Annotated in this window: 33 protein-coding genes (1 of these 33 cut by a window edge); 21 read left to right on the forward strand and 12 right to left on the reverse strand. The window is 44.8% G+C overall.

The features are described 5' to 3' along the window. The 3 genes in view from IE103_RS16985 to IE103_RS16995 are tightly spaced (at most 1 nt apart) and all read left to right on the forward strand, a layout consistent with a single transcriptional unit that may run on beyond the window. Positions 1–7, forward strand: the end of a protein-coding gene (locus IE103_RS16985; protein WP_189347439.1) for an alpha/beta hydrolase. Its footprint begins 1,460 nt before the window's first position; the window shows 7 of its 1,467 coding nt (coding positions 1,461–1,467); its start codon lies off the left edge, out of view; it ends in the stop codon at positions 5–7. Between the two features lies 1 nt (position 8). Next, positions 9–839, forward strand: a complete 831-nt coding sequence (locus IE103_RS16990) for an ABC transporter ATP-binding protein (protein WP_189347440.1) — start codon at positions 9–11, stop codon at positions 837–839. Next, positions 836–1,999 (forward strand): ABC transporter permease, encoded by a 1,164-nt coding sequence (locus IE103_RS16995; RefSeq protein ID WP_189347443.1) that lies wholly within the window; start codon positions 836–838, stop codon positions 1,997–1,999. Before IE103_RS16990 ends, IE103_RS16995 begins: the two co-directional genes overlap by 4 nt. Positions 2,000–2,163: 164 nt before the next feature. On the opposite strand, the gene rapZ is transcribed toward IE103_RS16995, so the two are convergent. The 6 genes from rapZ to ilvA form a co-directional block, all read right to left on the reverse strand. Then, on the reverse strand, positions 2,164–3,027 hold the full coding sequence (rapZ, locus tag IE103_RS17000; RefSeq protein WP_189347445.1) for an RNase adapter RapZ: 864 nt from the start codon (positions 3,025–3,027) through the stop codon (positions 2,164–2,166). 6 nt (positions 3,028–3,033) lie between these two features. Beyond that, on the reverse strand, positions 3,034–3,978 hold the full coding sequence (hprK, locus tag IE103_RS17005; RefSeq protein ID WP_189347447.1) for an HPr(Ser) kinase/phosphatase: 945 nt from the start codon (positions 3,976–3,978) through the stop codon (positions 3,034–3,036). Between the two features lie 138 nt (positions 3,979–4,116). Next, a complete protein-coding gene (locus tag IE103_RS17010) occupies positions 4,117–4,581 on the reverse strand; it encodes a PTS sugar transporter subunit IIA (protein ID WP_189347449.1) in 465 nt (154 codons plus the stop codon). Positions 4,582–4,752: 171 nt separating this feature from the next. Further along, positions 4,753–7,365 (reverse strand): EAL domain-containing protein, encoded by a 2,613-nt coding sequence (locus tag IE103_RS17015; RefSeq protein ID WP_189347451.1) that lies wholly within the window; start codon positions 7,363–7,365, stop codon positions 4,753–4,755. 254 nt (positions 7,366–7,619) lie between these two features. Then, positions 7,620–8,480, reverse strand: a complete 861-nt coding sequence (queF, locus tag IE103_RS17020) for an NADPH-dependent 7-cyano-7-deazaguanine reductase QueF (RefSeq protein ID WP_189347453.1) — start codon at positions 8,478–8,480, stop codon at positions 7,620–7,622. Between the two features lie 73 nt (positions 8,481–8,553). Then, positions 8,554–10,089: a threonine ammonia-lyase, biosynthetic gene (ilvA, locus tag IE103_RS17025; protein WP_189347455.1), complete on the reverse strand. Its 1,536-nt coding sequence runs from the start codon at positions 10,087–10,089 to the stop codon at positions 8,554–8,556. A 252-nt stretch (positions 10,090–10,341) separates the two neighbouring features. Between ilvA and IE103_RS17030 the strand changes: the two genes are divergently transcribed. The 10 genes from IE103_RS17030 to IE103_RS17075 all read left to right on the forward strand — a co-directional run bounded on the left by IE103_RS17030 (position 10,342) and on the right by IE103_RS17075 (position 22,955). Beyond that, positions 10,342–10,833, forward strand: coding sequence for a YqaA family protein (locus IE103_RS17030; protein WP_189347457.1), 492 nt, complete (start codon positions 10,342–10,344; stop codon positions 10,831–10,833). Between the two features lie 290 nt (positions 10,834–11,123). Continuing rightward, positions 11,124–12,575 carry an aminopeptidase P N-terminal domain-containing protein gene (locus IE103_RS17035; RefSeq protein WP_189347459.1) on the forward strand — a complete coding sequence of 484 codons (1,452 nt, stop codon included), beginning with the start codon at positions 11,124–11,126 and terminating at the stop codon, positions 12,573–12,575. A 387-nt stretch (positions 12,576–12,962) separates the two neighbouring features. Next, entirely contained in the window at positions 12,963–16,955 is a 3,993-nt protein-coding gene (locus IE103_RS17040; RefSeq protein WP_189347461.1) for a DUF3683 domain-containing protein, read from the forward strand. A 10-nt stretch (positions 16,956–16,965) separates the two neighbouring features. Next, positions 16,966–17,379, forward strand: coding sequence for an HIT family protein (locus tag IE103_RS17045; protein ID WP_189347463.1), 414 nt, complete (start codon positions 16,966–16,968; stop codon positions 17,377–17,379). A gap of 157 nt (positions 17,380–17,536) precedes the next feature. Continuing rightward, positions 17,537–17,968: a gamma-butyrobetaine hydroxylase family protein gene (locus IE103_RS17050; protein ID WP_189347465.1), complete on the forward strand. Its 432-nt coding sequence runs from the start codon at positions 17,537–17,539 to the stop codon at positions 17,966–17,968. Positions 17,969–18,139: 171 nt separating this feature from the next. Next, positions 18,140–18,898: a bifunctional demethylmenaquinone methyltransferase/2-methoxy-6-polyprenyl-1,4-benzoquinol methylase UbiE gene (gene ubiE / locus IE103_RS17055; protein ID WP_189347467.1), complete on the forward strand. Its 759-nt coding sequence runs from the start codon at positions 18,140–18,142 to the stop codon at positions 18,896–18,898. 133 nt (positions 18,899–19,031) lie between these two features. Then, entirely contained in the window at positions 19,032–20,009 is a 978-nt protein-coding gene (locus IE103_RS17060) for a Tim44 domain-containing protein (RefSeq protein ID WP_189347469.1), read from the forward strand. A 161-nt stretch (positions 20,010–20,170) separates the two neighbouring features. Continuing rightward, positions 20,171–20,767 carry a ubiquinone biosynthesis accessory factor UbiJ gene (locus IE103_RS17065; RefSeq protein WP_189347471.1) on the forward strand — a complete coding sequence of 199 codons (597 nt, stop codon included), beginning with the start codon at positions 20,171–20,173 and terminating at the stop codon, positions 20,765–20,767. After that, positions 20,764–22,335, forward strand: coding sequence for a ubiquinone biosynthesis regulatory protein kinase UbiB (gene ubiB, locus IE103_RS17070; protein WP_189347472.1), 1,572 nt, complete (start codon positions 20,764–20,766; stop codon positions 22,333–22,335). The genes IE103_RS17065 and ubiB overlap by 4 nt, the downstream gene beginning before the upstream one ends. Continuing rightward, on the forward strand, positions 22,332–22,955 hold the full coding sequence (locus tag IE103_RS17075) for a methyltransferase domain-containing protein (RefSeq protein WP_189347474.1): 624 nt from the start codon (positions 22,332–22,334) through the stop codon (positions 22,953–22,955). The genes ubiB and IE103_RS17075 overlap by 4 nt, the downstream gene beginning before the upstream one ends. 109 nt (positions 22,956–23,064) lie before the next feature. Here the strand turns inward: IE103_RS17075 and IE103_RS17080 are convergent, their stop codons facing one another. The 4 genes from IE103_RS17080 to kynU all read right to left on the reverse strand — a co-directional run bounded on the left by IE103_RS17080 (position 23,065) and on the right by kynU (position 31,304). Continuing rightward, positions 23,065–25,164, reverse strand: a complete 2,100-nt coding sequence (locus tag IE103_RS17080; RefSeq protein WP_189347476.1) for a M13 family metallopeptidase — start codon at positions 25,162–25,164, stop codon at positions 23,065–23,067. Between the two features lie 255 nt (positions 25,165–25,419). After that, positions 25,420–28,257: a TonB-dependent receptor plug domain-containing protein gene (locus tag IE103_RS17085; RefSeq protein WP_189347478.1), complete on the reverse strand. Its 2,838-nt coding sequence runs from the start codon at positions 28,255–28,257 to the stop codon at positions 25,420–25,422. Between the two features lie 861 nt (positions 28,258–29,118). Beyond that, entirely contained in the window at positions 29,119–29,976 is an 858-nt protein-coding gene (kynA, locus tag IE103_RS17090; protein ID WP_189347480.1) for a tryptophan 2,3-dioxygenase, read from the reverse strand. A gap of 71 nt (positions 29,977–30,047) precedes the next feature. Beyond that, entirely contained in the window at positions 30,048–31,304 is a 1,257-nt protein-coding gene (gene kynU / locus IE103_RS17095) for a kynureninase (protein ID WP_189347482.1), read from the reverse strand. Between the two features lie 231 nt (positions 31,305–31,535). On the opposite strand from kynU, the gene IE103_RS17100 reads away from it, so the two are divergent. The 3 genes from IE103_RS17100 (at position 31,536) to IE103_RS17110 (ending at position 36,217) form a co-directional block, all read left to right on the forward strand. Then, positions 31,536–32,009, forward strand: a complete 474-nt coding sequence (locus tag IE103_RS17100) for an Lrp/AsnC family transcriptional regulator (protein WP_189347484.1) — start codon at positions 31,536–31,538, stop codon at positions 32,007–32,009. Between the two features lie 195 nt (positions 32,010–32,204). Then, the gene (locus tag IE103_RS17105) at positions 32,205–32,831 is read left to right on the forward strand and encodes a 2-dehydro-3-deoxy-6-phosphogalactonate aldolase (protein WP_189347485.1); all 627 of its coding nucleotides are present in this window, start codon (positions 32,205–32,207) and stop codon (positions 32,829–32,831) included. A 425-nt stretch (positions 32,832–33,256) separates the two neighbouring features. Then, positions 33,257–36,217: a TonB-dependent receptor plug domain-containing protein gene (locus IE103_RS17110; protein WP_189347488.1), complete on the forward strand. Its 2,961-nt coding sequence runs from the start codon at positions 33,257–33,259 to the stop codon at positions 36,215–36,217. Between the two features lie 154 nt (positions 36,218–36,371). Here the strand turns inward: IE103_RS17110 and IE103_RS17115 are convergent, their stop codons facing one another. Continuing rightward, a complete protein-coding gene (locus IE103_RS17115; RefSeq protein WP_189347489.1) occupies positions 36,372–36,830 on the reverse strand; it encodes a rhodanese-like domain-containing protein in 459 nt (152 codons plus the stop codon). Positions 36,831–37,423: 593 nt separating this feature from the next. Between IE103_RS17115 and glnA the strand changes: the two genes are divergently transcribed. From glnA to IE103_RS17140, 5 genes are all read left to right on the forward strand, one after another. Beyond that, the gene (gene glnA, locus IE103_RS17120) at positions 37,424–38,839 is read left to right on the forward strand and encodes a type I glutamate--ammonia ligase (protein ID WP_189347491.1); all 1,416 of its coding nucleotides are present in this window, start codon (positions 37,424–37,426) and stop codon (positions 38,837–38,839) included. Positions 38,840–38,956: 117 nt separating this feature from the next. Next, on the forward strand, positions 38,957–39,442 hold the full coding sequence (locus tag IE103_RS17125) for a DUF4124 domain-containing protein (RefSeq protein ID WP_189347493.1): 486 nt from the start codon (positions 38,957–38,959) through the stop codon (positions 39,440–39,442). A gap of 78 nt (positions 39,443–39,520) precedes the next feature. Next, positions 39,521–40,582, forward strand: a complete 1,062-nt coding sequence (gene glnL / locus IE103_RS17130; protein ID WP_189347495.1) for a nitrogen regulation protein NR(II) — start codon at positions 39,521–39,523, stop codon at positions 40,580–40,582. A gap of 84 nt (positions 40,583–40,666) precedes the next feature. Continuing rightward, positions 40,667–42,121, forward strand: coding sequence for a nitrogen regulation protein NR(I) (gene ntrC, locus IE103_RS17135; RefSeq protein WP_189347498.1), 1,455 nt, complete (start codon positions 40,667–40,669; stop codon positions 42,119–42,121). A gap of 208 nt (positions 42,122–42,329) precedes the next feature. Beyond that, positions 42,330–43,157: an HDOD domain-containing protein gene (locus tag IE103_RS17140; RefSeq protein WP_189347500.1), complete on the forward strand. Its 828-nt coding sequence runs from the start codon at positions 42,330–42,332 to the stop codon at positions 43,155–43,157. 88 nt (positions 43,158–43,245) lie between these two features. On the opposite strand, the gene IE103_RS17145 is transcribed toward IE103_RS17140, so the two are convergent. Next, positions 43,246–44,868, reverse strand: a complete 1,623-nt coding sequence (locus tag IE103_RS17145) for an NAD(P)/FAD-dependent oxidoreductase (RefSeq protein ID WP_189347502.1) — start codon at positions 44,866–44,868, stop codon at positions 43,246–43,248. Positions 44,869–45,248: the final 380 nt, after the last annotated feature.

Raw genomic sequence — 45,248 nt, forward strand, 5'->3', positions numbered from 1 at the left:
AGAATAAGATGATTATTGTTGAAGACCTCCATAAAGAATTTGTCAAACTAGGTAAGCCGAAGTTTGGTATCGGAATGCGCAAGGCTGAAAAAGTAAAAGCGGTGAATGGCGTCAGTTTTACGGCGCAAGACGGTGCGATTTTGGGTTTGCTTGGTGCCAATGGCGCCGGTAAAACAACCAGTTTGCGTATGGTTGCATCGATGCTGAAGATGGACAGTGGTTCGATCAAAATTGATGGCGTCGAAGTGAAAGAAGGTCAAACTACTACCCAAGCGCATTTGGGCATTTTGTCCGATGCGCGTGGATTGTATCCACGTTTGACCTCGCGTGAAAATATTCAGTACTACGGAAAATTGCATGGCATGGATAAAGCCAAGATTGAACAACGTATCGATCAATTAGCGCACTGGTTAGAAATCCAAAAATTATTGGATCGTCGTACCGAGGGGTTTAGTCAAGGTGAGCGTATGAAAATCGCCTTAGCACGCGCCTTAATTCACGATCCAAAAAATATTATTTTGGATGAGCCGACTAATGGCTTAGACGTGGTGGCAACCCGTGCATTGCGTGAGTTTTTACGATGGTTGCGTAGCCCTGAAGGTGGCGGTAAATGCATCGTTTTTTCCACCCATATCATGCAAGAAGTGGAGCGCCTTTGCGATACCGTAGTCATTGTTGCGCAGGGTCGTACTGTCGCCAAAGGTAGTGTTGCTGAGCTAATGCAACAAGCACAAGAATCTGACTTTGAAGACGCGTTTGTGAAGCTGGCCTTTTTGGATAAGAGCAGCATGTTAGATCACCGTCATCACTCAACATTGAATCAAGGGAGTGTCGCATGAGAGAAGTATTTGCAATTTATTGGAAAGAAATTTCAGATGCGATGCGCGATCGTCGTACCTTATTGATGGTCTTAGCTAGTTCGTTGCTATTGGTTCCGGTTTTATTGTTTGTGTTTTCTACCGTGATGTCGCAGGTCGAGTCACAAGCGGTGGATCGCAGCGTGATGGCGGTTAACATCAAAGACGCGCCTAGTTTGGAAAACTATATTCTGCGTCAGGGTTACGAGATAAAAACTGCACCAGCAGATTATGAAGAAAAATCACGCAGCAAAGAATTGATTAAACCTGTCCTGTTGGTACCTGAAAATTTTGAACAAGATTTGCAGTCTGCTAAGCGAGTCGAATTAGAAATTGCTTACGATACCTCGAATCGTCAGGCTGAAATGGGATTGGGGCCATTGCGTCAATTATTGAATGGCTATGCACGTGAACGATCAAGTTTAGAATTGATGATGCGCGGTGTTTCACCAGATTTGTTGCAGTCGATTTCTGTGAAAGAGCGCCATATCAGCCGCCCTGATGAACGTCGCGTTACGATTACCGCCGCGTTGCCGATGGTTTTAATTATGGCGATTGTAATGGGCGGCATGTTTGCGGCAATTGACAGCACCGCTGGTGAACGTGAACGCGGTTCTTTAGAGCCATTGATGATGAACCCAGTTTCGGGATTCCAGCTAGCGATAGGGAAAACGGCGGCGGTTGCTACGGTGAGTGTACTGATTGTGATTTTGACCGTGAGTAGCTTTTTCCCCGCGCAATTACTAATTGCGAATGAGGCTTTACGTGCCGAATTTCAGTTCGGAATTAAAGATGCGCTTGCTTTCATGATTGTCTTGATTCCTTTGGCCGCCGCTCTGTCTTCTTTACAAGTTGCCTTGTCATTGACTTGCAAATCATTCAAAGAAGCGAACGTACGTAATCAATTATTGAGCTTAGCAGTATCGTTTATGCCGATGTTCTTTATTGTCAATCCTGGTAAAGAACCAGCGTGGCTGGGATGGGTTCCTGTCATGGCGCAAACGCAAATGATGAATCAAGTGCTTAAAGGCGAGTTGGTTGCACTCAATGCGATTGGTCTTGCTTTACTGGTGTGTTCGGTGATTGTTGTAGCAAGCTTGCTGTTTGTTTCTCGTAAGATGCGTGAAGTTGTCATGGAATAGATGAATTCTATGATGCATAAACAAAAAAGCCGTTGATCGAAAGTTCAACGGCTTTTTTGTAAATAGCTTATCGTGTTGAGCAAAACGGGACTCTTCGTTGGCCGAATGCACTCAAGTTTTAGCGCGTTGTCTTAGTCCAGCCTCCGTGCAGTCTTAGCACAGCGCTAGTGATTTTGTCGATGGCGAATCAACACCCGTTCTTGTTGCTGAAAATGTTTGGCTAGTTTTTCGACCATATAAACGGAACGATGTTGTCCGCCGGTACAACCGATACCAATCGTTAGGTAGCTACGATTATCTCGCTTGAACGATGGTAGCCATTTGTCGATAAAGTTTTTAATATCATCAAATAGTTCGAGCGCCATCGCTTGTGCTTCGAGAAAATCCACAACGGCTTGATCTCGTCCAGTTAAAGGGCGTAAGGCATGGTCGTAGTGTGGGTTAGGTAGGATGCGCACGTCGAACACAAAATCGACATCAAGCGGTACACCGACTTTAAATGCAAACGACTCAAACATTAAAATCAGCGAAGCATGTTCTACCGCAATTTCATCTTTAATCCAATTGCGCAAATGGTTCGCACTCAGATTGGATGTATCTAAGACGTGTCCCAGAAATTGCAATGGAGCGAGTAATTCGCGTTCTGCTTGTATGCATTCGGTGAGACTTAGTGTGCAATCGGATATGCGCTCTGTTTGTAGATGATGCGATAGTGGATGACTGCGTCGTGTTTCTGAAAAGCGTGCGATTAAGGTTTCTGAACTCGCAGTCAGAAATAAGACTTTTACCTCGTGTCCTAATGCACGTAATTGATCAATAGTGGCAGCAACACTTTGCAGTTGATGTGCGCTGCGGGAATCGATAGCCAAGGCGGCGTTCTTAACGCCTTCTAGCTCTAGTGTTTTGACTAATTCTAGCAATAAACTGGGTGGCAAATTATCGACGCAATAGTAACCAGCGTCTTCGATTACATTTAGGGCGACCGATTTACCTGAGCCTGAGATACCTGATATGAGTAGAATCCGCATGATGTCTTATCCCAGCGTTTCATCCATTGCACGGCGCTGTCTTTCCATGAATTCTTCTAAGGTATTGATGCCGCGTAGTTGTAAGATAGTATTGCGTACCGCTGCCTCCAATAGCACCGCAATATTGCGGCCCGCTGCCACTGGAATCACAACCTTTTTGATTTGCAAACCTAATACGTCTTCCGATTGAGAGTCGATAGGTAGGCGTTCGTAGTTTTCTTCCAAAGTACTACGGCGCACCAAATGCACAATTAATTTTAGACGCATCTTGCGACGCACGGAGGTCTCGCCAAAGATGGCTTTGATATCGAGTAGACCAAGACCACGCACTTCTAACAAGTTTTGCAAAATCGGTGGGCATCGACCTTCGATCATATTTGGTGCGATACGCGAAAATTCGACCGCATCGTCAGCCACCAAACCATGACTACGTGAAATCAATTCCAAACCAAGCTCACTTTTTCCTAAACCAGATTCACCGGTAATTAAAACCCCAACCCCAAGTACATCCATAAAGACACCATGCATCGTGACTTGTGGTGCTAGTTTTTTGGACAGGTAAACGCGCAAGTAATCAATGACTTGTGCTGCTGGCAAAGGGGTAGAAAAAAGTGGGATGTTATTGTCGTCACAAACGCTCAAGAAGCTTTGTGGCGATTCTAGTCCTTGCGCAACGATTAATGCTGGCGGATTGCCGGCGACTAATTCACGGATCAGATTGGCGCGTGAGCCCGGTGACAAACGATGGAAATAATCAAGTTCTTGGTGTCCTAGGACTTGTATTCGACCAGGGTGAATTAAGTTGAGATGGCCAACTTGATCGGATGAGGCGGTTGCATCATCGGTAATTTGTTTATCGCCACCAGAAAATCCAGCGAACCAACCAAGTTGCAAGGTGTCGCGATTATCATCAAAAATCTTCTGTATGGTTAATTCTGTGGTCAGCGGCATGAAGGTAGTTCCGATCTTGGTAAGCAAGGAAACAGAAATCTCGCGATCACTGCGTTCGATAAGGTCTATCTTAGCGCATTACTGTACAGAATTTAAGTACATGTCTAATCGGTACTACTTAGATCTGTATGACCGTAATTAAATAACGGAGGGTTCCCAACTAGTGAGGTGTTTGTGTACCAAATTGGCATCTGTTTCGATTTGCAGATTGCTACGAAACTCGTCATCAGACAGCATTTCGGCGATTTCAGACAAAATCTCTAAATGCTGTTGCGTGACATTATCTGGCATCAATAAAAAAATCAGCAGGCTAACAGCTTTACCATCTGGCGATTCAAAAGGGATTGCTTCTTGCAAGCGTACGAAGGCTGCAATTGGATTCTTCAACCCTTTAATACGTCCATGTGGAACTGCGACGCCATGTCCAAGGCCGGTTGAACCAAGACGTTCACGGGCAAATAGATTTTCAGATACGGTGGAGCGGGCAATGCCGCAATTGTTTTCAAACAAAAGTCCTGCTTGTTCGAATGCCCGCTTTTTACTCGATACATCTAAATCTAATAAAACATTTTCTTGGGGCAGAATTTTTGCAATATTGGTCATATGGCGGAAAGGCCTGTGCTCGTTGACTAAATTTCTTACAACAGGGGCTTTTGATACCGAAGTGATGTGCTAGTTCCCTGTTGCGGTCGATCTCAGAGCGCGATTATAGGCTTCTTTTGGCAGCGATGCGAATTTCCGTGTCGCATTGTGTTTATTTCAAAAGATAAGCAATTAGTGTAAGGCTTGGCTGATTGCGTGTTGTTTGAGTAATTGTGAGAAATACTCAACTGAAATCGGTTTGCTAAAATAAAATCCCTGAATTTCATCGCATCCAGCGTCTTTCAAGAAATCCATTTGTTCAAGGTTCTCGACACCTTCCGCGGTAACGCTCATGCCAAGTGCGCTAGACATCGCAATAATCGCCTTGGTCAGTACAACCGAATCTTGGTTCTCAGGAATCTCGCGGATAAATGAACGATCAATTTTTAAATTATCAATCGGGAACCGTTGCAGATACGATAGCGATGAGAAGCCCGTACCAAAATCATCGAGAGAGATACTAATTCCAAGCGTTTTAATCGCGTCAAAAACGGAGCTTAAGTGTTCAGCTTCGACCATTAAAAGGCCTTCGGTAATTTCTAACTGTAAGGCGTGTGCTGGTAATCCAGATTCTAATAAAACTTCCAAGATAAATTGCGGTAGCTTAGGGTCTTGAAATTGTTTCGGTGAAATATTGACACTGATTTTGAAATCTATATCAAATTCTTGACGCCATCGTTGTGCTTGCTCACAGGCTTTGGCCAAGACCCAGCGACCCATAGGCACGATTAAGCCAATTTCTTCAGCGAATGGAATAAACTCATTCGGCGCAATGATTCCCATTTCTGGCATTTGCCAACGAATCAAGGCTTCTGCGCCAACAATACTGCCGTCAATTAAGCTGAGTTTTGGTTGGTAGTAGAGTAAGAACTCATCATCGACCAAGGCGCGGCGTAGATTGCGCTCTAAAGTGTAACGATGCTGTGCGCGAATCATTAAATCAGATGTAAAGAATTGGTAATTATTTCGTCCCAGTTCTTTTGCTAAATACATCGCAGAATCAGCACAACGTAATAAGGTTGGGCCATCGGTACCATCATGTGGAAACACACTGATACCTATCGATGTGCCTAAATGATATTGATGCTGATCGATCACAAACGGCTCGCGCATTTTGGTCAAAATACGGTCGGCGAGTTCTTTTAAGTGTTGCGCGGTTTCAAATTCTTCGACCACGATCACAAATTCATCACCACCCAAACGTGCCAACATATCGGTAGCGCGGATGCAAGAGCTCAAGCGTTTGGCAACGTCGCATAGCAAACCATCGCCTGCGGCATGGCCGGCCGTATCGTTCACATTTTTGAAGTGATCGAGATCTAAAAAAATCACCGCTACTTTTTGATCATAAGCTTGCGCCAAGGCACTTGCTAGGCGATGTTGTAATTGATGTCGGTTGGCGAGACCCGTTAATGCATCATGCGTGGCAATGTATTGCAATTGACGCTCGGTTTCTCTCACTTCGGTGGTATCGGTAAATGAGATTAATACGGCTTCGGTTTTGCTATGACGCGAGTGTTGAATCGGCTGCACATTGACTAACAACCAGACAGTTGAATTGTCGTGCAATTGCATACCGATCGATAAATTCGAAATTGCTTCACCAGTTCTTAATACGATAGAGGCGGGATCATCACCAATTTGGATTTCACTACTGTCTTCACGGAAAATGCGTTTGAAGTAACGATGACGGCGACCAGTCGCTTCAATATCTTGAATTTTTAAAATACGTTTTGCGCTGGGGTTGCAGGTGAGGATTTTTCCACCCGGTGCAATCACCATAATACCTTCGGTCAAATTATTCACGACGGAGCGATAGCGATCTTCACTAGTCGCTAAGCTATGCTCCATATTTTTCTTATCAATCGCCAACGCAATCACATGCATGGCATCCATGATCAGCGTTTGTTCATCATCACTAGGATGACGTTGATCACGGTGATATAAATCGACCGTGCCTAGCAAGGTATTAAATGCGGTTTTGATTGGTACCGACCAACAAGAGTGCATGCCATAGCGCAAAGGTGTCTGACGGTGTGATTGCCACACATCGCTGTGGGCAATATCCTCAACGACGATAATTTTTTGAGTTTTCAGGGCAACACCGCAAGACCAACTTCCTAGACCAATTTCTAAATGATCCATTTCATTTAGAAATTCTGCTTCCATACTTGGTGCGGCTGCTATCCGTAATTTTTGTGTATCTTGATCGTATAGCATGATTGCACAGACCGAGCCATTGTCGAGCAGACGCTCCATCCGATCACACACATCTTGCAAAATTTGCGTGAGTGGATTGTCGAGTGCGATCATTTCTAGAATTTCTTTTTCATGATGCAAAGCTTCATGACTAAGACTATTTTTAGGAATGCCGCTATGACTTAACTGCGTTTGAAATGACTTGGCAAAGGCTTGGGTTTGCATGTCGCGCAAGCATAAGACATAAGCAGTATTACGCAACACGGGGAAGCTATGCAGTCTGAGTTCTATATTGACCAGCTCGCCTTGTCGATTGCGCAGTTGGCAAAACTCGGCAATCGCATTGGGTATTAAACTGCTACCCGCTTGTAAGTGGGTTTTGATTTGATTTGGATGACTAAATTCGAGGAAGGCATTCCATCGTAATCCACTAATTTCATGCAGATCTTTTGCGCGTAATAAGCTGATCCCCATGTGATTTGCATGAACGATGGTTCCATCAACTAAAACAATGACAGCATCTTGTGCGTGCTGTTCGATGAGCATTTGCCAATTTACAGAATACATAAGGCTAATAAAATTTATACATCAATCCAGCAGTTAGAAGGCAAAAGATCTCAGATAGACTAATTAAAAAAACAAGTAAATGTACTCTATGCAAAGGCACGGGGCAAGCTTGAATTTGTATCTCTATCCGACTGAAATGTACTTACAGGTTTATTTTTGTTAGTGTAGACCCGCGTTTTAATAAAACATTGTTTTATCTCAGTGTTTTTCTGTAATGAAATTAGTAGTTTTCCTCATTGACGCGCATTGCGGTGATTGGAAGGCATTTTCCCAGTCGTAAAATTACTGCGCCAAGGATTGATATCTAAACCTCCACGGCGTGTATAGCGTGCATACACCGATAATTTTTGTGGCTTGCAATACTGCATGATGTCGCAAAAAATACGCTCGACACATTGTTCATGAAACTCGTTGTGATTTCGAAAGCTAATCAAATAGCGCAAAAGCGCTTCTTGGTCTATCGGCGCACCAATGTACTGAATTTGCACGCTGGCCCAGTCCGGTTGCCCAGTCACTAAGCAGTTGGATTTTAATAAGTGTGACACCAAAGTTTCTTCAATTGCGGGCTGGCTATGATCGGCCTGTAAAATCGTAGGCACAGGCGAGTATTGATCGACCTCGATGTCTAATCTGTCTAATAATTGTCCTTCGAATTCCTGAAAAACAGCTTTGCTGAATTGCTCTTGTGGCGTGAGCGTGATTTGAACTGGCGCACCAAAACCATTTGATAAATCGGTTTGTAGCAAACTAATCAGCGCATCAGTGCCTGCTAACTTGGTTTGATTAAACGCGTTTAAATAAAGTTTGAATGATTTTGATTCGATGATATTCGGAGAATCAGCTGGTGCAAACACGCTCAAAATCGCAACTTGCGGCTTTCCTCGTAAATTCAACCAAGACACTTCATAAGCGTTCCAAAAATCCATACCGAAAAAAGGCAAATTAACTGCTTTACCATCAACAATCTTGAGTCCAATTTCTGCACGCTTTTCTGCTCTAGGAATTGGAAAAAGCAAGCTAGGATCGTACTCGGTTTGATACGCAGATGTTTTGCCTAACTGTGATTGTTCGGGCGTATTGCTAGAAGTGCTCATAATGTATTTTGCTTTGTTGAAAAATAAAGCTGGATAAGGCTGATCGTGATCGGCCATATCCAGCTTTGGTAACTTAACCTAAGAAAAGTTTATAAACCGGATTATTACTTTCGTCCCAATAGCGATAGCCAAGACCATTTAAAAATTCTTTAAATGCCTTCATCTCTTTTTTCGGTACTTGTAATCCAACCAAGGTACGACCATAGTCGGCACCGTGATTACGGTAATGGAATAAACTGATATTCCAATTCGGCGCCATACTATTTAAAAAGCGCATCAATGCACCGGGGCGCTCTGGGAACTCAAAGCGATATAGCAATTCATTCTCTGCTAGTTCGCTCTTACCGCCGACTAAATGACGGATATGCAGTTTGGCTAATTCGTCGTCGGTTAAATCCAAAGTGGGGAAACCATGTTTGACAAAATTCTTTGCAATTTTGCTGGATTCTTCTCGGTTAGCAACTTGAACGCCGACAAAAATATGCGCTTCTTTTTTATCGCTAATCCGGTAATTAAATTCAGTCACATTACGTGGGCCTACCAATTCGCAGAAGCGTTTAAAACTGCCTTGGATTTCTGGGATGGTCACCGCAAATACTGCCTCACGCGCCTCACCAACTTCGGCACGTTCTGCGACAAAGCGCAGACGATCAAAGTTCATATTGGCACCGCAAGCGATGGTCACCATGGTTTCATTTTTTAGCGGTTTTTTGTTTGCTTTTGCGCGTTCGATATAAGCTTTGCAGCCAGCTACCGCAAGCGCACCAGCGGGTTCTAAAATGGAACGCGTATCTTGGAACACATCTTTGATTGCCGCACAGACGGCATCGGTATCGACTAAGATGACTTCATCAACATATTGTTTGGCTAATCGAAAGGTTTCTTCTCCGACCAATTTGACTGCAGTACCGTCGGAGAATAAACCAACATCGGATAAGGTCACACGCTTACCTGCTTTTAAGCTGCGATACATGCCATCGGAATCCACGGTTTGTACACCGATAATTTTGATGTCAGGGCGCACCGCTTTGACATAAGCGGAAACCCCGGCAATCAAACCACCACCACCAATAGCGACAAAGATCGCATGAATCGGCCCCGCATGCTGACGCAAAATTTCCATGCCGACCGTGCCTTGCCCCGCGATCACATCAGGATCATCGAATGGATGAACGAAAGTGAGTTTGCGTTTTTTTTCTAAGGTTAAAGCATGGTCGTAGGCATCGCTATATGATTCACCATGTAAGACGATCTCGATCGCATCGCCACCGTGAGCACGAACTGCATCAATTTTGACTGGCGGTGTGGTAGTCGGCATCACGATCACGGCTTTGCATCCTACCCGTTTCGCACTCAATGCCACGCCTTGCGCGTGATTGCCAGCTGAGGCACAAATTACGCCGTGCTTGAGTTGGCTTGGCGTTAAGTGGGCAATTTTGTTATAAGCGCCACGTAGTTTGAAACTAAACACGCTCTGCATGTCTTCACGTTTAAAGTGAATTTGATTGTCCATACGCTTTGATAGCGTTGGAGCCAATTCAAGTGGAGTTTCAAATGCCACGTCATAGACGCGTGCGGTCAGGATTTTTTTCAGATAATCGGTAGCCATGGATGCAATCTTTTCAAAATACAAAAGTTAAATGCGGACATCATGCAAGTCCCATGGTGTGTGGGATGGCGTCATTCTGAATGGATAGATTCAGAATCGACCTCGATACCGGCGCGGTGGCGCTGGTTTTGTTTCGTATTTCATGTTGCGGGCACGGGTAATGCCTAGTGAATACAATGAAATAAGTGCAAAATATTTAAGTCCTGTCTCAAGCATTATAATGTATCCCTTCCTTACCTTTACGAAAAAGCCATGATAGAAGCGGCTATTGCTTGGTTGTTTAGTGTTTTCGCTATTTCTGAAATTGGTTTGACAGCGGTGTTTGTCATTAGTTTTGTTTCGGCAACTTTATTGCCTATGGGATCTGAGCCAGCAGTATTTGCCATGATCAAGGCCAATCCCGAATTGTTTTGGCTGACCATTCTGATTGCGACGACCGGCAACACTTTGGGCGGAATGCTCAATTATTTCATCGGCTATGAAGCCAAGCAGACTTTTGCCAAAGAGCGCAAAAGTCGCTGGTTCGGCTGGTTGGAACGCTATGGTGCAAAGACGATGCTATTAGCGTGGCTGCCGGTGATAGGCGACCCGATTTGCGCCTTGGGTGGCTGGCTCAAGCTACCAGCCTGGCCCTGCATGATGTATATGGCAATCGGCAAATTGTTGCGTTATCTCACCATGACGTATTTGCTTCTCAGCGTTCCAGATGGATTTTGGCATGGGGTTTCAGCTTGGTTGGGCTGAGGTCTTTAGGCTACAGCGCGATTGCAATGTTGTGTTGGAATTAGGTGAGCTACAAATGAAAATCGCATCGGGGGATGTAGCGGATTGCCAGTGTCAAAGCATTTGAAGTGACATGTAGATTTTGCTTGTCGTTGAAAATATGCGACTTAAATTTAAAGTTAGGTTCTGAGCAAGCAGCTAATTAAGCAAATGCATTGTTTAGTATTCGACTTTTGACGTAGGATGCTGAGAGTGTATTTCTTAGCTTGGCAAATGGCTTTGTTGGTCAATTTTAAATTGGAGTCCTAACGATGTATTCCCGTCTTTTTTCTCTGTCTACTTTGTTGTACGTATTAACTGCGCCGGTTTGTCTAAACAGTGTTGCTGCGCCCGCAGTCCCCGCAGCCGTCGGCAAACAAGGCTTTCATGCGGTACGCTTGCCAGTTAGCTTTTTTGCGGAAAATCGCGCTCGTTTGCATGCCGAACTGAAAAAAATGGGGCCCGGCACAATCGCTGTGATCAAGTCGATGCCAGAACAGCATCGCAATGGCGATAGTACGCACATGTATCGACAAGACTCCGATTTCTACTATTTAACAGGTGTCGAAGAAGCCGAATCCGTGGCGGTATTGGATGCGGATAGTAATCAAGCCTACACCTTGTATGTACGCAAACGTGATCAACGTCGCGAAGCCTATGATGGCGCGCGACTCGGCGTCGAAGGTGCATTAAAACTTGGTGCTGACAAAGCAGAAGCCTTCCCTGCGGCGGAAGATAGTTTAAAAAAGCTTGTGAACAAAGCGCAGCGGGTTGTGCTGGTATCCAATTTTGATGAAGACTTCCGTAGAAAGATGCTCGATTGGATTTACCCACTTGGCAGCGACAATAATCATTCTTCTCATAAGCGTATTTTGGTCGATGGTCGCCACCTCGTTGCGGAAATGCGTCTTATCAAACAGGCTGCAGAAATCGATATGCTACAACGCGCAGTCGACGTCACCATTGCCGGGCATTTGGCTGCAATGAAAGCGTCTCGCACTGCGACGAATGAGGGAGAGGTTGCAGGCGGATTTCAAGGCACCGTGCGTAGCTTGGGCGCGCGATTTACTGGCTACGACACGATTGCTGGTGCAGGGCGAAATAGCTGTGTTCTACATTATTTGACCAATGATCACGATATCGAAACGGGATCATTGATGCTATTAGATGCTGGTGCCGAAGTTGGCTACTATACCGCCGATGTCACGCGCACATGGCCGGTGTCGGGTCAGTTTTCTAAGGAACAAAAAGCCATCTACGAATTAGTGTTGAAAGCGCAAAATGCGGCGATCGATTTAGTTAAACCTGGTCGCGTTCATCATGAAGGCTTCGACGCCGCGATGCGGATTTTGAGCGACGGTCTAGTTGATCTCGGCTTACTCAAAGGCGACAAAGACAGCGTTTTCAAAAGCGGCGCCTACAGCCGTTTCACCATGCACGGTATTAGCCATTGGATAGGTCTTGATGTGCATGATACTGGCGATTATCAAATGGAAGCAGGCAAACGTGGAGGTCAGCGTGTTTTGGTACCCGGTATGGCCTTGACGGTCGAGCCTGGCATTTACATTCCCAAAGATGCGAATGATGTAGACGCCAAATGGCGCGGCATCGGCGTACGGATCGAAGATGTGATTCTGGTAACGCCGGACGGCAATCGCAACATGAGTGGCAAGTTGCCACGCACGGTAAAAGATGTGGAAGCGGTGTTGAAGAAGTTAAATTGAAATTAGTGGGTTAGGCTATCGCATCCTGCCAATAGGATGCGATAGCTTAAAAAGCATACTTCGGTATGTAGAAAAATGAACTTGATACGTTGCCTTCAGTATCTTGAATTTACTTGATAAATTAGTGTTGGGAAAACTATATTTGCAGGAACTGATGTAGGTGGCTACGATCTATTGGTAACTTGTGCTGCAACAATTCAACGTTCAATATCTGGCAAAAGCTACATATTTCATACTAAACATTCAAGGTTTTTGGAGAAATACGGAATTTCCTCAGGCTTTTTCACAATATATCAAAAGATACCCGCAAAAAAGTAAAGGCTGATCCAGCATGGTGCAGCGCAATAGGCTAGAATGAGTTTTTAATATCCGTCTAACCATTTGCAGATGAATGCTCCAGCCCACCATTTAGGACTACCACCGCATCACGACAACGATGCTCAAGCTAGTGCAGCGCCAGTGCGTTTGCGCGAAATTCCTTACAACTACACTTCATTTTCAGACCGTGAAATCGTGATTCGCTTGCTAGGCGAAGACGCATGGCGTTTGCTCGATAGTTTGCGCGGCAAACGCCAGACTGGTCGATCTGCGCGTATGTTGTACGAAGTTTTGGGTGATATTTGGGTCGTGCGTCGCAATCCTTATTTGCAAGACGATATGCTGGAAAATCCCAAGCGTCGACAGGCTTTGATTGACGCTTTGAATCATCGTTTGCACGAAGTGGAAAAACGTCGTGTCGCCACCGACACCGTCAATGCCGAAGATGCAGATCGCAGTAATTCAGTCGAGATTTTGGTGAATGCAGCACGTAAGGCGGTGGCGGATTTTTCTAAGGAATTTCGTGATACTTACGACCTGCGTAAAAAGGCGAGTAAGTTATTAGCCAAACATACGGCCAAAGACAATATTAAATTTGACGGCTTGAGTCGCGTATCGCACGTGACGGATGCGACCGACTGGCGGGTGGAATATCCATTTGTCGTATTAACGCCAGATACCGAAGATGAAATGGCGGGTTTAGTCAAATCGTGTATTACGCTCGGTTTGACAATCATCCCACGCGGCGGTGGTACGGGTTACACGGGTGGCGCGATTCCTTTGACGCCGATGTCAGCGGTGATTAATACAGAAAAACTTGAACAACTCGGTGCAGTAGAAATGCTGCGTTTACCGGGTGCGGATCGTGATTACGCTGTTATTTATTCTGGCGCAGGTGTTGTGACTAAGCGCGTGTCAGATGCGGCGGATAAAGCGGGCTTCGTGTTCGCGGTCGATCCGACGTCGGCTGAAGCGTCCTGCATAGGCGGCAATGTCGCCATGAATGCCGGTGGTAAGAAGGCGGTGCTGTGGGGAACTGCGCTCGACAATTTAGCGTCATGGCGCATGGTCGATCCGAATGGCGATTGGTTAGAAGTCACACGTCTTGAGCACAATTTTGGCAAGATCCATGATGTGGAAGTCGCGAAATTCCAATTGGAATGGACTCATCCAGGCGAGAAGACGCCATTCAAAACGGAATTATTGCAAATCCCCGGACGCACTTTCCGCAAAGAAGGTTTGGGCAAGGATGTCACCGATAAATTCCTCGCTGGTTTGCCGGGTGTACAAAAAGAAGGCTGCGATGGTTTGATCACCTCAGCACGTTGGATTTTGCATCGCATGCCAAAATTTGCGCGTACGGTTTGTCTGGAGTTTTTTGGGCAAGCGCGTGATGCGATTCCTAGCATCGTTGAGATCAAAGATTATCTTGATGGCGAAACCAAAAAAGGTGGTGCGATACTCGCGGGCTTGGAGCATTTGGATGAACGCTATTTAAAAGCGGTTGGCTACACCACCAAATCCAAACGTGGTGTCATCCCTAAGATGGCATTGTTCGGCGATATCGTTGGCGATGATGAAAACGCCGTCGCACAAGCTGCATCCGAAGTGATCCGTATGGCGAACGCCCGCGTCGGAGAAGGCTTCGTTGCGGTGAGCCCGGAAGCGCGTAAAAAATTCTGGTTAGATCGAGCCAAAACCGCAGCGATTTCTAAGCATACCAATGCGTTTAAGATCAACGAAGACGTGGTGATTCCGCTCGATCGTATGGGCGAATATACCGACGGCATCGAACGCATCAATATCGAACTCTCGATACAAAATAAACTCGCCTGTATCTCTGCATTAAAAGAGTTTGTGCTGCGTGGCAACCTCCCTTTGGGTAAAAGCGAGGATGCCGATGGCGATGACATTCCAGCGGCAGAATTGCTCGAAGATCGCGTCTCACAAGCGGATCAATTGCTGAGTGATATCGAAGCACGTTGGACCTATTTGTTGACGCAACTCGATCAACCCTTGTGCGATGCGCGTGTGGAGTTGAATAAATTAGGTTTAGATAAACTCGATTTCGTGTTTGAACAACGTCTGCAAAAGCAGCCAAATGCGCGCTTGTTTGATGTGGTGCAAGACCGCACGGTAAGGATTTCGTGGAAGACTGAAGTGCGCGCGCCTTTGCGTCAAATATTTAATGGTGCAGCGTTTAAATTGATCTTGGATGAATGCACGGCGATTCATAAAAAAGTCTTGCGTAGCCGGGTCTTCGTTGCCTTGCATATGCATGCTGGTGATGGCAACGTCCACACTAATTTGCCTGTTAATTCCGATGATTACGACATGCTGCAAGTGGCGCATCATGCGGTCGCTCGCATCATGGTGTTAGCGCGTTCCTTGAATGGTGTGATTTCGGGTGAGCACGGTATCGGTATTACCAAGTTAGAGTTTTTGACCGAAGACGAGATCAAAGATTTCCGTGCGTATAAATTGCGTATCGATCCAGAAGGGCGCTTCAATAAAGGCAAATTGTTGAACCTGCCTGATTTTGCCGCCGATTTACGCAATGCCTATACACCTTCGTTTGGCTTGATGGGACACGAGTCTTTAATCATGCAACAAAGCGATATCGGCGCAATTGCGAATAGCGTGAAAGATTGTTTGCGTTGCGGTAAATGCAAGCCAGTTTGCTCAACGCATGTGCCACGTGCCAATCTCTTGTATTCACCACGTAATAAAATTTTAGCGACGTCTTTGTTGGTTGAAGCCTTCTTGTACGAGGAGCAAACGCGTCGCGGTATTTCGATTAAACATTGGGATGAATTTTCTGATGTTGCCGATCACTGCACGGTTTGTCATAAGTGCGTGAATCCTTGTCCAGTCGATATTGACTTCGGCGATGTGTCGATGAATATGCGTAATCTCTTGCGGAAAATGGGACAAAAGAAATTCAATCCCGGCACTGCGGCATCGATGTTCTTCTTGAATGCGACTGATCCAGCAACTATCAATGCGACGCGTCAAGTGATGATAGGCTGGGGTTATAAAGCTCAGCGCTTTGGGCATGAGTTTTTCAAGAAATTCGCCAAGTCACAAACCAAAACGCCACCGGCGACGGTCGGTAAAGCGCCGATTAAAGAACAGGTGATTCACTTCATCAACAAAAAAATGCCGGGCAATTTGCCGAAGAAAACGGCACGTGCTTTGCTCGATATTGAAGACGATAAAATCGTACCGATTATCCGTAATCCACAAACCACCACGGCAGACACGGAAGCAGTGTTTTATTTCCCTGGCTGTGGTTCAGAGCGTTTGTTCTCGCAAGTGGGTTTAGCGACGCAAGCGATGTTGTGGAATGTTGGCGTACAAACCGTGTTACCGCCGGGTTATCTGTGCTGCGGCTATCCGCAACGTGGGTCTGGGCAGTTTGATAAAGCCGAAAAAATGATGACGGATAATCGCGTGCTATTCCATCGCATGGCGAATACGCTGAATTATCTCGATATTAAAACAGTCGTTGTGTCTTGCGGCACTTGCTACGATCAACTCGCGACCTATGAATTCGATAAAATTTTCCCCGGCTGCCGCATCGTCGATATTCACGAATTCTTGATGGAGAAAAACGTCAAGCTAGAAGGTGTCACCGGTACGCGCTACATGTATCACGAGCCTTGCCATAATCCTATGAAATTGCAAGAGTCGGGCAAAACCATCAACAGCCTGATTTCGACAGTCGATAATGTGAAGATAGAAAAGAATGAGCGTTGCTGCGGTGAGTCTGGCACTTTCGCGGTGAGTCGTCCTGATATCTCGACGCAAGTACGCTTCCGTAAAGAAGAAGAGATGATAAAAGGCGCAGATAAATTGCGCAACGACGGTTTCAAAGGCGACGTTAAAATTTTGACTTCTTGCCCATCGTGCTTGCAAGGTCTATCACGTTACAACGACGACAGCGGCACCCAAGCTGATTACATCGTAGTTGAAATGGCGCGCCATATTCTTGGTGAAGACTGGATGCCAGAGTATGTTGCCAAAGCGAACAACGGCGGCATTGAACGCGTCTTGGTATAAGGTGAGATCCATGCAATGTGAATTATGTGAAGTGAATGGCGGCGAGCTGATCGTCAAGACCGAAAAATTTCGCGTCGTTTTAATCGACGACGCGAACTACCCCGGATTTTGTCGGGTGATCTGGAACGCGCATGTGAAAGAAATGACAGACTTAGTCGTCCCGGATCGCTCCGCCATGATGCAAGCGGTGTGTAAAGTCGAACAAGCAATTCGTGATGTGATGCAGCCGCATAAAATCAATTTGGCCAGCTTAGGTAATATGGTGCCGCATCTGCACTGGCACGTGATTCCACGCTACCAAGATGATGCGCATTTCCCAAATCCTGTGTGGGCGGCGACGGATAGAACTTCTGCCGAAGTAGAGGCCAAACGAGCTTTGTTACCCGCATTGCGTGATGTTATACGACGCGAATTTGCGACTTAATTAATATTGGAAGAATGTTAGCTGTCGCTCCTGCGTAGGCAGGAGCCCAGTGGCGTAGCTTGATCAACGCAAGAAACTGGATTCCTGCTAAAAGCATGCAGGAATGACAGGAATCACGTCCGCGGTCGACTAAAACAATTCCCTATCGAATAAAAATATGAACCATCTACCTCCACCAATCACCCACAAAGTCCATCCCACCGCACTGAATGCCAGAACGGTATCGCGTTTGTTAGAAATCGAATTCGATGACGGCAAGCGTTTTGAGCTGCCATTTGAACTCATGCGCGTGTATTCGCCCTCTGCTGAAGTGCGCGGACATGGCGAAGGACAAGAGGTTTTACAAATCGGTAAGCGCTTGGTTAGTATCACGGGCATAGAGCCAGTCGGCAATTACGCAATTAAGCCAATATTTAATGATGATCACAGTACCGGCATCTTTACCTGGGAATACTTGTATTGGCTAGGCACGCATCAATCAGCATTGTGGCAAGACTATTTGGCACGCTTGCTAGCTGCTGGATATGCGGCTGAAACAGGTCGTGACGCGATTCCCGCACCTAAAACTGGACCGAAATGCGGTTCATAGGTAATTTTTCGAAATTTCTACCGCAGAAATATTGACCTAAGTCCGAGTCGGATTCCCGATTCGGCTCTATAATCCCGCCTGTCGATTTCTAGTAACGCCGTTTCAGTCTCGTCGACAAGTCTGAAGCTAGGCGTAGAAATCATAATCTTTCATTCTCTGCAGAGTACCAAGATGAGCGAGCAAGTAAATAAAACGGATGGGACGACTACCCATTTCGGTTACACCACGGTGGCCGAAGAAGAAAAAGTCCATAAAGTAGCGGAAGTTTTTCATTCGGTCGCTGCCAAATATGATGTGATGAATGACTTAATGTCCGCCGGTTTGCACCGTATTTGGAAAATTTTTACGATTGCGCAAGCGGGTGTGCGTCCAGGATTTAGAGTTTTGGATATCGCTGGTGGAACTGGTGATTTGGCCAAAGAATTTGTTAAGCAAGCCGGTAAAACGGGGGAAGTTTGGCATACCGATATTAATGAGTCGATGTTACGCGTTGGTCGTGATCGTCTCTTGAATAAAGGATTGATTACCCCAACTTTGTTGTGCGATGCAGAGAAGTTACCGTTTCCGGATAATTATTTTGATCGCGTCAGCGTCGCATTTGGTTTGCGCAATATGACGCACAAAGATCAGGCTTTGGCTGAAATGCGTCGCGTATTAAAACCGGGTGGAAAATTGCTGGTGCTGGAATTTTCCAAAGTGCCAGAAGTTCTGCAAAAGCCGTATGACCTGTATTCATTTAAAGTTTTACCGTGGCTGGGGCAAAAGATCGCGAATGATGCGGATAGTTATCGTTATTTAGCAGAATCGATACGCATGCATCCGGATCAAGAGACGCTCAAGGGCATGATGCAAGAAGCTGGTTTGGAACGCGTGGAATATTTCAATTTGACCGCGGGTGTGGCGGCGTTACACACAGGGATTAAGCTATAAGCAGTCAATTCTTGGGAGTTGGATGTTTAGAGAATTTGAAGTAATAAGATTGCTTGAGCTTAGCTCAGCTAAGCTCATTGCAGTTCATATGAAGGCAGTTTGTATTTTGTTTGCAGTATAAAAGGAGATTTGCATGAAACATATTTTATTGAGTATCGCTTTGCTATTCGGTACGACAACCATGATCGTTGCCGACGCTGAAGCACAGCGTATGGGTAAAAAAGGTTCATTTGGTCGTCAATCAAATAACGTGACACAAAAAGCGCCAGCAGCAAATACTGCCAATCCTGCACAAGCAGCAAAACCTGGTGCGCCAAATGCAGCAACTCCTGCTGTTCCGCCTAAGCCATCAATGCCTTGGAAAGGTATCATTGGCGGATTGATTGGTGGCGCGTTGTTGGCTGGCTTGTTCTCTTCTTTAGGCATGGGCGGCGCATTGGCAAGTGCTTTAGGCTCTATTTTGACTTTTGCGGCGATCGGCTTTTTGGTTTTCATGGCGTACCGCTTCTTCACACGTAAAAAAGCGGGCAATACAGCTGCTTCTGCGCCTAGTATGTTTAATCAACAACCTGCGTATGCCGGTGTGCCGAACAATAATGCTTTGCCAGAAATTGGCTCACGTATTGATCCGGTGCAGCAACAGGCGCCAGCGGCCGCATATACATCGACTACACCAGCTGGTACAGCAAATTTGAACACAGGTTCTGCACCAGCGGCAAATCAAGGCAACTGGACAATTCCAGCTGATTTCGATGTGACAGGCTTTTTGCGTCATGCAAAATCGAACTATATTCGTTTGCAAGCGGCATGGGATCGTGGCGATATCAACGATATTCGTGAATTTACTTCACCAGAAATGTTTGCAGAAATGAAGTTAGAGTTACAAGACCGTGGCAACGCGAAAAATGAAACTGATGTAGTGACATTGGATGCTGAGTTGTTGGGGATTGAGACACAAGCTTATGATTATGTTGCTAGCGTCAAGTTCTCTGGCATGATCAAAGAAGGTGGTGCGACGAATCCAGAAGCGTTTGCTGAAGTTTGGAATTTGGCAAAACCGATTAATGGTCAATCTGGTTGGTTGTTGGCGGGTATTCAGCAGTTGAATTAATTTTATTGTTGATTTTATCGATTATCGGTACTGCCTTGCCTTCGGACAAACTTGTATCGGATTACAGCCTCTCAAATGCGCTAGATTGAAGGTCTTTTGAGGGTTTGCTGTTAAACTAAGAACCGCGCATGATGTCATGCGCGGTTTTTTATTTGATGCTTATGATTGCCACTCCTTTTATTCTGTTTGTTAATCACTTGTTGGCGCAAGAGCCCTGGGCTGCAGCACGCTTACAAAAGCACGCCGGTAAGACTGCCTGTATTGACGTTGAGCTTTTTCAGTTGCGTGTAGCAATCGGCGTTGATGGCTTATTGCAATCGGCTGAAGCCGCTAGTTCGTCATCGGCAGATCAAGTGGTGTTACGAATTAGACCCGCTGATTTGGCTTTGATCGCACAGAATCGTGAGCGTGCTGTGTCATACGTAAAGATCGAGGGCGATGCCGATTGTGCGAATACCTTGTCCCAATTAAGCCAAGATTTACGCTGGGAAGTGGAAGAGGATTTGAGTAAATTATTCGGCGACGTCGCTGCGGTACGATTGATGGAAGCAGGTAAAAACGTCGTTGAAAGTGCGAAACGCACTCACCAACATTTGCAAGAAAATTTTGCAGAATATTTTTTAGAAGAAAATCCCATGTTGGTTAGACCGCAAGCGGTGCGTGCGTTTGGCGAGCAAGTGAATAAAACGCGTGATGACGTAGAGCGCATGATGAAGCGCTTAGAAAGATTAGAAAAAATGAAGGTAGCCAAGCAATGATTTTAAATTCTTTACGCTTGTTTAAAATTGTTTGCATCGTATTGAAATACGGTATCGACGAAATTGCGATGTCGGGGTTACGTATTCCACGTACGGCAAAACTGATTAAGACATTGCTATTCTGGCGCGATTTGTCGGCACCTCGGGGCGAACGTTTGCGCAAATCTTTAGAAGACCTTGGGCCAATTTTTGTGAAGTTTGGTCAAGTGTTATCAACGCGACGCGATTTGATGCCGCCTGATATCGCGAATGAATTGGCCTTGTTGCAAGATCGCGTTCCTTCCTTTGATCCGGATTTGGCGGTAGCGCAAATTACTAAATCTTTGGGCGCGCATCCTGATCAATTATTTGCTAGTTTTGAACGTGTGCCTGTGGCTTCTGCTTCGATTGCGCAAGTGCATTTTGCTACGCTCAAAGATGGGCGTGAAGCTGCGGTCAAAGTCTTGCGTCCAGGGATGAAGGACACGATAGATCGCGACGTCGCTTTGATGAAAATTGCCGCCGGATGGTTAGAGTTTTTGTGGGCTGATGGTAAGCGCTTGAAAGCCAAAGAGGTAGTTGGTGAATTTGATAAATATCTTCACGATGAATTGGATTTGATGCGCGAAGCAGCGAATGGTAGTCAGTTGCGTCGTAATTTTGCTGATTCTGATTTGTTGATCGTACCTGAAATGTATTGGGATTATTGCTCACCATCGGTGATTGTGATGGAGCGCATGAAAGGTATTCCGATTTCGCAAACGGATAAGCTGTTGGAAGCGGGTGTTGATTTAGCTAAATTGTCACGCGATGGTGTGACGATATTTTTCACACAAATTTTCCGCGATGGTTTTTTTCACGCTGACATGCATCCCGGAAATATCTTGGTATCGGTCGAACCCGCTACTTTAGGACGTTATATCGCGCTTGATTTTGGTATTGTCGGTACGCTCAATGATTATGATAAAGATTACCTGTCTCAAAACTTTTTAGCATTCTTCCGACGTGACTATAAACGTGTCGCGGAAGCGCATATTGAATCTGGCTGGGCACCTAAAGAAACCCGTGTCGATGAGCTGGAAGCTGCGGTGCGCGCTTGTTGTGAGCCTATCTTTGATCGACCGCTGAAAGATATCTCGTTTGGTCAGGTCTTATTGCGTTTGTTCCAAACTTCTCGTCGTTTCAATGTCGAGGTTCAACCTCAGTTAGTTCTGCTACAAAAGACTTTATTGAATATTGAAGGTTTAGGCCGTCAACTCGATCCCGATCTTGATCTTTGGAAAACCGCAAAGCCATATCTTGAACGCTGGATGAGTGAGCAAGTTGGTTGGCGTGGATTAGTCGATAAACTGCGCGCTGAAGCACCGCGTTACAGTCATATCTTTCCACAGCTGCCACGTCTTGCACACCAAGCTTTAACTCGTGCGGCAGAGGGTGGGAATAACGACGCATTGCTAGCGAGTTTGATCGCCGAACAACGCGCGACGAATTCCTTATTACGCGCGATTATTTATATTGGTGTGGGCATATTGGTCGGTGTGGTTTTAGCGTTTTCTTATATTAATTTCTTTATGATTCCGGTGGTATGACGGCGCAATTTTCTAGTCGAGATCCGAATCATCCGGCCTTTTGGGATGAGCGTTTTGCGCAAGGATTTATACCATGGAATTTTGCGGCAGTACCTCAGGCATTACGTGATTTTGTCGGTACCTTTGCGCGAACCCAGAGTTCAGCCCCAAATTGTTTGATTCCCGGTTGTGGGCATGCCAATGAGTTAGGTTTCTTGTGTGAGGCTGGTTGGCAAGTCACAGCGATTGATTTTTCTGCTGCCGCTGTGCAAGCCGCAAAATCGCAAGTAGGACCGTGGTCTGCGCACGTGCAAAAAGCTGATTTTTTTGAATTTACACCGACAGTACCCTTGAATTTGATTTATGAGCGTGCGTTTTTCTGTGCGTTGCCGCCAGCGATGCGTGAAGCGGTAGTGCGGCGATGGGCAGAATTATTACCGTCGGGTGCAAAATTGATTGGTTATTTTTTGTTAGATGAGGCGGAGAGCGTTAGTAAAAAAGGACCACCGTTTCTTACCTCGGTTAAAGAGTTTGCTGGTTTGATGTCGCCTTATTTTGAGTGCATAGAAACTGTCAAAGTTAGTGACTCTTTGGCTGTTTTTGAGGGCAAAGAGCATTGGCAGGTTTGGCGACGAATTTGATTTCGTGTCGATAGCAAAGTAAAAAAAGCGGATAAATTTATCCGCTTTCTTCTTTAAGATAGCGCCAACTTTAATGGGCGCTTTTCAGAACATGCTTGTAAGAACATGATTACCAGACTCGAATACGTTTGTCTGGTGCAACGTACATCTTATCGCCTTCCTTCACATCAAATGCTTGATAGAACTCAGGCATATTGGTCAAAGGACCATTTGCACGGAACATGCCAGGCGCATGCGAATCGGTCGCCAGCAAACGAATGGTTTCTTTGTCGCGCGCTTTGCCACGCCATACTTGCGCCCAACCCATAAAGACACGTTGGTTGCCGGTATAACCGTCAATCACAGGCGGCTTCTTACCGTTTAACGACAATTGATATGCTTTATAAGCGATAGACAAGCCCGCGTTATCACCAATATTTTCACCCAAGGTCAATTTACCATTTACTTTGTGACCTTCTAAAGGGCTGTAGTTACCGTACTGCGCCACCAAGGCATCGGTCACTTTTCCAAAGTTGGCTTTGTCTTCGGCAGTCCACCAATCGCGTAAGTTACCATCACCATCGGATTGGCTACCAGAGTCGTCGAAACCGTGGCCAATTTCATGACCGATGACTGCACCAATACCACCATAGTTAACCGCATCATCCGCCTCAGGATTGAAGAACGGTGGCATCAAGATCGCTGCTGGGAAGACGATTTCATTTTGACGTGAGTTGTAATAGGCATTCACCGTTTGTGGACTCATACCCCATTCGCTACGATCAACTGGTTTGCCGAGCTTGTCGACTTGACGTTGATACGCAAATGCACGACCAGCTTTGATATTGCCGATTAAGTCGCCTTTAACTATCGTCAATTTACTGTAATCGCGCCATTTATCTGGGTAACCAATTTTGGGTGTGAACTTGGATAATTTTGTCAGCGCTTCTTTCTTAGTCGCTTCGCCCATCCACGGTAAGGTTTCGATACTTTGCTTATACGCGATCAGCAAATTGTTGACGAGCACTTGCATACGCGCTTTGTTTTCAGCAGGGAAGTGCTTTGCAACATAGAGTTGTCCCAAGGCTTCGGACAGGCTTTCTTCTACACGACTCACGCCGCGTTTCCAACGCGGTTGATTTTGCGGGATGCCGCGCAATGTGCCGTTTGAGAAAGCAAAATCTTGATCAACAAAGCGCTTACTCAAGTAAGGTGCGTAAGCATTGAGTACACGCCAGTTAAAGTAAGCTTGCCAAGTTTCTACTGGGGTGTCTTGAATTAGTTTGCTTAAGCCCGTTAAATAGCTTGGTTGGCGTACGATCACAGAATCTGTTTTGCCACCTGTACCCATATTGGCAAAATATTGGTTCCAATCGAATCCTGATAACAAGTCGCCGAGTTTGGCGATCTCAACTTTATTATAAGTTTTTACCGGATTACGATTCTCTACATTGCTCCATTGGATTTTTGCGATTTCTGTTTCAAAAGCCAAAATGGCCGCAGCGGCTTGTTGCGCATTGTTGATGCCTGCCATCGTCAACATTTTTTCGACGTGTGCAACATAAGCATCTCTTATCGATTTAAATTTAGCATCGTCTTGTTTGAGGTAATAATCGCGATCCGGCAGACTTAAACCGCCTTGATTGACTGTAACAGTGTACTTTGAAGAATCTTTCGCATCTTGCGTCACACCCGATCCAATCGGTGTCCCAACGCTGATTCTCGCTAAGTATGCAAGCATCGGTGCCAACTCAGCTTTATCTTTGAATTGTTGAATACGCGCAAAATCGGCTTGCAATGGTTTGATATCCAGCGTTTCTAAGTGCGCTTCATCCATGAAGCTATTGTAAAGATCAGCAATTTTTTGTTCATTGCTACCAGGTTTTAGTTCAGTTTGTGTCGCCAAATTTTGAATGATGGCAGCCGATTGTTTAGCAGACATTTCTGCTAATTGGTCAAAGGCGCCATAACGGCCGCGATCTGCTGGAATTTCTACCGTGTCCAACCATTTTCCCGACATGAAACGGAAAAAATCGTCTTGTGGACGCACACTTTTATCTATCCATTGTAGGTCGATACCAGATTGTAATTTTCTCGCAGATGCTTTGTTTTTGCTTGCTTGATTTTGTACTTTTTTTGTTTCTGTCGGCATGGCTTGGGAGCCAGTTTGTGCATATACAGAAGATGCAAATAAGCTCGACATAATCGTGACTAAGATACGATTTCGCATGGGTTCCTCTTTCTTTGTTTTAGTAAGTGTCGAAGACATCGCTATTCATCAACGAATCAATGATGCTCTTGAAATGTGACGCAATTCAGACCGAATGGCTCGCTCATAGTTCCCATTTACTTTTGCTGTTTGGGTGATATATCGCTGTCTGAACCATGGTCTTGATGATTGCAATGATAGACGCTAAAAATGCAAAAGCCCCAGAATAAATCTGGGGCTTTTGCGCAATGCTACTTCGTTTTTTGATTCGTTAGTTTAGAACTTCAAGTTGCCAACTACATAGAATTGACGACCCAATGGATCTGTGTAACGACCATCGTAACCTAATTGGTTACCACCACCTTCAATACGTTGAGAGAATGGAGGATCTTGGTTAAACAAGTTTTTGATACCGCCAGTGATCGTCAAGTTTTTGCTGAAGATCACTTTTGATTGCAGATCTAATGTGTAGTAAGCCTTCACATTACGTGTCACGCCTGTGTAATCACCAGGTGTGCCATCTGCATTCAAGAAGCGGATTGCGCCATCATCTTCAGTAATGACTGAATCTTTATAGCCTGAACGATAGCCAATTGTTGCTGTATGTGTGTAACGATCTGATGGTTTCCAGTTTGCTGCCAAACGTGAAATCACACGGAAAGTAACATCATTGTACTTGTTGAATTTGCCAACACCTTTTTCGATTGCATCACCTTTTACACCAGAATCCAAATCAGCTTTCAACATGTAAGTACCTGTCCAGTTGAAGGACAATTTACCGTAGCCAGCTGGGATCGCTGCGCGATATGTGTGATCCCAATCAATACCTTGGAATTGTGCTTTAGCCAAGTTGAATGGTGTCAAGGTTGCCGCAATAACGTCTTGCTTTTGAATTGGATCCGCATATGCAGAGAACAATGCAGCATATTTCACTGGGTTCAAGAACACTTCGCTTTGTGACAAAGTTTTGATCTGATCTTTCAACTGAACATTCCAGAAGTCGAAGCCCATAGACAAGCTTTGTACTGGTTCAACACGGAAGCCCAAAGTCCATTGAGTTGATTTCTCTGGTTTCAATGCAGTTGAACCTGTGCTTGAGTTACCACCTGTTAACAAGTTGTACTCTGCTGTACCTGTGCACAGTGGCAACAATGGGCCAGATGTAATTGGGCATGGGAAGAAGTTAGATGAGCCACCGTTTGCAATCGGTTGAGTGATATTCAACATTGTCGGTGCTTTGAAGCCAGTGCCATAAGATGCACGCAACAAAACAGAGTCTGTTGGGCGGAACGCAGCAGCTAACTTATAAGTTGCAGAACTTTGCTTTGCACCTTGGGTTGCTGGTGACAACAAATTACCTTGATCATCAAAGTTCTTTGCGTTCTTGACTGCATCATAGCTGTCGTAACGTGCTGCAGCTGTCAAATCAAAGTTCTTCGCGACAGGCAAGAACATTTCTGCAAACGCACCCCAGCTGTTACGTGAGCTGTCAACTGGTAAGGCACCAGTGCCACCACCAACGTTAACATCTGTCCAATTTGGTTGTTGCTTGTTTGGACCTTGTGCAATTGCGCTTGGATTAGAAACAAATGTTTGTTTCATGAAGTCTGTGCCCAAGCCCAAACTTGCACTGCCACCAGCCAATTTGAACAATTCAGTTGAACCACGCAAGTTCACTACATTAATTTGTGAAGTTGAAACATCTAAAACTTGTTTTAACACTGCAGGAGCTAATGCTGCTTTTGATGCTGCTGTTGGTGCAGTAAATGGATTCCATGCGCCAGACTTAATCAATGCATCTAACTTTTCACCACTGGTGTAGCCAGCGTAAGCAGAGTCAATCGCTTTATTTTCAGAGAAGATGTAAGAAGCCGTGTAATCCCAGTTCTTAAACGTACCTTCGAAGCCAGTTGCTAAATGTTTGGATTCTGTTTTCCAGTCATCAGTACGACGACCTGCATCAACCAAGCGCAAAGTCATTGATGCACGTGTCACTTTAGTTGGATCACCACCTTGTTTGATCAAAGCTGGTGCAACAGTGTTTTTCCACAGTGCGCTGTTCAGATCAATACCCAATGGTTGTGCTGGAGGTGCGTAAGCAGCGCGACTAGTGAACTTAGTCATCATACCTTCAGCGAAGAATTTCAAGTTGTCATTGATATTGACATTGACGTTCGCCAAGAAGTTATCGCGTTTTAATTCTGGCAATAACTGTACAGTTGCACCGTAGTTAAACAAGCAGCGTGTACCAACTTTGAAAGTATTTTCTGCTGGGCATGTGCCATTCATCGCCAAATATGGGTTGAAGTTGGCAACGGTACCGCCAGTTAAGTTCACGTTACCTGGGATGGAGTTACTACTCAACATGTACATTGTGTAGTTTTTGCCGTTATGTTTAAACGGTGTCACACCACCTTTTGCGGAGAATGCACGATCAGATGCGTTCAATTCCGCTTGCTCGTCATGGCTATAGGCTAACAAGATGTTGTAGCCATCAGTGTTCAAGTCACCCCAACCTTTAGACAAGGCGAAGTTTGTTGTTTTACCTTTGGAAGATTCTTGTGGTGTGCTGTAAGTGAATTCGATGTTGTAATCTTTTTGGTTTTTCTTCAAAACGAAGTTAACCACACCAGCAATCGCATCTGAACCGTACAATGCAGACGCACCGTCAGTCAGAATCTCAACGCGCTCAACTGCTGACAATGGAATATTTGCCAAGTTGACTGTTGAACCTGTAGTAAAAGGTGCAACGCGGCGACCATTTAATAAAACTAAAGTATAGCCATCGCCAATACCGTGGATAGATGCTGTTTGTGTACCACCACCACCACCATTAATGGAAGTAGAGGATGTAACGAAACCTTGCATAGAAGGCAAAGATGCGATCAAATCTGCAGCAGTATTTGCACCAGATTGTTCGATTTGTGCTTTAGACAAAGTTTGAATTGGTAAAGCGCCTTCAACAGCAATACGCTTAATTGATGAACCAGTAATTTCGATACGCTGTGGTGTCGCATCTTGTGCGAATGCTGGTTGTGCGAGCATACCAGCTCCCATTGCGACGCCACCAATAAACATCAGGCGTACAGAACGGGATAAGATTTTTTCTACCATGTTAACTTCCTCCAGTTAATGAACAACAAAACGAGTTTTTTGAAACTTTTCTTGGATGTAGGACTAATTTGAAATGCATCTCAGACTAAATGTTGAATTAAATAGATAGATTTGCGTTATGCATTTGATAAAACCCCATTATTTTTTATTTTTATCAAATTACTACGTGCACAACTCGAACTATTTTCTATTTAATTAACATGAGAAAAACATTCATTTGCGATGAGACCATTCCACATGCTTGAGTGTCAAGCTGGCAAATTCATCAATATTCTTAGATTTGCGTGGTTTTAATGCAGTCCAATTCCATACCAATCTTGACGAAAGTAAGAAATTTAATTTTTATTAAATTAACATCTTGATTCGATCATTTTTTGCAATTTTCGGATGGATTTGCTGGTTTTTAGACGGACTTTCGTGTTTTCAGACTTGTATAGACGTGTTCAGAGTATTAAAATTGCTTTGTATCAACTTTATTTCTTGCATGAAATCGCATATGAATCGCAATTCTATATACTAATTTTCTTAAATATATTTACCCAGAAATTCTTATTGAAACATCTGTGCAGTGCGGCATTTTTGCAACATCGAAGCATACTTAAATATATTAGTCGGGCCTAGCCTAGCTTTTGCGGCAGCTGTTTATTGCCAATAATTAATCGCAAAAATTCGATTAATGTGTGCTGATTCACATTGAATTGATGATTTTTTGGATGGAAGGATTGAGAGGATATTGCTAGTAGCAATGATAAGGCTGGTAGCAATGAATAAAGACAGAACGAAGCTAGATTATTAACGAAGCTTCGTTCTATTTTAATTTGGTCTTTGGTGTTTCTTAGCTAGATGGGAAGAAATGCGGCTTTATAGTTCAGTTCGTATCGAGAACAGCTCTGGAAACAACACAACATCAAGCATTTTACGCAAATAGCTGACTCCAGCTGTACCGCCTGTGCCAGTTTTAAATCCAATGATACGTTCCACCGTCGTGACATGGCGGAAGCGCCAAATGCGGAACGAGGTTTCCATATCCACCAGTTTTTCCGCTAGTTCATAAAATGCCCAGTGCTGCTCGGGCGCTTGATAGACTTGTTGCCAAGCCAGTTTAACCGAATCATTGGCAACCACAGTCTTGGTCCAGTCTAGCTGCAAGCGCGCGGGATCGATTTGAAAACCGTTACGTGCCATGTACATAATGGTTTCATCATAAATCGACGGTGAATTTAAAGCTGCTTCTAAGCTAGCATGTGCCTCTGGTGCTTTTTCATGGACTTGTAGCAAGGTCGCATTTTTGTTCCCGAGCAGATATTCCAGTTCGCGGTATTGATGTGATTGAAAACCTGATGAATTGCCAAGGTAGGGGCGAATCGCAGTGTATTCGCTTGGTGTCATGGTTGCCAGTACATCCCATGCATGGACTAGCTGATCCATGATACGTGCTACGCGTGACAGCATCTTGAAGGCAGGCGGCAGCTCGCCTAGGCGGATTTGTTGTCGTACAGCGTGCAATTCATGCAGCATCAATTTGATCCATAACTCACTCGTTTGATGCTGGATGATGAAAAGCATTTCATTGTGGTTTGGTGATAAGGGATGTTGCGCTGATAGGATTTGATGTAGGCCGAGATAATCTCCATAGCTCATGTCTTTGCTGAAATCGAGTTTGGCACCATGCCAAGGCATCGGGCATTTGCTCTCATTTTGTGTGTGATCTGTCGTCATAAATCTCTCTTGATTGTTTGGATGATTGCTTGGTGATTCACTTAGTGAAGCCACTAAAATAAGTCACTAGATTAAGTCACCGCATTACGTTGTATGTTGGTGTTATAACTGCGCGAATCGAGAATGTCGCGCAGAATTTCAACTGCGTTCCAAACGTCTGTATAACTGGTGTAAAGCGGAGTAAAACCAAAGCGCATGATGCCTGGCTCACGATAATCGCCAACCACACCGCGTTCAATTAGCGCTTGAATCACCGCGTAAGCATGTTGATGTGTAAAACTGACATGGCTGCCGCGTTGCGCATGTTCACGTGGCGTCACCAATTCGAGTTGATGTTGCGCACAGCGTGTTTCCACTAGTTGAATAAATAAATCGGTTAATGCCAAGGATTTTTGGCGCACGCTTGCCATCGAGGTTTTTGCGAACACTTGTAAACCAGATTCGATCATTGCAAGGGACACGATAGGCTGTGTCCCACAAAGTGCGCGGCGTATGTCTGGCGTGACGGTAAATGATGGGTGCATCGCAAATGGTGCCGCATGTCCCCACCAACCCGTTAGCGGATGATGGAATTCAGCTTGATGTCGTTTCGGTACCCAAATAAAAGCTGGCGCACCGGGACCACCGTTCAAATATTTGTAACAACAGCCCACCGCGAAATCAGCGTTTGCTTGTTGTAGATTGACCTCAACCGCGCCTGCAGAATGGGCGAGATCCCACAAACATAGTGCGCCATGCGCGTGTGTCATCGCCGTGACAGCTGCCATATCATGCAAGGCGCCGCTGCGATAATTCACATGCGTGAGCATGACTAAGGCGGTATCTTGGTTGATGGCCTTGCTCAATTCTTCAGCTGAGTCGATTAAATGCAGGCGATAGCCACGATCTAACCATTGCGTCAATCCTTCTGCCATATAGATATCGGTCGGAAAATTGCTGCGCTCTGTGACGATAACTTTGCGTGTGTTGGCATCCGCTTTTTTGGACTGTATGTTCAAAGCTGCGGCGATCGCTTTAAATAGATTAATTGAGGTCGAGTCGGTTACCACCACTTCATCTGCATCCGCACCGATGAGCGGTGCAAGCAAGTTGCCCAAGCGTGAAGGCAGATCAAACCAGCCCGCCTTGTTCCAACTCTTGATCAGATCGTTGCCCCATTCTTCTTGAATTACTTGCTGTGCTCGTTGAAAGGCGACTTTCGGTTGTGCACCGAGCGAATTACCATCAAGGTAGATCATGCCAGCAGGAAGATTAAATTCCTCACGTAATGCAGCCAGTGGATCGTTTTGGTCAAGCGTTTTGCAATATAGTTGGTCAATGCTAGTCATAGGGTTTTATATGAATAATGAGTGGGCTAAGGCAACGATAGGAAATACAGTAGAGCTTAGTCGATTTGTTTGAAATGTCTAACTGCTTGTGTATTTTTAGAAGTGTTAGATCGAATTAGAAGGCATATTTTATGTCGAAATTCTTGATGCGTTCTTGCAAAATTCTTCGGGTTTTATCGATAAATTAGAATAATATGTTGCTTTATGCTTGATAAGTGACGTAAAAATTCAATGAACCTCGATCCTACCGACTTAAAGATCCTGCAGCTATTGCAAGCAGATGGGCGTATTAGCAACCAAGATTTAGCGGAGCGGGTATTCCTCTCGCCTTCGTCATGTTTGCGCCGCGTGCGGGCACTCGAAGAGAGTGGTGTGATCAGTCACTATCGCGCCGTGCTCGATACCAATGTATTGGGTTTGGAAGTGGATGCATTTGTACAGGTCACAATGCGACGTGATGTTGAACAATGGCATGAGAACTTTTCAAAAGCCCTGCAAAGCTGGCCAGAGGTGGTCGGTTCTTACATCATCACTGGCGATGCGAACTATCTATTGCGTGTACGTGCTCGCAATTTGAAACACTATTCTGCTTTTGTTCTTGAGCGCTTATACAAAACCACTGGCGTGCTCGATATACGATCAAATATTGTGTTGCAAACCTTAAAAGAGAGTACCGAACTCGCTGGTGAATTATTACGTGAATAAATTGGCTGGTGATTAAACAAATCTAAATGAGATCGATAATTTATCTCGATGTTCTTGCTAATCAGAATTGGTTACACTGCTGCTAGAAAATTTGCTCTGCAATCGTTGCCAGTTGTGGCTAGACTAAGTTGATTCTTTATTTGATTCATTGATTGATTTATTGCTGTGATTGTTTTGGTTGTTTAGGTTTTTTATATGCACATTTCAGACTACTTTAACGAACTCCCATTGATTGCGATTTTACGTGGCATTCATCCGCATGAAAGCGTAGAAATTGGCCGCGTACTGGTGCAGTCAGGATTTCGTTGTATTGAGGTGCCGATGAATTCACCTAATGCGATCGACAGTATTTCTTTGTTGGTACAAGACCTACCTTCCAATTGTTTGATTGGCGCAGGCACTGTCATGAATGAAGAACAGCTAGATCAATTACACCAAGTTGGTGGGCGCTTGGTTGTGATGCCACACGCTGAGGTCAAACTCATCAAAGCTGCGAAACAACGCGGCATGATTTGTACTCCTGGTGTTGCAACGCTCACGGAAGCCTTTGCAGCATTGGAGCATGGGGCAGACGCACTAAAATTATTTCCCGCAGAAAGTGTTCCTCCGTCGGTTTTAAAAGCATGGCGCTCAGTGTTGCCAAAGTCTTGTTTATGTTTACCTGTTGGTGGCGTGCGGCCTGAAGGTATGTCGACTTATGTTCAGGCTGGCGCGAATGGATTCGGACTTGGTTCCAATTTATATCAAGCTGGTGATGCCGCCGCACAAGTGAAAGAACGCGCTGATGCATATGTCAATGCATGGAAATCATTGTCTACATAAATTGATGATTGAAACTTTGCTGCGATTTATTCTCTGAAAAATCGATTGCTGCTGGTGTCGATTTTCTTCGACATTCATACGCTTTAACGCACTTTCTTTTTTGATTAATTTCTTTTCGCAAATGCGCATTGTAATGATGACGTCGTCATGAATCGTGCGTGCAAATTCACGCGCTTCGCATTTTGAATTGCTTCGGATTCTCTCGACGATCGCTCGCCATTTTTCGCGATTATTTTCATAAAATTTTACTTGATGTGCGCTTAATTATTTGTCGCTGTTGGCTTTTTCTATTCCCCTTTATTCTTTGAGTTGTCGGCATTTTATCCATGCTTGCCGCCGTATATGCACCGAGGTGCTATCTGCAATCGGATGATGCATTTGAATCATTGATGATGAGATGACTTAACCAAAAATAGGAGATACCAATGAGATTGACTAAGATTGCGGCAGCACTGCTCGCGATAGGATTTGCTTCTAGTAGCTTTGCCGCGGAAGATGAAGATAAGAAGCAAGAAAAAGTACAGAAGGTAGAAGTGACAGGGTCGAGCATTAAACGCGTGAATGCGGAGACTGCGTCACCAGTACAAATTATCGATGCCAAACAAATTGAGAGCATGGGCGCTCGTACCTTGATGCAAGTGCTCGATAACTTACCTGCAGCACGTCCAGCACAGCAAGATTTTCGCTCGATGTTCACTGGCTCCGATGGTGCTTCTCAAGCGAACTTACGAGGCTTGGGCGCGCAAGGAACTTTGATTTTGTTAAACGGTCGTCGCTTGTCTTTTTATGGCGCACCAGAGGGATTTCAAACGCAATTCGTCAATATTGATGCGATTCCAGCAGCTGCGATTGAAAGAATGGAAGTGTTAACCGACGGCGCTTCTGCGGTGTATGGATCGGATGCTGTTGCTGGTGTCATCAACATCATTACAAAGAAGTCGTATAGCGGTTTGCAAGCGAGTGCGACGATTGATAGTTCGCGTGATGTTAAGTCCTATGGTGAACGTCAAGCCAGCGCATTATTTGGATATGGTGATTTGGCGAAAGATAACTACAACGTCTATGCGTCGGTGAATTTGTATAAACGTGACCGCATCGCTTTAGAAGATACGTATCTGAAACGCCCAGCACAGTTCTACAAAAACAATCCAACTTACATTAGCAATTTCCGGATTACCGAGGGTAGCCAACCGGGAGTATTAAATACAGGAACCTTATTTGTATTCGATAAAAACGCGAATAACAAACGCTATCAACAGGCAGCTCCGGGTTGCTCAACATTCATTACCGAAGGATCCGGTACGCGTTGTGTGTGGAATACTTTGCCGTATGCATTAGACACTGGACCGACCTCAGATCGTGCCACTATTTTTGTCAGCGGACGCATGAATCTCTCCCCAGATTGGGAAGGGTTTGCTGAAGTGGCTTATACAGATATTGATATGCGTGGTGAAAATGGGCCGCGTTCATTTAGTAGTGGTGGCGGCACAGCGAACTGGTATTCACGCAATACAGGTACGACATTGAATACTTTCACATATCCCTACCTAGGACCGAATAATGTCTACCTAAAAAATATGAGTCAAGAACTCAAAGATAAAATGGGAGGCGCTGCAGGATTGACGTATTTAATGCAAGATGCGAAAGGGCATTTCGGCCAACAAAATACCGATAAAACGTATCGTGCAATGGCAGGTGTACGAGGCTCCATCGGTCAGTGGGATTTTGAGTCTGCTTTAGCTGTCGCGGGAAGTCACTCGACCTTGTATCAAACGATTAATGTCAACAAAGATGGATTTGAAAAAGCCTTCGGTCCTTTCACTGTTGATCCAGTAACCAAGCGTACGTATATCGCGGACAATCCAGCGTATCAGTTTGGCGTAATTAGCGACAAGAATGCAGAATTATTACGTCAAGCCTATCCAACTTTTGATATTCAATCTTGGACAAAACTAATTACGTGGGATGCGAAATTAGAAGGCAGCTTATTTAAGATGTCTGGTGGTGATGCGCGAGCGGCTTTTGGTGTGAATCTGATGCGTGAAGAGTTTGAAACGCCAGGTAATCAAGATGCCGCAAACGGTAAAATCACTCAACAAGGCGGCTCATGGTTTGATGGTTCACGTACGATTTCTGCAGTGTTTGGTGAAGCAATTTTTCCACTTGCAAAAAATCTTGAAGTGAATACTGCTGCACGTATTGATAAGTATCCAAACTTCTCCGCAAATATCGCACCGAAGATTGGGGTTACTTATCGTCCAGTCAGCGATCTCTTGGTACGTAGCACGTATTCGCAAGGATTCCGAGCACCGAATTTGGCAGAGTCTGGCGTCGGTGGTGTATATGCACAGCGTGGCGGCATGCGCGACAAGGTGCGCTGTGATGAAACAAATGCGATCGCTAATTTGTTGATTAAATCAGTGACACCGACAGATCAAGAACTAGGCAAGTCATTGCTGAACTCAAATTGTAGTATCAATATCGGTGGATTGACGCCTCCAAATCCGAACTTACAGCCAGAGAAAGCCAAGATTAGTACGCTCGGTTTGGTCTATCAAGCCAGCAAGCAATTCGATATCTCACTTGACTACTGGTTTGTTTATCGTCGCAATGAAATCGTGCGTCAAGACTTCACAGAAGTATATGATCAAGCGGTTGAAAAATATGGTCCTGCCTTGATCGGTGCACCAAATGCAGTGCGCGCACCGATCACTGATTTTGATAAGGCAAATATGGCGGCCGTAGCGAGTATGTGTGCTAATCCGGCAAACGCAAGTGCTTGCGCGGGTGGTGTACCGAAGTATTCGGTTGGGATTTTGGCGGGGCTGACGAATAAGTACATGAATCGTGGGCGCACTATGATTGATGGCTTCGATGTGGATGCCCATGCTCGCTTTGATCTTGGAACTTACGGCAAGCTGAATTTAGGCTCATCCGCGACGATTATGAATCGCAATGCTTACAACGGCGATGATGGATACGGGTTTTCACAAAATTATATTGGCTACTATGGCAATCCAAAATTGCGCGCAAATTTGAATTTAAGTTGGCAGTATGGTGATTTTACAAGTAGCTTATTTGTGAATTACACCGGAGGTACCAAGTGGGCTTATGACAAAAATGATGCTTTGAATAATAATTCTCAAACTTGTAAGGCAGCTGGCGTTGCGGTAGAACCTACGCATTGTAGCGGCGCGCCTGCATTCAAGACCGTGAATCTGAGTTTGGGTTGGACGCCGATTAAGGACTTGCGTTTGGGGATGAACATCAAGAATGTACTCAACACCAAACCATTCTATGATCCTTATGGTTGGGAAGGATATAACCACGCTTTGAATTTATTTGGTCGCGTGGTGAGTGTCTCTGCCAGCTATAAATTTAAGTAAATCATTGTTGGATTTCAGTGCAGTAGTTTTGTATCGAAATCCAATTGAAAAACCCGCTACGCATCACAATGCGTAGCGGGTTTTTTTGATTAACTCACTTTTTATTCTCTAGGTGGAGCTATGTCCAACTAGCATCAAACATCGCGAATCTGATTTATGCGCCCAGCCAAGGTAAATTTGCTGAACACCATCCACCTAGCGTTTTGCGGTGACCGTGCGTATCTTTATCGCCTTCGAATCCTTGCAGGATGTCGAAGCATGCGGTGTACCCATGTTCGCTTGCCAACTTAGCACCATGACGTGATCGCACGCCAGAACGGCATAGAAACAGAATCACGCTATTGGTATCAGGAACGGCGTCTTGTAATTGCCTCATGAAGTCTGGATTAGGTGCGCCGCCAGGGTACAAACTCCACTGGACGGCTTTGTGTTGTGACTCTGGGATGTGCACGCGACCAACCCAATCTCTTTCAGCATTGGTGCGGACATCAACCAAAACTACGCTTTGATCTTGTTGTATCAAACTAAATGCTTCTTCCGGCGTTACCGCGCCGGCGTAAGCCAAGTTTTGTTCCTGGCCGCGTTGTCTTGCTTTTTGAATTAGGTCGTTCATCAGAAATGTTCCTTGTTGAGACTAAGTTTGGCTGAATATGATTGCGTAAGACTAAGTAAGCTTGAATAAAGCGGAGAAATTGGTGTCTTGTTTTTTCTCTATCTCGATTCTTTAGATTGCTGATGGGGCGATGCCAATTTTCGATTATGTATAGCAGTACATTATCCTTATGTAAAAGGACAAATCAAGTCTAATAGATGTCGTCTGTATACCTAAATTCAAGCTGCACTATATCGGGGCGAAAAATATGCATCAAAAAGGTGCGAATTAAATTGCATGCACTATTTTAGTGCAAATGGTTTTCGTGCTAAAGTGGTACAACAAAAGTGAATTTAAATTTTCTTTGTAAAACAAAGACTTAATTTAAACAGTTTAATTGTCGAGTTTGACTTGTACATGGCACGCTTTCTGCTAATATCGTCGGCATGTTCTTCAATCTCTGTGCATGGTGATGGTGCAAAAAATACTTTCACTCGTCGTACTGAGAATACAGAAATCACATAATAGTGCATTTCTTAGCGTGTTTTGATTTGGTATTTTAGTTTGATATAGCAGTTCCTAATCTTATTTTTGAGCGATAGAAGGAGTTTCAAATGGCAATGACCCCAGCAGACGTGTTGAAAATGGCGAAAGACAACGAAGTGAAATTCGTTGATTTCCGTTTTGCGGACACACGCGGTAAAGAACAGCACGTTACCGTGCCTATTTCCGCTTTTGATATCGATAAATTCGAATCTGGTCATGCGTTCGACGGTTCATCTATCGCAGGTTGGAAAGGCATTGAAGCGTCTGACATGTTGTTGATGCCAGATCCAAACACAGCGAATATCGATCCATTTATGGAAGAAACCACATTGTTCATGCAATGTGATGTGATCGAACCTGCAGATGGTAAGGGTTACGACCGCGATCCACGTTCTATCGCAAAACGCGCTGAAGCTTATTTGAAATCTTCAGGTATTGGTGATACCGCGTACTTCGGCCCAGAACCAGAATTCTTCATTTTCGATAGCGTACGGTGGAAAGTAGATATGTCTGGTTGCTTCGTGAAGATTGATTCTGATGAGGCATCTTGGACAACAGGTAAAGAAATGGAAGGCGGCAATCCTGGTCACCGTCCTACAGTTAAAGGCGGTTACTTCCCAGTTCCACCAGTCGACAGCTTCCAAGATATGCGTTCTGAAATGTGCTTGATTTTGGAGTCCTTGGGCATTCCAGTTGAAGTGCACCACCATGAAGTTGCTGGCGCAGGTCAGAACGAAATTGGTACTAAGTTCTCCACTTTGGTAGAGCGTGCTGACTGGACTCAGAATTTGAAATATGTAGTGTGGAATGTAGCTCATACTTACGGCAAGACAGCGACATTCATGCCTAAGCCTATCGTTGGCGATAACGGTTCAGGTATGCACGTTCACCAATCGATCTGGAAAGACGGCAAAAACTTGTTCGCAGGCGATGGCTATGCTGGTTTGTCTGATTTCGCCTTGTACTACATCGGCGGTATCATCAAGCATGCAAAAGCATTGAACGCGATCACCAATCCAGGTACAAACTCCTACAAGCGTTTGGTGCCAGGTTACGAAGCGCCAGTTAAATTGGCTTATTCTGCGAAGAACCGTTCTGCCTCTATCCGTATTCCATACGTGGCGAATCCAAAAGCACGTCGTGTTGAAGCGCGTTTCCCAGATCCACTGGCGAATCCATACTTGTGCTTCTCTGCATTGATGATGGCTGGTTTGGATGGCGTGCAAAACAAGATTCACCCAGGTGAAGCAGCATCGAAAGATTTGTACCATTTGCCACCAGAAGAAGACGCATTGATCCCAACAGTATGCGCATCCTTAGAAGAAGCTTTGGATGCGTTGAATAAAGATCGCGAATTCTTGACACGCGGTGGCGTATTCAGTGACAGCATGATCGATGCTTACATCGAATTGAAGATGCAAGAAGTTCAGCGTATGCGTATGACGACGCACCCAGTTGAATTCGATATGTACTATTCACTGTAATAAAGTCGGGAAAAAGCGGGGCATGCCCCGCTTTTTTATTCGATCTACGATGGGTAATTGTGCAAAATCAAGGCTTGGCATACACTTAGCTCTTATTGACTACTTTACTTACCCAATATGAAGCAATATCTGATTGGTCTTGGTTTATGTTTTTTGTGCGCTGCTCCGACATTAGCGCAGTCTGATGTCTATTTGTGTGTGGATGCAAATGGAAAGAAAGAGTATAAAAATACAGGTATTACGAAAGGCTGTAAGTTAGTTGATTTACCTCATGTAAATACTGTTCCTGCACCAACCAAAAAGGCAGCGACTACTTCTACTGCGAAGCCAGTTGCGACGCCAGGTAATTTTCCAAAGGTTGATGATAGTACCCAAAAAGCGCGGGATTCAGATCGTAAGCAAATTTTGATGGACGAGCTTAAGGTTGAAGAGCAAAAATTGGCAGCAATTAAGAAAGAATATAACGGTGGTGAGGTTGAGCGTCGTGCAGATGAGCGTCAGCCATCAAAATATGTAGAGCGGGTGAATAATTTGAAGAATGATTTAGCGCGTACAGAAAAAAACATCGAAGCGTTAAAACGTGAAATTAGCAACCTGAAGTAAGATCTGCGTTGCAGATATCTCAGAAAAGGTCGCAATTGCGGCCTTTTTTTAATTTAATTTTGAGTCTCTGAAATATTCATGAATAAATTTGCGGGATTAGAGTTATTGGCCTCAGCGGTGTTGGTGATGGATCCCAATGGCTGCATTGTTTATGCCAATCCAGCAGCTGAAAATTTACTAGAGCGTCCTTTTAAGTTACTCCACAAACTACAGTTGAAAGATTTATTTTTGAATGGCGATGAACTGTTAAGTGGTTTTGAGCAAGCGATTGCTCAGCAGTTTGCGGATCGTCGTCAAGATATGATCTTGGAGAGAACCGGGCGAGACCCGTTGCATGTACATAGTATCGTCACCGCACTCGATCATGCGGAAACCCCTGTCTTAATTGAGCTGCGAGAGAATGTGCAGCAACTCAAGCTAGACCGCGAAGAGCGGATGCAGGATCAAAATAAAGAGAATAAAGAATTGATCCGAAATCTGGCGCATGAGATTAAAAATCCGCTAGGCGGCATCCGTGGAGCAGCGCAATTATTGGAGTTAGAGTTGCCAGAGCGAGATGCCAAAGAATTGCGCGAGTATACGCAAGTCATTATCAAAGAAGCGGATCGACTACAGGTGTTGGTAGACCGTTTGCTGGCACCAAATCGTTTGCCGCAAGTGATCGCGGACGTCAATATTCACGAGGTTTGTGAGCGTGTGCGTAGTTTGATTATGGCTGAGTTTCCGAAAGGCTTGGTGATTAAACGCGATTACGATTTATCGATTCCTGAGTTTCGTGGTGATCAGCAACAGTTGATTCAAGCGGTGTTAAATATCGCACATAATGCTGCACAAGCGCTGCGTATGCGCATGGCGGATGGTGATGCAGAGATCATTTTTAAGACACGCGTGGTGCGCCAAATTACCCTTGCAAAAATACGCTACAGGCTGGCATTAGATTTGCATATCATTGATAACGGGCCGGGCATTCCACCGAATATTCGGGACCGGATTTTCTATCCGCTGGTTTCTGGGCGAGATGGTGGTAGTGGATTGGGACTAACATTGGCACAAGCTTTTATTACGCAGCATGCTGGTGTTATTGATTGCGAAAGTCGTCCTGGATGTACCGATTTTCGAATCTTGATTCCATTGCCGTGAACCACAATCGCGCATGAATCACTTCGCTGTATGCGCTCAAACGGTGCGTGCGGCAAGAAAACTTAATTTAAGAGATGCTGATCAATGAAGAAAAACATTTGGATTGTAGATGACGATGATTCTATTCGCTGGGTGCTAGAAAAAGCGTTGGCACGAGAAGGCTTTGTTACGCGTAGTTTTATGAATCCAGATGATGTATTGACCGCGCTCGACGAAGAATTGCCACAAGTGTTGGTCTCCGATATTCGTATGAACGGCGCATCGGGATTGGATTTGTTGCAAACGATTAAGCAGCGCTTGCCGAGTTTGCCGGTCATTATTATGACGGCGTTTTCTGATCTCGATTCAGCGGTTGCTGCCTTCAAAGGAGGTGCCTTTGAATATCTAGCAAAACCGTTTGATTTGTCAAAGGCCGTTGAATTAATTCGGCGTGCGCTGGAAGAAAGTGCACGTGAAGCGACAATTGAGTTAGTCGCTGATGTTGAAACAGAGATCCTAGGACATGCTGCGGCAATGCAAGAAGTATTTCGCGCAATTGGTCGATTGTCGCAATCGAGTGTAACTGTGTTGATTACGGGTGAGTCTGGCAGTGGGAAGGAGTTGGTGGCACGTGCATTACATAAACATAGTCCACGCGTGAATCAGCCTTTTATCGCACTAAACACCGCGGCAATTCCTAAAGATCTGCTTGAGTCAGAGTTGTTTGGACATGAGCGAGGCGCTTTTACTGGCGCGCAATCTGCTCGCCGCGGTCGATTCGAACAAGCGGAAGGTGGCACCTTGTTTTTAGATGAAATCGGTGACATGCCGTTTGATCTACAGACGCGCTTGTTGCGTGTACTCTCTGATGGACATTTTTATCGCGTGGGTGGACATCAACCATTAAAAGCGAATGTACGATTGATTGCCGCGACTCATCAACATTTAGAAGAACGCGTGAAAGAGGGGGTGTTTCGAGAAGACTTGTTCCATCGACTCAATGTTATTCGCTTGCGTGTTCCCAGCTTGCGCGAACGGCGTGAGGATATTCCTTTATTAGCGAAGCATTTCTTGATTCAAAGTGCAAAGCAATTGGGCGTTGACGCAAAACGTTTGTCTGATTCTGCATTGACGTATATCTCGGGCTTAGAATTTCCGGGTAATGTTAGGCAGTTAGAAAATTTATGTAATTGGATTACTGTGATGGCGCCAGGGCAGGTGGTCGAGGTCGTTGATTTGCCGAGTGAATTATTGCCGATGACCACGAGTAATGCGGTCGTTGAAGTCGGTACGCGAGTACCTAATCATGCAGCGATCTCGATGCAAACTGAGAATTTCTGGCTTAGCTCTTTGGAGCATGAGGCAGAACGTTTGTTGCAACAAGGTGGACAAGAAATTATGTCAAAGTTGAGTCGTGATTTTGAAAGTGTTGTGATTAAAGCGGCCTTAAGACATACGCATGGACGCAAAAATGAAGCAGCGATTCGTTTAGGAATAGGACGAAATACCATCAGCAGAAAAATTCAGGAACTGAGCATAGATGGCGTGAGAGAGGAATAAGCTGTCGTTTTTTCTCATAGCTTCTATGATAAATATTCTCCTTATGCACTTATCGGAGTATTATTTCTTTGCGTAAATTGATGTTGAATCACAAACATAATAGACATTGATAATAAAAAAGTTTACGTCGGAAACGAACGGGCATGAATCTGTTTGATTGATGCTTGCTTCGAATGGTCTTTGATGCTGTAAAAATTGGGAGATATCTATGAATTTCGACGCGCTATTTCAGCAACAAACAGCTTTACCAACGATTCCCAAAGTTGTCCAAGAAGTGATTGATAGCTTTAATGACGACAATGTGTCAATCGATGATATTTCTCGTAAGTTAGCCGCAGATCAAGTGTTGAGTGCAAAGATACTGCGTTTGGCAAATTCTTCTTACTACCATTCATCTCGTAGCGTTGGAACTGTGGATGATGCCGTACTAATGCTGGGGTTTATGACAGTTCGCACCTTGGTTATTAGTAGTGGTCTGACGGGCGGATTCAAAGCGATGCCTGGCGTGGATCTGAAACAGTTTTGGCGCTACAGCATGCATACGGCGGTTATCGCTAAATGTCTGGCAAAGAAAATTAGTGGTAATTCAGACTTTGCCTTTACTGTCGGTCTAATGCATGCAATTGGTCAGCTAGTGATGCATGCTGCAATGCCTGAACAGACTTTGCAAATCGATAAAATTGCTGGATTGTTGGATGCGCGGCGCTTGGATGTGGAGCGTACCTCTTTTGGTTATGATTTCTCAGATGTTGGCGCAGAATTGGCTAAGCGCTGGCGCTTTCCTGATAATTTTTCTGCGGTAATTAAAGGATTTCCTCAGCCACTGGCTGCGCAAACTTTTGAGCCGATGGCAGGTGTCGTGCATGTAGCAGTGTGGCGATCACGTGTAGAAGAAAATAAGTATTCGAAAGAAGAAATGGAAGCAACGATTCCGCATGAGGTGCTAGCTAAGCTAGGTATTTCAGCAGATTATATACTGAACGACATGCCACCAATCTCGGAATTGGCAGCAGGCCTTGAGGAATTAGTGAGTTAATTTGATGCGTTCATAGGCGCATACGCTCATACGTTTAAATAGTTTTATAAAACCGGGTGCGTAGTCGACCCGGTTTTTTTATGCATATTTACCCATGCTTACGATTAATGCTCAGAGCGACTGCCTCGGCTACTTTAATGCCGTCAATGGCGGCCGATAGAATACCCCCCGCATAGCCAGCCCCTTCGCCTGCTGGATAAAAGCCTTGGGTGTTGATGCTTTGCAGGTCATCATCTTTGCGTTTGATTCTAATTGGCGATGATGTGCGAGTCTCTACCCCGGTCAACACCGCATCTTTTAGTGCAAATCCTTTGATTTGTTTGTCAAACTCTGGGATTGCCTCGCGAATTGCTTCGATAGCGAAAGTGGGTAAAACGTCAGCGAGGTTGCACAGACTGATACCTGGTTTGTAAGAGGGAATGACCTCGCCCAATTCCGAAGATGGGCGATTTGCTAAGAAGTCGCCGATCAGTTGACCTGGTGCATTGTAGTTTCTTCCGCCGACTTCAAATGCCTTGCTTTCTAACTGACGTTGAAAGTCGATGCCAGCAAGTGGGTGTCCTGGATAGTCGATTTCAGGTGAAATTCCCACCACAATAGCGCTGTTCGCATTTCGTTCGTTGCGTGAATATTGGCTCATGCCATTGGTTACTACGCGACCAGCTTCGGATGTCGCCGCAACTACTGTTCCGCCTGGGCACATGCAAAAGCTATAGACGGACCGATTGTTTTTGGCATGGTGGACTAACTTGTAATCTGCGGCGCCAAGAATTTTATTGCCTGCATTCGGGCCGAAACGTGCTTTATCAATAATCGATTGAGGATGTTCAATGCGGAAGCCCACCGAAAAAGGTTTTGCTTCAACATAAATGCCTTTATCGTAAATGAGTTGAAATGTATCGCGGGCACTATGGCCTACTGCAACCACAACATGATCTGCCTCCAGCTTTTCATGATCATTAATAGTCAGGCCTACAATTTGACCATCTTGAATGTCAAAGTCGGTTACCTTTTGCTGGAAACGTATCTCTCCACCGAGTTCAATAATGTTGCTACGCATTTCCTCAATCATCTTTACCAGACGGAAAGTGCCGATATGCGGTTTGCTGACATACATGATTTCTTCGGGGGCGCCAGACTTAACAAACTCGGTTAGCACCTTGCGACCATAATGTTTCGGATCTTTGATTTGGCTATATAGTTTGCCGTCAGAGAATGTGCCAGCCCCACCTTCGCCAAATTGAACATTCGATTCGGGTTGTAATTCACGCTTTCTCCAAAGACCCCAAGTATCTTTGGTTCGCTCTCTTACAGCTTTACCTCGTTCAAGAACGATAGGTTTGTATCCCATTTGCGCCAATATAAGCGCTGCGAACAAGCCACATGGGCCGAAGCCTATTACTACCGGACGCTTAAATGGTTTCCTGCTAGCGTGAGTTACAAATTTGTAGCTAGTGTCTGGAGTTCTAGTAACTTTCGCTTGGCCTTGTATATCTTTTATTTTATGTAATAAGGCTTCATCATCCGAAGTTGTTACGTCAACGGTGTAAATTAACACGATCGCGGTTTTCTTACGTGCATCATAGCTACGTTTGAATACTTCAAAGCTAATTAAATCCGCGGATTCAATATTTAAGCGTTTCAATATCGCTTGTTTTAAATCGCCTTCAGCGTGGTCTAGCGGGAGTTGTATGTCGGTCAGACGTAACATAATTATTAATGCACTCAATAAATCAAAGGCGTATTTTAACTGTTACTGAATCAATGCCCCAAATAATCTAATTTAGCCTTGCGCAAGTCGCTGAAACTTTGCTATAGTTCGCCTCCCGCAGAAATGCTGGGGTAAATAAGAGTAATGCAAGCAGTAAGACGTTGATATCCCTGAGGTTTGAATCGAGCAGTAAGAAGCGATTTAAATCAAAACCAAAAACAGGGGGTTGACGAGAAGTTAGAAGTGCTGCATAATCTCGTTTCTCTGCTGCTGATGAACACAACGCTTCGAAGCAAAAGCAGAAAAGAATTGAAGATCTTTAACAATTAACAGTCAATAAATGTGGGCACTTGATAGTGATAGCGACTAGTTGCTTAGGT

Source organism: Affinundibacterium macrobrachii, assembly GCF_014652415.1.
In the GTDB taxonomy this organism is placed as follows: Bacteria; Pseudomonadota; Gammaproteobacteria; order Burkholderiales; family Burkholderiaceae_D; genus Undibacterium; species Undibacterium macrobrachii.

Excerpts from the sequence above, each read along its gene's own strand:
- IE103_RS16990 (WP_189347440.1), top strand. The coding sequence starts at position 9 with ATGATTATTGTTGAAGACCTCCATAAAGAATTTGTCAAACTAGGTAAG.
- IE103_RS16995 (WP_189347443.1), top strand. The coding sequence starts at position 836 with ATGAGAGAAGTATTTGCAATTTATTGGAAAGAAATTTCAGATGCGATG.
- rapZ (WP_189347445.1), bottom strand. The coding sequence starts at position 3,027 with ATGCGGATTCTACTCATATCAGGTATCTCAGGCTCAGGTAAATCGGTC.
- hprK (WP_189347447.1), bottom strand. The coding sequence starts at position 3,978 with ATGCCGCTGACCACAGAATTAACCATACAGAAGATTTTTGATGATAAT.
- IE103_RS17010 (WP_189347449.1), bottom strand. The coding sequence starts at position 4,581 with ATGACCAATATTGCAAAAATTCTGCCCCAAGAAAATGTTTTATTAGAT.
- IE103_RS17015 (WP_189347451.1), bottom strand. The coding sequence starts at position 7,365 with ATGCTCATCGAACAGCACGCACAAGATGCTGTCATTGTTTTAGTTGAT.
- queF (WP_189347453.1), bottom strand. The coding sequence starts at position 8,480 with ATGAGCACTTCTAGCAATACGCCCGAACAATCACAGTTAGGCAAAACA.
- ilvA (WP_189347455.1), bottom strand. The coding sequence starts at position 10,089 with ATGGCTACCGATTATCTGAAAAAAATCCTGACCGCACGCGTCTATGAC.
- IE103_RS17030 (WP_189347457.1), top strand. The coding sequence starts at position 10,342 with ATGATAGAAGCGGCTATTGCTTGGTTGTTTAGTGTTTTCGCTATTTCT.
- IE103_RS17035 (WP_189347459.1), top strand. The coding sequence starts at position 11,124 with ATGTATTCCCGTCTTTTTTCTCTGTCTACTTTGTTGTACGTATTAACT.
- IE103_RS17040 (WP_189347461.1), top strand. The coding sequence starts at position 12,963 with ATGAATGCTCCAGCCCACCATTTAGGACTACCACCGCATCACGACAAC.
- IE103_RS17045 (WP_189347463.1), top strand. The coding sequence starts at position 16,966 with ATGCAATGTGAATTATGTGAAGTGAATGGCGGCGAGCTGATCGTCAAG.
- IE103_RS17050 (WP_189347465.1), top strand. The coding sequence starts at position 17,537 with ATGAACCATCTACCTCCACCAATCACCCACAAAGTCCATCCCACCGCA.
- ubiE (WP_189347467.1), top strand. The coding sequence starts at position 18,140 with ATGAGCGAGCAAGTAAATAAAACGGATGGGACGACTACCCATTTCGGT.
- IE103_RS17060 (WP_189347469.1), top strand. The coding sequence starts at position 19,032 with ATGAAACATATTTTATTGAGTATCGCTTTGCTATTCGGTACGACAACC.
- IE103_RS17065 (WP_189347471.1), top strand. The coding sequence starts at position 20,171 with ATGATTGCCACTCCTTTTATTCTGTTTGTTAATCACTTGTTGGCGCAA.
- ubiB (WP_189347472.1), top strand. The coding sequence starts at position 20,764 with ATGATTTTAAATTCTTTACGCTTGTTTAAAATTGTTTGCATCGTATTG.
- IE103_RS17075 (WP_189347474.1), top strand. The coding sequence starts at position 22,332 with ATGACGGCGCAATTTTCTAGTCGAGATCCGAATCATCCGGCCTTTTGG.
- IE103_RS17080 (WP_189347476.1), bottom strand. The coding sequence starts at position 25,164 with ATGCGAAATCGTATCTTAGTCACGATTATGTCGAGCTTATTTGCATCT.
- IE103_RS17085 (WP_189347478.1), bottom strand. The coding sequence starts at position 28,257 with ATGGTAGAAAAAATCTTATCCCGTTCTGTACGCCTGATGTTTATTGGT.
- kynA (WP_189347480.1), bottom strand. The coding sequence starts at position 29,976 with ATGACGACAGATCACACACAAAATGAGAGCAAATGCCCGATGCCTTGG.
- kynU (WP_189347482.1), bottom strand. The coding sequence starts at position 31,304 with ATGACTAGCATTGACCAACTATATTGCAAAACGCTTGACCAAAACGAT.
- IE103_RS17100 (WP_189347484.1), top strand. The coding sequence starts at position 31,536 with ATGAACCTCGATCCTACCGACTTAAAGATCCTGCAGCTATTGCAAGCA.
- IE103_RS17105 (WP_189347485.1), top strand. The coding sequence starts at position 32,205 with ATGCACATTTCAGACTACTTTAACGAACTCCCATTGATTGCGATTTTA.
- IE103_RS17110 (WP_189347488.1), top strand. The coding sequence starts at position 33,257 with ATGAGATTGACTAAGATTGCGGCAGCACTGCTCGCGATAGGATTTGCT.
- IE103_RS17115 (WP_189347489.1), bottom strand. The coding sequence starts at position 36,830 with ATGAACGACCTAATTCAAAAAGCAAGACAACGCGGCCAGGAACAAAAC.
- glnA (WP_189347491.1), top strand. The coding sequence starts at position 37,424 with ATGGCAATGACCCCAGCAGACGTGTTGAAAATGGCGAAAGACAACGAA.
- IE103_RS17125 (WP_189347493.1), top strand. The coding sequence starts at position 38,957 with ATGAAGCAATATCTGATTGGTCTTGGTTTATGTTTTTTGTGCGCTGCT.
- glnL (WP_189347495.1), top strand. The coding sequence starts at position 39,521 with ATGAATAAATTTGCGGGATTAGAGTTATTGGCCTCAGCGGTGTTGGTG.
- ntrC (WP_189347498.1), top strand. The coding sequence starts at position 40,667 with ATGAAGAAAAACATTTGGATTGTAGATGACGATGATTCTATTCGCTGG.
- IE103_RS17140 (WP_189347500.1), top strand. The coding sequence starts at position 42,330 with ATGAATTTCGACGCGCTATTTCAGCAACAAACAGCTTTACCAACGATT.
- IE103_RS17145 (WP_189347502.1), bottom strand. The coding sequence starts at position 44,868 with ATGTTACGTCTGACCGACATACAACTCCCGCTAGACCACGCTGAAGGC.